Raw genomic sequence first — 49,346 nt, 5'->3', positions numbered from 1 at the left:
TTGACGTCGCCATTGCTCGGCTGGGCCAGCGTGACCGTGACCGATCCCGTCGGTCTCGCAGACAACCGCACATCGAAAGTGGCGGTACCGCCCTCGTCGAGCGCCACGGCAGCCGGGGGAAGGGTCAAAAGGCCGGCATCGTCGTCCGTCAAGGCAATGCTCACCGTGCCTCTGGCACTGTCGTAGCCACCTCCCGAGGCGGAGACGGAGATGGTCTCGCTTTCGTCGGTGGTGTCGCCGTCTTCGGCCGCGCTCAATGTGACCCTTTGGGCTGCGTTCCAGTTGGAAGTCGTGAAGGTCAGCGTTGTCTGCTCGCCGTCGGCGACGGTATCGGTGTCCAGACCGATGTCGGGGTTGGTCGGTTGGGTCAGCGTGACCGTCACATCCCCGCTCGGCCGCTCGGTCAGTTTCACATCGAAGGTGGCCGTAGAACCCTCGGTGAGCGCAACGGACTGGGTCGGGAGGACCAAGGCCGCTCCCCCGTCGTTGTCGGTCAAGGCGATGCCGACCGTGCCGGTGGCATCGCCGTAGCCGCCGCCCGAGGCGGAAACGGAGATGCTCGCGCTTTCGTTGGCGGTATCGGGGTCTTCGGCGGCGCTGACCGTCACTCGTTGGGCGCTATTCCAGTTGGAGGTCGTGAAGAGCAGGGTTGTCTGATTGCCCGAGGCGCCGCTATCAGTATCCAACTTGATGTCGGTGTTATCCGGTTGGCGCAAGGTGAGCGTTACGGTTGCGCTTGGCCGCGCGGTCAGTTTCACATCGAAGGTGGCGGTACCGCCCTCGACGATGACCACGGCAGCCGAGGGGAGGTTCAAAGAGCCCGCATCGTCGTCCGTCAAGGCGATGCTCACCGTGCCTCTCGCACTGTCGTAGCCGCCGCCCGAGGCGGAGACGGAGATGGTCTCGCTTTCGTCGGTGGTGTCGAAGTCTTCGGCTGCGCTCAACTCGACCCTTTGGACCATGTTCCAGTTGGAAGTCGTGAAGGTCAGGGTTGTCTGGTCGCCGCCGGCGACGGTATCGGTGTCCAGACTGATGTCGGGGCTGGTCGGTTGGGTCAGCGTGACCGTCACATCCCCGCTCGGCCGCTCGGTCAGTTTCACATCGAAGGTGGTCGTAGAACCCTCGGTGAGTGCAACGGGTTGGGTTGGGAGGACCAAGGCGGCTCCCCCGTCGTTGTCGGTCAAGGCGATGCCGACCGTACCGGTGGCGTCGTCATAGCCACCGCCCGAGGCGGAAACGGAGATGGTCGCGCTTTCGTTGGCGGTATCTGCGTCTTCGGCTGCGTTCACCGTGACCGTCTGGGCCGTATTCCAGTTCGATGTGGTGAAGGTCAGGGTTGTCTGATTACCGGAGGCGACGGAATCGGTATCCAGCGTGATGTCGGTGTTATCCGGTTGGGGCAGGGTGAGCGTTACGGTTGCGCTTGGCGGCGCGGTCAGTTTCACATCGAAGGTGGCGGTACCGCCCTCGACGATGACCACGGCAGCCGAGGGGAGAGTCAAATGGCCCGCATCGTCGTCCGTCAAGTCGATGCCGACCGTGCCTCTTGCATCGCCATAGCCGCCGCCCGATGCCGAAACCGAGATGCTCGTGGTCTCGTCGGCGGTGTCGAAGTCCTCGGCCGCGCTCAATGTGACGCTTCGGGCCACGTTCCAGTTGGAAGCGGTGAAGATCAGCGTTGTTTGGTTGCCGGTTTCGTTGGCGTCGGTGTCCAACTTGACATCGTTGTCGGTCGGTTGGGTCAGCGTGACCGTTACGTTCGCGCTCGGTTGCGCCGACAGGCGCACATCGAAGGTGGTGGTTTGGCCCTCGGTGAGCGCAACGTTATTCGACGGGAGGGTCAAAGAGCCCGCATCGTCGTCCGTTATCTCGATGCTCACCGTGCCGACCGCATCGTGATAGCCACCGCCGGTGGCCGACAGAGAAATGCTCGTGCTTTCGTTGGTGGTATCACCGTCCTCGGCAGCGCTCACCGTGACCGTCTGTGCCGTATTCCAGTTGGTGCTCGTGAAGATGAGCGAGATCTTGTTCAAAGACGCATCGGTATTGGTCGGTTGGGTCAGCGTGACCGTTACGTTCGCGGTCGGCTCCGCCGAGAGCCGCACATCGAACGTTGCGGTGCTTCCCTCGGTTACCGTGACGGCAGCGGAGGGGAGGGTCAGGACCCCCGCATCGTCGTCCGTCACGCGCACGTTCACCGTGCCGGTGGCACTGTCATAACCGCCGCCCGAAGCCGAAACGGGGATGCTCGCATTCTCGTTCGAAGTATCGAAGTCCCCGGCCGCGCTCACCGTGACCGTCTGTGCCGTATTCCAGTTGGAAGGCGTGAAGATCAGCGTTGTCTGGTTACCGTCTTCGTTGGCGTCGGTGTCCAACTCGACGTCGGTGTTGGTCGGTTGGGTCAGCGTGACCGTCACATTCGCGCTCGGCCGCGCCGTCAATGTCACGTCGAAGGTGGCGGTACCTTGCTCGGTGAGTGCCACGGCATTCGACGGAAGATTCAGACCGATCTCGTCGTCATCCGTGACATCGATGTCCACGTCCACCGAAATGTCGTTGTAGTCGGCGCCCGATGCGTTCAGCTTGAAGGTGGCGCTTTCGTTCGATGCATCATCGTCGTGGGCTGCCCTCACCGTTACCGTTTGCGCAGTGCCCCAGTCGGAGGTCGTGAATGTCAGCGATGCGTTGTCCACCGTCACATCGGCGTTGGCCGGATCGCTTTGCGCCAGCGCCACCGTCACCGTCCCGCTTGGTTGTGTGGCCAACGCCACCGTGAAGGTATTGGTGCTGCCTTCGTTGACGTCGATGTCGGTGGAAGAGAGCGTCAAGCCCGGGTTGTCGTTATCCGTTACCCTCACGGCCAGATCTTTCGAGACATTGCCGTAATCCGCTCCCGAAGCGCTCAGCTTGACGGTTGTGCTGTCGGCTTCCGTATCGTCATCCTCGGCCGCGCTCACCGTCACCGTCTGTTCCACATTCCAGTTCGATGAAGTGAAGGTAAGGGAGACCGCGCTTATGCTGATATCGTCGTTGGTCGTGTCTGCCGGTTGAGCCAAGTTCACCGTCACGTCATCGCTCGGCTTGGTATCGAGTTTCACCGTGAACGAGTTGGAACTGCCTTCGGTCACGCCGATGTCGTCAAGGGAGAGTGTCAGCCCCGGCATATCGTCGTCGTCAACCCTCACGGCAACGTTCCCCGACACATTCTCGTAGTCCGCTCCCGATGCGTTCAACTCGAAGTTCGTGCTTTCATCCGATGCATCGTCGTCTTGGGCCGCGCTCACCGTCACGGTCTGGGGTTGGTCCCAGTTCAAGGCCGTGAAGGACAACGAAGCGGGGCTTGCGCTGATGTCGTCATTGGCGGTGCCGGTTTGGGATACGCTCACCGTCACGGCACCGGTCGGCTTGCTCGTCAACTCCACCGTGAATGACTTGCTGCGACCTTCGGCCACGGACAGGCCCGTCGCGGGGTCGATTTCCAAACCGACGCTCTCGTCGTCGTCGATATCGATCGTCGCGGTGGCTTGTTTTCCCACGAACTCTTGGGCTCCGGATGCGAGCAGGTTCAGACTCACGCGCTCATCGGTGGCATCGAAGTCCTGAACGCCGTTGACGGTCACGGTTTGATCGGTGTTCCAGTTGGAATTCGTGAACGTCAGTTTTGCGGGGGAAAATGTCATCGCCCCGATATCGCTGCTGGAAAGGGCGGCATCGACGTTCCCCGAGGGTCTTCCTTTGAGTTTCACCATGAAGGTGTCGTTGCCGCCTTCGCCGATGGACAGCGTGCTCTTCGATAGGACGAATCTCGCATCGTCATCGAAAACGCTGATGGTTTCGGTGGCCTTCACATCGACGGGGCCGCCGGAGGCCTCGTCGAAACGCCCGTCCTTGGCCACGAACGTGACTTTGACCGCCTCGTTCAAGGCGTCTATGTCATCCACCCCCGTGAGCGTGAGCGTCTGATCTTGATTCCAGTTATCTCTGGTGAATTCCAAGGTGGCAGGGGAGATCGTCAACAGCGATGTATCGGCAGATTCGACGGATACGAAAGTCTTTCCCGGTATGCCGCCGAGCGTGGTCATCGCCGGCGGTGCGCTGAGTTTCACCTTGATGGTGGCGGTGCTTGTCTCAACGGGATTGCCCGGATGATCGGTGGGGGCGTTGCGAGCGATCCGCAAAGACGGAATCGTCCGGTCTTCGATATAGACATAGACGATCGGTTTTGCTGCGCGGTACTGGCTCTCGCCATCTTGTTGCTCTTCGACATCGAACCTCACCTGGGCGATGTTGTTATCGATATCCGCATCTTCCTTGGCCCGAAACTTGAAATTTTGAAAGAGGTGATGATTATCGTTCTGACGGTAATAAATACGCTTCTTGGTTCCCACGATATCCAGCCTGCTTTTATCCTCGTTCGGGATGGAGGCTTCGATCTCGATCCAATCCCCGAAAGGATTGTTTTTGCCCACCATCGACAAGGCCGCAGTGCCGACGCTGCCCGGGGAGAGATTGGCCGAGGTTGACAATAGCGTCACCCCACCGGCGGCTTGTCTCCAATCGATGATATCGATGTCGACGATACCGGTGCCTTGGTAGACGCCTTGATCGCTTCCTTGGGCGTCATCGTCTTTGATCCGGCGAACCAATGATATCTGACCCACGTGGTCGCCTTGCTGCTGTTGTTGGCCGGCAATAGAATGGTTCAGCGACCGCGCTATCGTAAATGTCTTGGTTTGATTCCATTGTTCCGGGGTCCACTCAAGGACCTTGGGGGTGACTTTAATCCATGCCGGGTTGTCGCTGATCGCTTCCACCGTCGTCTTGGTGCCGGCTTTCGGCTGCGACGCCAACTTCACCGTGAATTCGTATCTTCCTTGATGTGCAGAAGTCTTGCTACGATTGAAGACAATCTCACTAGATGCGGCCAGATTATCTGTGCGTATCGCTTCCCTGAACTGTTCTGCGATCTCCTGAGTGTGGAAAGCAGCGATGAAACTATTACCATCGTAAAGGACATATCCGAGCCACTGTTTCGATATCACCAATCCGCCGGCATCGGCATCCATGACCGAAACCATCACCTTGCCGGTGGCGGCGTCGAACCCTCCGCCGGATGCGCTCAAGTTGACTTGGGTGCTCTCATCATCGGAATTCGAATCCCTGATGGAGAAGAGCGTTACCGTTTGATCCTCGTTCCAGTTCGAGGTGGTGAAGGTCAGTGTGGATGTCTTGTTGGCGTTGGAGTTTTGCACCCCGTTCGTTATGATGCTGGTATTGACTTCCAACAGAGCACTTTGCGCAGGTTCGACCGTCACCGTCACATCGCCGGTCGGCTGGGAGCTGAGCCTCATCGAGAAGGAGAACATGCCTCCTTCCGTGAGATTCAGGTCGTCTTCGGAGATGACGAAGGACTTTTGCTGTGCCCATGCGGAATCGGCAAGCATGAGTCCTAGGGCGATCGCAAAGAGAATGGTCGGGATTTTTTTCATCGCCGATCGACACCGATGTTCGATCGTTGCCACAAGCCGCTCGGTCATTCGCAGAATTCCTTGCTGTCTATCCGATGGATGCTCGCCGACATAATCGGGTTCCCGTTGGAATTCGGATCGCTGGATGGTCAAGTGAAAAAAACGCATAAAAAACGAAAGACCGGACTTCCTTTGAAATCCGAATCGCTGGATGAATCCCGGGTAGGTCTTTGCCCGACGGATTCAGCTATTGCAGGATGCTCTTTACTATAGCATAGAATGAAGGTTATGTGAAGGATGGGACGAGGGGCAATATCGAGTTCGAAAGGCAAGGCGACGAGGGGCTTGAAACGTGCCCTGAAGGGCCGAAGGCTCGGATCTCGAGACCGAAGGGAAATCCGTTGGCGCAGCGGATGACCGAGCGTGTCGGCAAGGGTTTCTAGTTTCCGGCGATGCCGCTCGCGCTGTTATTGACGAGGGCTCTTCCACCACCGGTGCGGGTCAGGACTTGCACGCTGAGCGGGCGATCGGAGATCACTTCGCAGGAAAGACCCATCCCATCCCAATCATGCCCGATCATGGAAGACAGATCGTTCGTTTGTAGATGCCTCGTATACTTTCGCCCGATGAATCCCAGCGATCCGCTATGTAGGGTTCCATCATCTTCGTAGCAGTTGAAAATCACGTCCTCGCAATCTGCGTCGGCCTCGCAACGGATACGAATATTGCTCAGGTTCGAATCCCCCGGCGAGGGGATCGATTCGATATCGACCCGGTGATGGATTTTGCCTCGGATGCCTTCGATTTCGACGCTGCGAAGTATTTCGCTGTTGTTGACCAGCACGCCGTCGCCGGAGCGGGTCCAAATCTGAGCGTTGATGATCTGCGAAGATCTGAGCGGGCAGGAGAGACGGCCCTTGCCGCTCCAATCGCCTCCGACGATACCTGCGAGATCTTGCGGGCTCACCGTTTCGGTATTCATTGCCGCTATGGCAGGGGTCAGACGGCCGCGATGGATGGTGCCGTCTTGGGCCGTGCAATCGAATAAAACATCGCAGGCGTCGAATCGCTCCTTGCAGCGGATCCGAAGGGATGCCGTATCGTGGGCGCTCGGAGGGGGAATTGCGGGAATCACGCTCTTGACCGGCCACGACAGCGAAGGATCGAATTCGAGCGCGACGATATCGAGCCGGGCCCCGATATTCGCATACTCCTTGGCCCCCGAGCCGTAGAGCGAGGTGCTCGATCGGTCGTCGATATCGTTGCTGTCTCGGGCGGCGCTCACCGTTACGACCTGCACTTCGTTCCAGTTCGTGCGCGTGAAGGACAGTCGGTTCTGGTAACCGTCTTTTCTCGGCTCGGTATCGATCCTCAAGGTGGGATTCAACGGTTGCGTCAGTGTCAGCACCACTCCGGCGCTGGGCTGCGTCGCCAGCCTCACCGTGAAGATGCCGCTTTCGCCCTCGGTCACCGTCATATCCTTCGAGGGGAATAAAACCACGCCGGGAGGGGTATCGTTATCCATCACCGACACCGCCAAGTTCTTGGTGATTCCGCCATAGTCTCCGCCCGATGCCGTCAGGGGGATGGTCGCTCGCTCGTCGAGGGCGTCGCTGTCTTGGGCGGCAAAGACGGTGACCGCTTGGGCCGAACTCCAATTCAGCGAGGTAAACATCAGTGCCTGTTGGTTGCCGGTGGCGTTGTCGTCGGTGTCGATGACCACGTCGGGGTTCGAGGGTCGCGCAAAAGTCACGATCACATCCGCGCTCGGGCGGGTCGCCAAATTCACCATGAGCCTGTTGCCCGCGCCCTCGTCCACGGTCAGATCTCCAGGGGATAGAACCAAGCCGGGGAGGGTGGTGCTGTTGTCGATCACCGATACCTTCGCCTCGGCGGCAACGCCTTTGTATGTGCCCCCCGATGCGGTCAAGACAAAACTCGCTTTGTCGTCATCGGCATCGTCGTCCTTGGTTGCAAAGACGGTGATCACTTGGAAGATATGCCAAGTCTTTTCCGTGAAGAACAGCTCCTCTTGGTTGCCCGGCATACTCGTATCGGTATCGATCGTCACGTCGGGATTCGCCGACGGCGCCACGCTCACCTTCACATTCACCTGCGGTCTGGTCAATAACTTCAGTTTCAATTTGGCGGCGGACCCCTCGAGCATGGACAGGATCGTCGGAGAGAGCACCAACGCCGGGGGGGTGTCGCTATCGATGATGCGCACCGCCACTTGCCCGGTGATTCCGTTGTAGTCCCCGCCCGAGGCTGTCAGGGAAATGCGTACATCCTCGCTCTCGGCGTCGTGATCCTCGGCGGTCGAGACAGTGATCGTTTGGCCTTGATTCCAGCTGTCGGCGGTGAAGGACAATCTGGCGGGGGAGATGCTCACATCGGTATTCGAAGGCTGGGCCAGGTCCACCACCACATTCGCGGTCGGCAAGGTTGCCGGCCTCACGATGAAGGTCGCTTGATCGCCTTCGAAGATCGTCAGGTTCAGCGGGGAGATCACCAGGCTCGGGGTGTCGTTGTCGGTCACCGATATATCCACCGCGCCCCTGATATTGTCATAACCCCCGCCCGAGAATCGAAGGACGATATTCGCGGTTTCGTTCACGGCGTCGTGATCTTCGGCGGCGCTGACGATCACCGTGCGCTCGGTATCCCAATTCGTCGATGTGAAGACGATGACCGAGGGAGAGACGCTCACATCTTGATTCGATGGTTGGGGGATCGATGCCGTCACATTCGTATTGGGCTGCGCCTCCAACTTGACGGTGAAGGACACGCTTTCACCCTCGGTCAATCTCAGTGCCGTCCGGGAAAGCAAGACCCCGGCGACATCGTCGTCGACCACCGATACCTCCACTCGACTGGAGATGTCGTCATAACCACCCCCCGATGCGGTCAAGATGACGCTCGCTCGCTCGTCGACGAGATCCTCGTCATCGTCGGCGAGGACGGATACGGTTTTTATTTCATTCCAGTTATCGGCGGTGAAAATCAATTCATCTTGATTGCCCGATATGTCCGGGTCGGCGTCGATGGTCAAATCGGCGCTCGACGGTCTGGACGTTATCTGCACCGTCACATCCGAACCCGGCGGTTTTGTCAGGCGGACCGTGAAAGTGCCCTCGGAGCCGCCTTCGATCAAGTCGAGTTTGGTCAGGGATAGGGAGATACGGGCGACGTCGTTGTCGGTGATCGAGACCGAAACCGTGGCGGTGACGCCATCGTAGCCTCCGCCCGAGGCCGTCAGCGTGATATCCACGCTGTCATCGGCGACATCTTGATCCTCGCCGGCGGCCAAGGTCACCGTTTGGGCCTGATCCCAATCCGTATTCGTGAAGGTCAAGGTGGCGGGGGAGAAGGTCAAATCGCTACCCGCCGGTTGTGTCAAGCTCACCGTCACATTCGAGTTCGGCCGGGTCTTCAACTTCACATCGAAGGTATTGCCGCCCCCCTCGATGAGGGCCGGTTCGGTCGGGGTGATATCCAGTCCCTCGGTATCGTCATCCCTCACCGTTACCACGATATTGGCGCTGACGCTATCGTAGCCTCCACCCGAGGCACTCAACGAAATTCCGGTCTCATCGTCGATGGCGTCATCGTCTTCGGCGGCTACAACCGAAACCGTTTGCGGTTCGTCCCAGTTCGAGGCGGTGAATGACAGGTTGGAAGGGGAGATGGTAAGACCGGTGCCCGACGATTGCGCCAGAGCAACGGCCACCGCACCCCCGGGCTTGGTTGCCAATCTCACTTTGAACGTGCTGCTGCCTCCTTCGTCCACCGTCAATTTCTCTACGCTATCGGTGCTTGTCAGATCGGAAAAGATCAGGCCGACGGTATCGTTGTCGAGCGCGTTGATCGTGAAGGTGCCGGTAACGCCGGTGTAATCCCCGCCCGAAGCCTCGAAGGCGATATTCGCGCTATCGTCGTCGGCATCGTCGTCTTCGGCGACGGTGAAGGACACGCTTTGTTCGATGTTCCAGTTCGAAGTCGTGAAAAAGAGATCGGTCTGGATGCCCGAGGTGGCGGGATCGATATCGGCGATCACGTCGGGATTCGACGGCTGCGTCAATCTCACCCTCACGGTGGCGCTCGGCTCGGTATCCAACTGCACCGTGAAGGAGCCGGTCGAACCCTCGTTCTGGTTCATCGATGTCGCCAATCCGTCGGCGTTGGAAAAAACCAAGGCGGGGGTATCTTTATCGATAATATCGATCGATAAATTGCCGGTGACACTACTATAGAATCCACCCGATGCCGTAAACGGCACGGCGATGCTTTCATCGACGGCATTGTCGTCGGGGCCGACGTTGATACGAACCTGCTGCCGGTCATTCCAATTCGAGGTGGTGAAAACCAGGCTGGTGGGGTTGAATGTCAAAGCGCTGTCTTGTGGCTGGTCCCATGTCACCGTCACATTTTCGGCGGTGAACTTCGACAACTCCACCGTGAACACCCCCTCGAGGCCGGCCTCTCTGAGCGACAATCTCGCCGGAGAGATGACCAAAGCGTGGGCTTCGTCGTCGATCACCGTGACCGATACGCGGCCTGTCAAACCCCCACCACTGAGCGTGATGGTCGCGCTGTCGTTCACCTGATCATCGTCTTCGATCGCTCTGACATTCACCGCCTGCGGGGTATCCCAGTTCGCGCTCGTCAAGGTCAAGGTGGCCGGTGAGCGCGTCACATCCGAGTTCGTCGGTTGTCCGATGGTCACCGTCACCGGACCATCGCTCGGCTGCGATCTCAAACCCACATAAAGATCATTTCCCCGGCCTTCGGCGATCACCAAGTTCGTCGGTTGGATGAACAACCCTTCGGTATCGCTATCGTTGATGTCGATGGTCACGCTATCGGTGATCCCATCATAGTCCGCACCGGTGACGCTCAGCGCCATCGTTGCATTGTCGTTCGCACTGTCACCGTCCTTGGCGGCGGCGATGATCACCGTCTGCGGGACATTCCAATTCGAAACCGTGAAATACAAAGCGGCGGGGGAGCGTGTCACGTCGGAATTCGTCGGCTCGCCCATGGTCACCGTCACCTCCCCGGAGGGCTTGGTGCTCAATACCACCGAGAGGTTATAAGTGCCGCCCTCGTTCATCACCAGATTCCGGGCGATGTTCAGACCCCGGGGGTTGCTATCGTCCACCGTCAACGTCACGCGACCGGTAACATTGTCATAGTATCCATTGCCCCCCGATGCGCTCAGCAATATCGTATGCTTTTCATCGATGGCGTTTTCATCTTCCTGCGCATACACCAGTAAAGTTTGTTCTTTATCCCAATTCGATGGCGTGAAAGTCAGTGTCGATGCGCTGCTGAAGCTCAAGCCGCTGTCATCCGGTAGCGTTGCGACCACCGTCACATTCGTCGATGTCAATACCGTCAACTTGACTCTGATGGTGATGGTGGTGTCCTCGTCCACATCGAGTTGCGTCGAGGGTAGGATGACCAGTCCGGGGATATCGTTGCTTTCCACATCGATCGACAGACTGTCGCCAACGCTGCCGTAATCCGCTCCGGAAGCCTTTATCGGCAGGGTCAAACTGTAATCGTCGAGATCCTCCTCTTCTTCGGCGAAGATGCTGACCACCTGTGCCACATCCCAGTTTCGATCCGTAAACGTCAATTCATTCTGATTGCCGTCGGTATCGGGATCGCTGTCGATGGTCACCAAGGCATTCGAAGGCGGACCCAAAGATAACTTCACATCCGCATTCGGTTGGTGATCCAATCTCCACGGCTGGGATTCCAGCTTCACCGTGAAATTTCTGCTACGACCCTCGGGTACCAGAGTGTTCGAGGAAAGGATCAGACCGACTTCGTCGTTATCCCGAAAGAGGAGGGTTCTCGAATAATCGAGAACGTTGTGCGGCTTGCCCCCCAGACTTATATTGTTATCGTCTACATATTGGGGGTTGGTGATCATGACATCCGTCTTTATCCGCAGTCTCAAATGCGCCCTTTGATCCCATGCATCGTCGTCCTCGGCAATGGAAAAAGCGACCTCTTGCGGGACGAGCCAGTTGACGGAGGTGAAGGTCGTCGATGTTTGGATGCCGGGGGTGGCGGTATCGTGATCGACCGTCACCAAGTGCGACTCGGGCTCGAAAGATGCGGTCACGGGACCATTCGTTTCCGGCTGAAATCTCAGCCAAAAATTCCATTTGACGGTGGTGCCCTCATCCATGGGTTGGGGGTGCAAGAACCGGGTGTCGATGTGGTGACCGAAAAAATCGTCATCCACTACATTCAACCGCATCTTCTTCGTCTTTCCTGCATAATCGCCGCCCGAGGCGGTGAAGACGATATAGGCGTCGTCATCGTCGGCGATATCATCGTCCTCGCCGGAGGTCAAAGTCACCGTTTGCACCGCATTCCAATTCGATGGCGTGAAATTAAGACTGGTGGGGGAAATGATGACGTCTTGTTCGATCCCGTACCAATTTTGATCGGGAGGAATATCCTCTTCGGTCAGCGCTATCGTCACGTTATCGGTCGGTCGGGATTTGAGTTTGACCGTCAAGGTGCCCGTCGAATATTGGCCCCCCGGGCCTTCCGATATTCGAAGGGTCGAACGGGAAAGTACCAAATCCGCGGGATCGTCGACCTCCAGAACCACCACCGATATCGTTTCGGCAAGGCTATCGTAGTCGCCGCCCGAGGCCGTGAGGGTGATCTTCGATACATCGTTCGTCAGGTCATCGTCGACGACGGAGGAGACGGTAACATCTTGTTTGACATTCCAGTTCGAAAGCGTGAAGGTCAATTCTTGAGGGGAAAAGGAGATATCAGGATTGCTCGTTCCGCTTTCCGCCACGGTGATCTTGACTTCCTCGCTCGGCAGGGTTGCCAATTTCACCGAGAATGTATCGCTCATACCCTCGGTCATCACCAAACTATCCGATGCGATCAAACCCGATAGATCCAAGCCGATGATATCGTTCTCGATGACCGATATATCGACGCTATCCGTGCCTTTATAATCATTCTGCTCTTTCAGTCTTATATCGATGGTTGCCGTATCCGCAATGCCATCGTCGTCCTCGGAGGCATGAACGATCACCTCTTGCGGGGTGTTCCAGTTTAGAATGCCGAAGACGATGCTGGTTTGGAGGCCGAACGTTCCCCGGTGGGCATCGATGGTCACATCGTTGTTGCTAGGCTGCGTGAATTCCACGGTTACCGCCACCCCCGGCTGGGGTTTGGCGGTCAGTCTCACCATGAAGGATGCGTTCCCGCCCTCGTTCACCGACAATTCTCTATCGATATCCTCGTTTTCCGAGTTCCAAACATGGATGCCCAAGCTATCCGCTTCGTCGATCGATACTCCTACGCTAGCGGTGATGGTGTCGTAGCCTCCGCCCGAGGCGGTCATGGATATCGTCGTCTTCGGATCGCTCATGTAGTCATCGTCTTCGGCGGCGCTGACGGTCACCGTTTGCGGGGTATTCCAATTCGATGGCGTGAAATACAGGTCGGTTTCGTTCGAGGGTGTCAAGGGGTTGATATCGACGGTCACCTCGGTATTCGACGGTTGGGTCAATCTGACTCTGACATTCGCGCTCGGCAGGGTCGCCAAGCGCACGGTAAAGGTTCTTTTGCCGCCTTCGTCGATCGTCAAATCGTTGGCGCTCAGCGTCAAAGCGGGGGTATCGTCATCGTCCACGTCGACCGGTAGGCTGTCGGTGACCGATACATAGTTTCCTCCCGAGGCGGTGAAGGCGATGCTTGCACTGATATCATCGACGTCGTCATCGTCGGCGGCGGTGACCGTCACCACTCGATCGACATTCCAATTCGAGAGGTTGAAGTCAAGACTCGTCGATGAGAGGGTGAGATCCGATATCGATGAACTCAAATTCACTGTTACGACATCGGTGGGTTCGATCGCCAGCTTGATCCTGAAGGTGGAATCGCCGCCCTCGTCGACTTCCAGTCTCCTCGGAGTGATCGCCAAAGAGGGACTGTCGTTATCGTTCACCAAGGTCGTGATACCGACGGCGGCTCGGTTGTAATAGGAATCAATCGAGTTATAGCCGAAGAGGATCGTTCGGTGGCGCTCGTTGCGGTCGTCATCGTCTTCGCCCGAGGATACCGTGAGCGTTTGCGGAACGTTCCAATTGTCGGGGGTGAAGGTCAAGTAGGCATAAGGGAAATGGGACGGATGAGGGGAATAGTTCAAATCATTTTCATCGCTCCACCATGAGGGAATAAAGTTCAAGACGGTGACGTTCGAAGACGGCCGCCTCACCAGACTCACGGTGAAAGAAGCGCCGGCGCCTCCTTCGTCGATGGTCACTTCCTTGGGCGTTACCATGATGAGGTCGTTATCGTAGACGATAACATCCACCGTTTCGGTGGTACCGGCATATTCGGCGCCGGCTCCGGATATCGTGATGGTCGCCGTCTCTTCTTTATCGCTGTCGCTGCCGTTTCTATCATCGTCCTCGGCTGCGCTCATGACCACCGATTGGTTCTCGCTCCAGTTGGAGGTCGTGAAGGTCAGGGTATTTTGATTGCCGCCGGTATCGGGGTCGGTATCCAAGATCACATCGCTGTTCGCCGAGGATAGGGTCAAGGTCACCGATGCCGATGGCCTCGCCGATAGTCTTATGTATAAATCGCTGCTTTGCCCTTCGAACATCCCTCTCGACGATCCGTCCTCGGTGGATATCGTGGCGATGATTTTATAGTCTTCGATCTCGACGCTCACGCTATCGGTGATGTTGGCATAACCGCCGCCGGTGGCGGTCAAGGAAACGGTTGCGCTATCGTCATCGGAATCCGAATCCCTTGCGCTCGAAACGGTGACCGTTTGCTCGCTATCCCAGTTCGAAGTCGTGAATGACAGCGGGGTGGGTGAGATGCTCACATCCGAGTTGACAGTTCCGCTTTGGGCCAGACTCACCGACACATTCCCGCTTGGCCGAGCGCCCAATTTGACCTTGAATGTATCGCTGCCGCCTTCGATCATCGACACCGTCTTCGGGCTTGTTTCCAAGTGAGGGTCGTTATCCCTGACCCTCACCCACAAAGGAGAGAGGGTATTCCGGTAGTATGTATCTTGAGTGTATCGATCGATGATGAACGAGCGGTGATGCTCGTCATCGGTATTGTCGTCCTCCGCCGCTTGCACCGTGATCGTCTGCTCGGTATTCCAATTCGAGGTCGTGAAAGAAAAGGAGGCATAGCCGGAGGAATCGCTGGGGCTGTAGGTCACCGAGGCGGGTTTGCCCCCGGGCGCACTGTATTGAAAGGGGTTGACGGCATGGCTCGGCTGCTGCACCAACTTCACGGTGAAAGTGGCGCTGCTACCCTCGTCGACGGTCAGCGTCATCGGTGACACCAAGACGAGATCGTTATCGTAGACGCTGATGGTCTCGGTATGAACGATACCGTTGTAGTCGGCTCCCGAGGCCGACATCGTGACGGTGACGCTCTCTCGCTTGTCGCTGGTGGTGCCGGCTCTATCGTCGTCCTCGGCCGCCGTCAGATTGACGGACCGATAGGTACTCCAAGTCGAGGGGGTGAAAGTCAGGGTATTTTGATTGCCGGCGGTATCGAGATCGGTATCGAGGGTCACATCGGTATTCGATGAGCTCACCCTCACGGTCACCACACCGGTAGGCTTGGTCGATAGCCGTATGTAAAGCGGGTCGCTTTGCCCTTCGAATATCCCGTACGCCCCGTCACTGACCGATTTCAGGGTTTCGATGCCATGCCCGCTATCGATGCCCGCCGTCGCTTCGATGGTTTCCCCCTCGAAAGCCCATGTCGGGGCCGCAAACAGCGCCAAGGCGGCATAAAGGACGGTCAAGACTTTTCTCATCGATGCAAATCCCCTCGTTGCCTCGGTTTCATGATCAATCGGATGTGACGGACCGATGCAGGGGAGGGCCAAGTGAGCGACCGATAGCTTCTTGGGCGGATTTTAACACGAGAGCGATAGCCGACATCCATGACATCCGTGATCTTACCGAATCCCTCGATCGCTTTTTCCGGATATTCATGGCGAGCCGGGGCCGAGGAGGGAGCCTTCGGGATGCCATCTGACGAAATGCGAGTACGGGATGGGGTAAAAGGCATTTGAATTCTCATGGATTCTCACCGAAACAGGGCGGGGCTGTCGAAATCTCTTTTCTATGCGAAGCGATGTTGCCCTTTCGAGAATCGATCGGGAGTCGATCGAAAACTTATCGCATTGTTTTTATTGGGTTTTTCTCTCGATCCGGAAATTCAGAGCGTTTCCTCGGGATCGAACGAGGCAAAGAGGGCAACCGTTGTATCGTCGTTGTTCGCCGAAGTGCTTTCGATGGATCGAAGACTTGGCGAAATGCCCGTTTCAAGAGGAATCTTGCGGCCGAATATCGAGGCTTTGACCCGGATAGGCTCGCATCGATCGATGGGATAGGGGGTATCCATCTCATTTCATCGGTGAAGAGCCTCGATCGACCCTTCGATCGAGCGGATATTATTCTTCGAAAAAAGTGAACAAAAAACCCCGGCGGTGGTCAAAAGAGGCGATGTCCTTGAATCTAAGGACGATTTGCCGAGGAACGAAGCGATGAAATACCGGATCGGGGTGGTGGTGTGCGATTCCTATCGGTTGGCCCTCGAGGGCTTGGTGCTGTTGCTCAAAGAAGCATCCGATATCCATCTTCTCGGGGAGTGCGAAAAGGGAGAGGAGGCGGTTCGGCTGACACGAGAGCAGGGCGCGGATGTGCTCTTGACGGGTGTGGATATCCGTGATATCGGTGGGTTGGAAATCGCCCGGCGCTTGGGGTGGTGCAAAGGGCCGCCCGAGGTGGTGCTGATCGGCAATCCCGGGAGCGGTCCCATGGCTTCGCAGGCGTTGGACAGCGGCGCCTGCGGCTATCTCACTCGGCGTTGCAAGCCCGAGGAGGTAACGACCGCGATTCGAAGGGCGGCGGAGGGAATCCGCTATGTCGATGCGGATATCGCACAGGATATGATTGTCGAGAAATTGGCGCCCAAACGCTCGCCCATCGGGATGCTGACCGTGCGCGAACTGACGGTGATGGCCATGGTCACCAGCGGCTGCGACCGCAGTACCATCTCCGAGCGCCTTTGCATCAGCCCCAAGACGGTCAGCTCCTATCGGATGCGAGTCATGCGCAAAATCGGGGCCAACAACGATGTGGAGGTGGCGCTCTTTTGCATTCGCAACGGTCTTTTCGACCCCTGTCTGCCGGAACGGGATTCGGATTGAGTGGAGCAAGATACGCTACAACGATCCGTGCGAACGAATGGCTCGCTGCCATCGGCTCGGGTGATCGTGATGCCCACGAAGAAAAAGGGTAGGGGGGTTGGTTATGATGCGCTCGCCCCGGGTAAGGGATGCCAAAGTGCAAACAGGCCAAGAGAAAAGGCGAGAGGGCGGGTATCCCGTTTTAGGGGTATCGTCCATCGCTTGAAAAGCATGGCCGCCGATGCTCGATACCCTTGCCATTCGCAAGATGAATTCCCGAGGCGGAAAATAGCGCAAAATATTCGTTCAACGGTCTATCCGGCAAGCGCGAGAATCTTGGAAGGGGTGAATCCCGATTCACGATCCTTGATTCGCAACATCCGAATCGCAATGTTCGCGATCTCGGTCGGGCAAGTGACAACGAAAAAGCCATTCGCGGTCGATTCGCAAGCAAAAGGCGGAGCTCAATCTGTGGAATCGCAAGACAAGGCCTTCGATGCACGGGCTTTTTTGCAGAACTTGGGCAGCGATCCCGGGGTCTACCGAATGCTGGATCGGATGGCCCGTGTTCTTTATGTCGGAAAGGCGCGCAATCTCAAAAACAGGCTATCGAGCTATTTTCGAGATCGAGATCAGCTCGATGCCAAGACGCGAGCCTTGATGTCGCATACGGAGTCGATCGAGGTCACCCGCACCCATACCGAAACCGAGGCGCTGCTGCTCGAGAACAATCTGATCAAGGAACATCGCCCTCGATACAACATCGTCTTGAGGGACGACAAGAGTTTCCCCTATATCCACCTTTCCACGGAAGAGCGTTTTCCTCGCTTGGGTTTCCATCGCGGGGCGCAGCGTCGCAAAGGGCGCTATTTCGGCCCCTTCGCCAGCGCGGCCGCCACCCGCGACACCCTCAATCAGCTGCAAAAGCTCTTCCGGGTTCGCCAATGCGAGAATTCCTTCTTCAGCCATCGTTCCCGTCCTTGCCTGCAGTACCAGATCAAGCGTTGCACCGCTCCTTGCGTCGGACTGGTCGACGAAAAGGCCTATGCCCGCGATGTGCGCCATGCGCTGATGTTTCTCGAAGGAAAGAGCGAGGAGATGATCGACGAGCTGGTGCAGCGAATGGAGTCGGCTTCGCAGACGCTGGAATTCGAGATGGCGGCGCGCTATCGAGACCTGATCGCCTCTTTGCGGCGGGTTCAGGCCCGACAATATGTCTCGGGCTCCGGCGGGGATGTGGATGTCATCGCCGCTCGATCCGGCGACGGGGTAGGGGTGATCGAGCTCTTCGTGATCCGCAACGGCCAAAGCTTGGGTTCGCGTACGATACGGCCGGTACACGGGGCGGATGCGAGCGAGGCGGATCTGCTACGCGCCTTTCTCCCCCAACACTATCTCTCCCGTACCGGGCGCAAGCGGCCGGTGCCGGATGAAATTCTGCTGAGCGCCGATGTCGACGATGTCGATTTGCTCGAACGGGCGATCACCGAGCAAACCGGGCGCCGGGTTCCGGTACGCTCGAATGTGCGCGGCGAACGGGCGCGCTGGATCGCGATGGCCGTCGATAATGCCGAGCTCGCTCACCGGCAGGCGATCGCCGCTCGCACCGATTTGCGCGATCAGTTCGAGGCCCTGCGAGATCTGCTCGATCTCGATGACATCCCCGAACGCGTCGAATGCTTCGATATCAGCCATACGGGAGGGGAATCGCCGGTGGCTTCCTGCGTCGTTTTCGGGCATGAGGGCGCTCGAAAATCCGATTACCGCCGCTTCAATATCACCGGGATCAAGGCCGGAGACGATTATGCGGCGATGCGCAGCGCATTGGAAAGACGCTACGCTCGTCTGCAACGAGAAGAAGCGCCATTGCCGGATCTGCTGCTGATCGACGGCGGGCGAGGGCAGCTGCAACAAGCGATGGAGGCGCTCGAGGCATTGCAGATCGAGGGTATCGCATTGGCGGGGGTCGCCAAGGGGGTCTCGCGCAAGCCCGGCCTCGAGCGCATCGTTTTGCCCGATCGCAAGGAATCGCTCGACCCGGCATCGAATTCCCCGGCCTTGCATCTGATCCAGCGCATCCGGGACGAGGCGCATCGTTTTGCCATCACCGGGCACCGCGGCCAACGCGGTCGGGCCCGCAAGTCGTCGGTGTTGGAAGGGATCCCGGGGATCGGATCCCGCAAGCGGCAGCGACTGCTGAGCGAATTCGGCGGGTTGCAGGGGGTATCGCGCGCCGGGGTCGAAGATCTGATGCGCATCAAGGGCATCAGCCGCGAGCTTGCACTGCTCATCCACGGCGCCTTTCGCGAGGCATCATGAATCTGCCCAATCTCCTCACCGCCTTGCGCATCGCACTGATACCGGTGTTGGTGATCGTTTTCTACCTGCCTTTGACGTGGTCCCCCTCGGCGTGCGCCGCGATTTTCGCTCTGGCCGCCATAACGGATTGGGCGGATGGATTCCTCGCCCGACGCTTGGGGCAGGTCTCGAGCTTCGGGGCTTTCCTCGATCCGGTCGCGGATAAGTTGATGGTCGCGGTCACGCTGGTCTTGTTGGTGCAAAACGATCCCCGTTCCTTGATCGCGATCCCGGCGGCGATCATCATCGGCCGCGAGATCGTCGTTTCCGCTTTGCGGGAATTGATGGCCGAGCTCGGCGAGCGCACCACGGTGGCGGTGGCGAGCATCGGCAAGGTCAAAACCGCGGTGCAGATGATCGCTTTGCTGCTGATGCTCTATCGATACGATTACGGGTCCCTTCCTGTTTACGGTTTAGGCCTCGTTCTGCTTTATGTCGCGGTGGGATTGACGTTGTGGTCGATGTTCGTCTATCTGCAGGCGGCGTGGTCGGTGATCCGGGATAAGGAGGGAGCCGATTCGAAGGATCCCGATAACCCCTCCGGGCGCTGACGCCTTTTTCGATCGCCGAAGGAGCGAGGCGATCGATCGGGATTCGGCGGGGATCGACAAGCCGCATCTCCATGAGCCTTGGCCGTTTCGGGCTCAGGGCTGTGAGCCGATCATCAAGGCATTCGGGCCGCGAAAAAGCGCATCGCCGAGCGATGATCCCCGGCGTCCTCGTTTTCTTTTTCGAAAAAAAATCGCTTCGGGTTCTTGACAGAAATCTTTCGCTCCATACAATCTGCATTCTATCCAGCGGGAATAGCTCAGTTGGTAGAGCACAACCTTGCCAAGGTTGGGGTCGCGAGTTCGAATCTCGTTTCCCGCTCCAAATCCAATCATCGAAGCCGGTCGATGATCGAAAAGAGCGCGCCCGAGCGCTCTTTTTTTTCAATGGCTGAGTGGCAGAGTGGTTATGCAGCGGCCTGCAAAGCCGTGTACGCCGGTTCGATTCCGACCTCAGCCTCCATTTTTCTATCGGCAACCGATGCCGTTTGGTTTTCTTCATTGCCCGGGTGGCGAAATCAGGTAGACGCAGCGGACTCGTCAGGGTCCCCTGCGGGGAAACCCGCAGGTGAACAGGGGTCAAATTCGGGGAACCCTTAACAGGCTTGGCTGATGGCGATCCCGAGCTAAGCCCGCCGGTATTTCGCTCTTTCGGGTCGAGAAAGAGGAAAGCCGGGCGGGAAAGTGTAGAGACTAGACGGCCCCTGCCTAAGTGTCGATGCTTTCCAAGCACGAGCAGCCAAGGAAAGGGTGTGCGAATTTCGATTCGCGCTGTATCCCGATGGCGGCTCATGGTATGGATGCGAGTCGAAAAAAACGATCGATATCGGCATAGGGCAAAGGGATAGTCCAGACCACAAAACGCATTCGTCGGTCGATGAGACGGGATGGTTGCAAGGAATATCCTCCTTGGATGCGTGCGACATCCGGTCCGACCAGACCGACACGGCCTTAGGCGAACGATCGAAAGGCGCTCGATGCGTGCAGTGAAAACTGTGGTGGTAGGTAAAATCCGCCGGCTTTGGCCGTACCGGTTCGAGTCCGGTCCCGGGCACCATCTTCTTTCAGATATGAGCCTCGGAGTCGACCTGTCGACCGACCGGGAGGCGACTCGTTCGAGGAAGGTCGTCTCGATCGAACGATGCTGTTTCGAGGGAGATACCGTACCGATAGGCACGGGGTTCTTTTTCGCGGATGGCCGGCTTACTGCGTTGATATCATTCTCGGCCTCGTTCGATAATGCTACTTTACATAATATAGATTATGCGCAATTCGATGTGGCCGCTAGATGTAACCGCAATCCAAGGGCAGAATCCGGCCCTCGAAGCATCGGCGTGGCTGCATCCGGTCATATCGGGCCACTTCGAGATGCCGTTTCAACCCCCGATATAGGACATCTCGATACGGGGTCTTTCCTCGGTAGTTGCGCCTTCGGAGAGTGTCATCTCGCTCCTGAGTTCGGAATAACGATCGTCCCGCTGCCTCCACCTCGAGGCGATCGCGTTTGCCAGCGCCTCGTCATCGATGCCGCCTCTTAGCAGCGATCGCAGGTCGAATCCTCGGGTGGCGAAAAGACAGGTATAGAGCCGTCCCTCGGCCGACAGACGCGCCCGGGAGCAAGCCCCGCAAAAGGGTCGGGTGACGGAGGTGATGACCCCGATCTCCCCGTCGCCATCGACATAGCGCCAGCGCCGCGCAACCTCTCCCGCATAGTTCGGTTCCAAGGGTTCGAGCGGATGCTCGCGATCGATGATTCGGATGATTTCCTCGGCGGGGACCACATCGTCCAAACGCCAGCCGTTGGTGCTCCCGACATCCATATATTCGATGAAGCGAACGATATGGGGCGTGCCTTTGAAGCGTCGAGCCATCGGCAGGATATCGCTGTCGTTGACTTTGCGCTGCACCACCATGTTGATCTTGATGGAGGCGAAACCCGCCCGCTCGGCATGATCGATGGCTTCGAGCACCGGGCGCACGGAGACCCCCATATCGTTCATCGAGGAGAAGATCCCGTCGTCCAAGGCATCGAGGCTGACCGTCAGCCGCCGCAGCCCCGCGGCATGCAACTCCTCGGCGCGTTGTGCGCTCAGCAAGGAGGCATTGGTGGTCAGCGTCAGATCATCGACTCCGTCGATTTCCCCCAGCATCCGCACCAGCGCATCCAGATTCTGGCGCAAGAGCGGCTCTCCGCCGGTGAGTCGGATCTTGCGCACCCCATGGGATACGAAGATCGACACCAACCTGCGGATTTCCTCGAAGGTCAAAAGTTCTTTGCGCGGCATGAAGCGATGGCCGGCCCCGAACACCGACTTGGGCATGCAATAAGTGCAGCGGAAATTGCAACGATCGGTCACCGAAATTCGCAGATCGTGCAAAGAACGCCCGAGAAGATCGAAAGGCCGCTTCGACGAACGACTCGCCGAGGATGAGGAAGGATTATTTTCGGAAGATATCTTGTCCGGCGGTCGGCTCGTCCGGTCCCTTGCCGGGGGCGACAGATCATTCGCACCGCTTGAGGGGCGACTCATATCTGCTGCTCCGGCACGTGCAGGATGAGACCCTCCAGCTCGGGGGTGATGTGGATCTGGCATGTCAATCGGCTCGATTCTTTGGGCTCCCAAGCGAATTCGAGCAGACCGCTTTCATCATCGGCCGGGGCGGGCAAGGCGGCGACCCACTCATCGGCTACATAGCAGTGGCAGGTCGAACACGAGCACCCTCCCCCGCATTGAGCGAGGATGCCGGGGATGCCGTATTCCATCGCCCCTTCCATCACCGAGAGCCCTTCGGCGATTTCCACCGTCTCGGCGCTGCCATCGGGCTGAATGAACGTGACCTTCGGCATGCGTCAAATCATCTCCTGCATGGGGATCGACTCATCCTCCAACCGGCTCGGTTCGATCCGTGCCCGCTCCGGTAGCAATTTGCGACAGGCCATGAACTCGCGCGGGCGATTGACGGCATCCACCGCGATCAAGAGACCCTCTCGCAGGTAGAACAAGGCGAAGTCGTCGGCTTCCATCGATCCTCGCTGCACTACGGCATCGTAGCCCTCGGAGATCCCGGCCATTTGGAGTTTGAGATCGAACTGATCGCTCCAAAACCAAGGGATCTGCTCGTAGCGAAGCGGGTTTCCGACGATATTGGCCGCTGCGGTCTTTGCCTGCTCGATCGCATTTTGCACCGATTCCAAGCGCAGTCGGCGACCCAAGATCGGATTCGGATGGCGGGTGCAATCCCCGACGGCATAGATATGCGCATCGGATGTGCGGCAATGCTCATCGACCGAAATGCCGTCATCACAGGAAAGACCGGCTTTTTCCGCAAGATCGGTCGCCGGGCTCACGCCGATACCCACCACCGCCATATCCGCCGGGATCCGCTCGTCGAGACCGTCGCTCCCTTTGCATTCGACGACTTCGATCGCGTGGTTCCCGGAAAAGGCGCTGACCGCGGCATGGACTCGCACATCGACCCCGCGAGAGCGATGCGCCTCGAGGTAGTACTCGGACATTTCGGGAGCGGTCACCCGACCCAGCAAGCGCGGTGCGGCTTCGAGCACGCAAACATCGAGTCCTGCTTGCTTTGCGGTGGCGGCGACCTCGAGACCGATATAGCCCCCGCCCACGACCACCAGCTGCCTGCCCGCCTCCATCCGCCCTCGAATCGCATCGACATCCAAGAGGGTGCGAAGGTAGAAAATATCGGCGAGTTCGCTGCCGGGGATCGTCAATGATCGGGGACGGCTGCCAGTGGCGAGCACGAGATGGTCGTAAGACAGAACTTCGCCCCCTTCGAGCGTCACCTTTCGAGCGGCACGGTCCACCGCCAGAACCTCGCTGTCGGGGCGAAGATCGATCTCTTGGGTTTCGTAAAAAGACTGGGGGCGCAGAAAAAGCCTAGCCCTTTCAAGTTCGCCGCCCAAGTACTTCTTCGACAGCGGAGGGCGTTGATAGGGGGGTAGCCCTTCGGCGCCGCAAAGGATGATCTTGCCTTCATAACCCGCTTGACGCAGGCTGATGGCGGTCTGACCCCCGGCTTGTCCAGCTCCGGCAATGATGGTGGTTTCGGGCATCTCGATGTCTTTGTCGTCAGGTCTGTCGGTATCGGTGTCGGATCGATATTCGCAGCGTAGCGCCCTTTTTCGGTCTCTTCATCCATGAATCAAGCGCACCGACAAGACTCGTGTCGCTTACGAGAAATCGAAAAAATCGGCGCAAGGTGCGGACAAAATAGCGAGCGATCGAAAGCGTCTTTGTCCCTCGTGGCGATCGATCCGGCCAATCCGGCGATCAATTCCTCGCTCCTCGTATCGAGTCCCCGATATCGAGGCGAGAACGTGCGAAGATTCGAAGCGATATCGCATGAGAAGCAAAATCGCCGGATTTCGCCGAGGGATGGTTCACCAAGATGCGGATTTTATCACCGCTCTTACGCCGATGGCACCGAGCGATGGATTTTCAAGGCTGCAAGGCGCTATTGTATCCACTCGCCTCGATGTGAACGGCTCGAGCGCTCGGTGTTTTCGTGCAAGGCAAGGAAGACCATGAACCCCCCTACTCTGTTCACGATCGGCCATTCGAATCACCCGCTTCCTCGGATGATCGACCTGTTGCAAAAATACGATATCTCCTTGGTCGTCGATGTCCGCTCCAGCCCTTGGAGCCGATATAACCCTCAATTCAATCGCCCGAGCCTATCCAGGTATCTCGAATCGCAAGGCATCGCCTATCTTTTTCTAGGCCGAGAGCTCGGGGGGAGACCGGACGATCCCGATTGCTACGATGAGGGCGGACATATTCGCTATGACATCATCGCCGAAAAGCCATGGTTTCGGCGAGGGCTTGCAAGGATCGTCGACGAGGCGAAGGCATTCGAGATCGCCTTGATGTGCGCAGAGAAAGAACCGCTTCATTGCCATAGAACGCTGCTGGTTTCTCACGCCTTGGTCAAAGAAGGATCGAGGGTTGTGCACATCCTCGCCGACGGAAGCGCCGAGCCTCACCGGCAGACCATGGATCGATTGATACGAGGGGTCGAAGGCATATCGTCCGAAGGAGGGTCGGGGCGAGGAAAGACCCTCGATCTCTTTGCCTTTGAGGAGGATTCGACGAGGCCGACGACGGATATGACGGCGGTGCCCGCGGCCGCGGCGGATGAGACATCCCTTTCGATCGATGATGCGATTTCGATGCAAACCCGCCGATGGGGATTCAAACGAGATCGACGAAAACGATAGATCGCCGATCCGAGGCGCGCGATCAAGCAAGCAATACGAATCGATGTACCGATAGTCGATAATGAGGATTCGATACGCTGAAACTCGATCGGGGCTCGAATCATAGCGCCAGATGGAGGAACGCGAAAATCTTCAATAGCGACATGATCGCCAAGAAGATCAAACCGATGAATGCCCAGCGCAAAACGAATGCCGCAAACCGATCGATCTCCGCTTCGTTTTCATTGCACCACCCCACCAGCCACGAAAAAATCGATAAAGCTCGCTTTTTATTTCGGTTTCAGATCGAACACTCATGATATTTTCCTCCGATGCGATCGACAATCTCCTTGCCGGGCCTCCCTTCTTCTTTTTCGACATTGCAGTCCTTCAAAGCTGAATGATTTTGCTGCCTCTTTTTTCGGCCTGACGCGCCCCCTCATCGCCGCTACGATCCGGGCGCGGCGGGGTTCTCATCCCCACCTCCACCGCCGGACGGGCCTTGATCGCCTCGATCCAACGCTGCAGATGATCCAGACCCTCGACCGATACCCCCGACCAATCATGGATTTTGACCCAAGGATAGGTTGCCATATCGGCGATGCTGTAATCCCCGGCGAGGAATTCGACTTGGGAGAGGCGATGGTCGAGCACTTGGTAGAGCCTTCGAGTCTCATTTTGATAGCGCTGCACCGCCGGTTCATAACGCTCCGGAAAGTAGCGGTGAAAGACATTGGCCTGCCCCTGCATCGGCCCGACTCCCCCCATCTGAAACATCAACCATTGCAGCACGATGGAGCGCTTCCGATCGTCGCCTTCCCCGAAAAAACGTCCGCTCTTTTGCGCCAAGTAAACCAAAATGGCACCGGATTCGAAGACCGCAAAATCATCGGCATCCCGATCGACGATGGCGGGAATGCGTCCATTCGGATTGATCGCCAAAAACTCGGGTCGCTTTTGATCGCCGTCGGATAAAGACAGTACCTTGAGATCGTAAGCGATACCCATTTCTTCCAAGGCGATCGATACTTTATAGCCATTGGGCGTCGCTGCGGTATAGAAATCGATCATCGTCACTCCTCATTCACGATTCGGCTCGATGAGATGAACCAGCGTCAGTTATCGACGGTGGCATCATGAATCCAAAAATCCTTGAAACGACTCTCAAGACGACTCTTCTTGAATCTCTTTGAGCGTTTTTCCGTCTTTGTCTTTCCAAACGATCCGTCCGTTTTGTGACGCTCCGGAGATCACTACGGCTGCCGTTGATGGCGTCTTGAATTTTACATCTTGCATGAAATAGATCTGATCTCCTTGGTATTTGATTTCGCCACGTGCGATCAAGCTTTCCCGTTTCGCACGGCCCCATGGAATTAAACGGGGGCTCACCTCCCTAGCACCCAATGAACCCGCTAGGACGAGGAACGCATCGGATGAGTAAATGCCCGATGCTCTGATTTTTTTCAGAGGAGCATTGAAATACAGCCTGATACAGGATAAGGAATCCGTCGGTTTCGCTTTCGGTTGCGGTCGATTGGGTGATACCGAATTCAGGCGAACATCAGAAGTCGATTCGATCAGTCGATCACGCAGATACTCAATGGTTTGCCCGCTTGGGCCATGAATGAAATATTGATAGACATTAACCGCGGTCCATCCCGATACGATTTTTCCGTAATCCACCAAGCTCATCTCTTCCCCATGATATTTGCATCTTTCATCTGAAATCAAAATGGCTTTTTGATCAGGTGTTTTTTTGAACCAGACAACATCCCCGATTTTCATTACTCCGGCTGCTACCATATCCTTGATATTCGGTAGGTTGATTCGTGATGGTAGTTGATCGGTCGATATCGAACTTGAGCGGGCGCGGGAAGGTGAAACGGACAACTGGTTGCGCAAACCTCCTATGGTTACTCCACTCGAGCCATGGATCAAATAATCATAGATTGACACCACCCCACTCCACCCCGATGCGATTTTAGCATACTCCGCCAGACTCATTTCTTTTCCCTCATACTCGCATCTTCCATCCATAGTCAAAACCGCCCTTCGATCGGGAGTTCTTTTGAACCAAATAATATCACCGGCTTTCATTACGCCAGCAACCATCATCTCCTTGACTCTCGGATATTCGGTGCGTATTCGCTTTGGGGAATTTTTGGTAGTGCTATGATATCCATATTTTGATGATGTACTTACTGTCGTCAAATTACCATCGGCATCTATAAGCGCGTTTTCCCATGCTTCGTTCGTTTTTTCAGGTAAACGCCGTTCTTCTCTTCGTTCGAGATAAGAAAACCCGAGAGTATCGAGAAGAGTGATGACATGCTCCAAATACCTATCCGCCATCGATTGATCGGATCGGGAGATCGGTGGCAGTTTTGGGATGCTCCGGTTCTCAAGATTCAACTTATCGGCATTTTTCGCTAGGTCCATCATACGTGCTTCAAGGTATTTGAAGTGTGTTTTATTGATGTTTTCGTCTTTGTTGATGAGGATAAAAGCAATCTCCCAAAAATCCGTTTCCGCCAGATGCAAGCGCAACTGAATTTTGACATTCTCAGTTTCCGCTATATAAATAGCCGGTTTTCGCCCGGTATCATTCCCTCCGAAAAGAATATAAATCCCCTGACGTTCGATTTCATCTCCCCACTCGCTTTCCAAATTCTCGATCTCTTCTCGCTGACAAACAAACACTTGTCCGGTCCAATTGACGATATCGGCGACTTTGATTCCTCGCTTGGATAGGCCACCCGGAATGTAGATGGTGATTTTTTCACCGCGATCGCTCATACATCATCCCTCCGTATCCTCTTCGGCGTATCCGTGGACTCGTGGTGCCCTACTCCGATAAACCGGTCGAGTCCGTGAGGTCAATGGTACTACACCCAAGCATCAGTGAACAATGAAAATTCGGATCATCGCCCTACTCCACTTTATCCTACTCCATATTATCGAGGCAAGGGCGAAAGGATCGTCAAGAAACCTCTTCCGCCTCGTTTCGCTCGATATCTTGATCGTTCAACTTCGCCAAGGATTCGCTCTTTTCCAGCCAAGCGCTCTCGGCTTTTTCGATATCGATATCGAGCCGGCGGTGGCGGGCGAGCAACTCCTGCAACTGCTCGTGCTCCATATTTTGATAGGTGGTGCTGTCGGCGAGAATGGTCCCGATCTCGGCCCGCTCTTTTCCCAATCGATCGAGGTCGGATTCCAAGTCATCGATCGCTCGTTTGAGAGGGGCGATGCGCTGACGGCGCTCGGCCTCCTCGCGCTTTCTTTGCTGTCGATCGCGCTTTCGTAAAGCCGGCGCCCGAGAGGAAGGGGCAAGTTCGGTATCTTTCGATCGGGCACCTGAATCATCGGCCGAGATCGCATCGGAAGGCAAAGAGGACTGCGGACCGGAGAGCCCCGAGAGCAGCCATGCACGGTAGTCGTCGAGATCGCCTTTGAAAGGCTGCACCTGCCCTTTTGCGACCAGCCAAAGGGAATCGCTGACAAGGCGCAGCAGATGGCGATCATGTGAAACCAGCACCAACGCCCCGGGGAAGGACTGCAAAGCGAGGGCCAGAGCCCGGCGCATATCGATATCGAGGTGGTTCGTGGGCTCGTCGAGCAACAGCAGATTGGGGCGCTCCAAGAGCAATAGCGCCAAGGCGAGGCGGGTTTTCTCGCCGCCGGAAAGAGGTTCCACCGGGTTGATGACCGCCTCCGAGCCGAAGCCGAAACCGCCGAGAAAATCCCGCGCTCGTTGTTCTCGCATCGCCGGATCGATGGAGCGCACCAAGTCGAGCGGACTGCTTCGTAGATCGATCTGCTCGATCCGGTGCTGGGTGAAATAGCCGATCTTCGTATGCGGCGAACGCCCCACCTGCCCCGACTGCGGAGCGAGGGCCGCGGCCATTCCCCGCATCAAGGTGGATTTTCCCATCCCGTTCGCCCCCAAAAGCGCGATGCGATCGCCGGGAACGAGGGTCATACCGATATCGTGCAAAACGGTACGGCTTCCGTAGCCGAACGATGCATTGTCGAGGGTCAGCAGCGGCCGCGGAAGGTGCTCGGGTCCGGGAAATTCGAAGCGATAGTCGCTCGACGAAGCGATCGGCAGCGGGGTGATCTCCTCCATCCTCGCCAAGGCTTTGAGCCGGCTTTGCGCCTGCCGGGCCTTGCTCGCCTTGGCCCGAAAGCGCTCGACGAAAGCCTCCATTCGCGCCCGTTCCCGGCTTTGTCGCTCGGCCTGCTGGTGCGATCGCCGAAGATCCTCGCCGCGGCGACGCTCGAACTCGCTGTAGTTGCCGGTATAGAAAAAGATGCGGCCGGCGCTGATCAAGGCGATGTGATCGACGACCGGATCGAGAAATTCCTGATCGTGGGAGATGACCAAGAGGGTGCCTCGATGGCGACGCAGCCAAGCCTCGAGCCAAAGAACGGCGTCCACATCGAGATGGTTGGTGGGCTCGTCCAGCAGCAGGAGGTCGCACGGGGCGGTCAGGGTGCGAGCGAGCGCCGCCCGCATCCGCATCCCCCCGGAGAGATCGTCCAAGGATCGCCGCTCGTCCTCCGGCTCGAAACCCAGCCCCCGCAGGATGCGGGCGGCGGCGGCTTGTGCGCCATGACCATGGATGGCTTCGAGATCGGAGTGGGCCGCGGCCTCGGCCAGCGCATCGCCCTTGGACAGCGCCCTTGCCATGCGGGCGCGGATATCGGCGATGCGGGCATCCCCCTCGACGACATAATCGATCAATGCCTGAGGACCGCTAGGGGCTTGCTGGGCAATGGTGGCGATATCGAGACCGGCGGGGAGATCGAGCCGCCCTCGATCCGGAGCGAGCCGCCCCAGGATCATCTGAACGAGACTGGATTTACCCGCACCGTTGGCGCCGACCACCCCGACCTTCTGCCCCCGTTGCACCACCAAATCGGCTTTTTCCAACACCGCCTTGGGGCCGCGAAAGAGCGCGACATCATCGATCCGAATCATGATTGATGGATTTGGCGAGGGTTACAAGGCCGAGCGCGCACGCACCGAGCCGAGAACGACGGCATCGACAAGATCGTCAACCCCCGATCGCATCGAGCGACCGGTACTTTGGGAGGGATCGAGCGGTCGATGCGATGCATTCGAATTTCCATGCCGGATCGTCAAGCAAGCAGCGCCTAGCCCTTTTCGGCGACAAGGCGATAGGGATAGGCGATCAACAGGCGTTCGGCCGTCGACCGTCCATGAACGATGCCGGCGGATCGCTCCCGATCCTTCGATCTTGCGATGAGGGTCCGAATCTCAAGCGGGGGCGGAAGGAATCTCCAACTTGCCACCGGCGAAGTTGCGTTCCAACAACCAACGGACCAAAGTGAACTCCGAGCTATATGCCGCAATATCATGCAATCGGTATTCGCTCCCCTTGGTGATGGCATCGGCGGCGCGAAAGCCGCTGCGCACCGCAGGCCCGATACCCTCGCAGAGATCGCGCGTTGCCAATCCGGCGGAATCCCCGGTGATGAAAGCGTTCCCGATCCGCACCACATCCACATTCCCCCGCAGGTAATAGCTATAACCCTTGGGCGAAAACTCGGCTTCGGGGGTAAGGCGGCGACGCTCCAATTTGCGGGCGAAGTGCTGCCAGTGTGATTTGATATCCGCCCCCTTCGCCTTCATTTTCTCGGCGATCGCGCCGATGCCGCAGTTGAGGTAGCCGTTCTGTTTGGGCACATACCAAGCGTAGCCCGGCAAGCCCTTGTCGAAAAACCATAGATGACAGCGCTCGTCCTTCCACTCGTAGGGAAGTTCGTGCTCGTAGGTGGCCGCTTGCAACTCGCGGGCGCGAGGGTTGGCATCGCGGAAAAAGGTGCGATAGACCGGGCAGCGAGTTCCCCCGGCTCCGATCAGGTAGCGCGCCCGAAAACGACCGTCGACGGTGAAGGAGCCATCGCTCGGATCATGCTCGATGGTACGGGCGTTATGCACGAAAACCCGAGCGCCGCTGCGTTTTAGAAGGTAGTCGTCGAATTCATAACGCCGGATCGAATGCTGTACGCTCGGCAAGGTGAACTTCAAGCCTTTGATATGCACCACGATGCCATCGAAGGTATTGAAGCGATGGGGATAGTTCTTCGGATCGATCTCGAGATCGGAAACCACCTCCGGCGTGATCCAGCCCGCGCATAGTTTCGTGCGCGGAAACTCCTCTCGATCGAGCACCATCACCGAGGAGCCCTCTTGCACCAAGCGCCTGGCGCAGGACGAGCCCGCCGGGCCGCCCCCGATGATGAGAACATCGGCGTTTTCCATCGATCAATCTCCCAAAGGCGGGCTCGATGAGCCACCGCCATTCGATGCTTTCGAGGCGGGATAAATATGGGCTCGGGTCCAAGGCACCTTGTTATTGCCCGACGGAGCGCAGACCACCTGAAACAGTTGGAGCGAATTGGAGGCGAAGGCTGCCGAACAACCCGCAAGATAAAGACGCCAAGCGCGCACGAAACTTTCATCGTATTTGGCGCGGACGGTTTCCACCACCCGATCGAAGCGCGTCAGCCATTCCCTGAGGGTACGGGCATAGTGCAAGCGCAGATTCTCGATATCGATGATCGAGAAATTATGAGGCTCGAAGATATCCATCATCTCGCGCAGACTCGGAGGGTAACTACCGGGAAAGATGCGTTGTTCCAGCCAAGCGTTGACCGGAGTGGGACGATTTCGGCCGACGCTGTGGATTAGCGCAAGACCCTCCGGTTTCAAAGAGCGGGAGATGACATCACCCAAGGTTTGATAGTTGTCGACCCCCACGTGCTCGAGCATTCCCACCGACACGAAGGCATCGAAATCGCCGTTGATATTGCGATAGTCGTCCTGCACGAATTCCACCTTGTCCGCAAGCCCCTGTCTCGTCGCCTCCTCTCGGGCATGGGCGATCTGCTCCGTCGAGATATTGAAGGCCCGCACCTTGACGCCGTACTCGCGCGCCATATACAACGCCAACGTGCCCCAGCCGCAGCCCGCTTCGACCACCGTTTGATCCGGCTTTAGCATCAACTTGCGACAGACATGATCCATCTTCGCTTCTTGCGCCTGCTCCAAAGTCGCATCCTCTCGATCATAGTAGGCGCAGGTATAGACCATGTTCTCGTCGAGCCACAGCCGATAGAAATCGTTGCCGAGATCGTAGTGATGGTGAATATGCTTGCGCGAGTTCGTGCGCGTATTGGAGCCGGGTTTGGGGAGCCCTCCGAGCAAACCGCGCTTGCTGACCTTGGAGCCCGCTCGTTCCGCGCTGCGATAGCAATGCATCAGCACATCGATCAGATCGCCGATCACATCGATACGATCGGCGCTGTAAGCGTCCCCGAAGCCGAGCTCGGGGGCGAAAGCCACCCCCTGCAGAGCCTGCCGATCCCGGAAAAGAATGCGCCCATGACATTCACCGACGGGATGATAGATATCCTCGCCGTTCCACAGCGCGATCGCCACCGGCGGCCGGCCCAGCTGAGCGGCGATGCGTCGAACGATCCACCGATCCAGCGCGGACGGGCGCTTCGTATGACGCTCGGAGGCGTCTTTTTCACCTCGTGTACCGGAAAGACCCAGTGGATGCGAGCCTTGCCCTTCCTTCATCGTCGGCCTCCTCCCCTTTGCATCGAGCCGTTTCGGATGATGTGATATGGCGTGATATCGTATCCGACGACAACCCCCGAATGGCTTCGAATCGACATGTTTTTCGCCCATTGAGAGTGGATCGTTTGAAGAACATCGGATATCTTGCCCGATTTCGCGCCCGATTCAAGCCGGTCGGTGGATATTATCCCCTCATCCGTGGCGCAAATACATCGTTTTTGGCAGGCATCCGGATTCCGAGGGCGAGACGTGCAGGTGCAACGGGCGATCCAACCATCATCTTGGTCGTCGATCCTTTTCGTATCGCCAACGCCCGAGGCGCTGTCGATGCATCCTTCGAAGGGGGCGGGCGGCAACCTGCCCGACTCATCGCTCCAGCCCGATCATCTCCGGTCAGGGGCGTCGAGTACACCTGAGAGAATGTATTTGCCATCTGCACCCATAGCCATCCCACCGAAGGGACTCGGGTTTCGCTTCTCGGTGAACCCCGGCATCGGCCGATTCAATCGCAACCGAGATGTCGGCTGAATTTCGATTCCGCTATCTTGGTCGGACGACTCTCACACCCCCTATCCGCCTTTATCCCTTCCCGAAAGATCCGGCAGTGCCCCTATCTCATCGAGAAAGTATGTCGTCGAGAGAGTCAACGGCAAATCCTTACTTTTCCATTCCCTTGTTTTCCATCTCATCGAGAATACGCCTCGCCAACCTCTCGAAGTCTCTCCTTGCATCCTGCACGGCACCGGCATGGGAACCGATAGCCCCGTCCGCCGGAGTCAGTTTGAAAATCGGCTTGCGGTACTCCTGACCCATAGGCACCAAACTACGATAGTGTTTGATGGTTGCCAAGCAATAAGGATCATCTTGCTGTTTGATCGCTTTATCATCGGCAGGCTCTTCGTTCAAGATCATCTCCCGATAGGTCCGAGGAATACGCTGCACCCATCGATCGTAGGCGATGACCGGGCGGGTCAATCGCACGCCATGCTGCCGGCAAAGATAGCCGATCGGCTGCATGCTGCCCTTTGGAAGATAAAAGTTCGGATACTTGGTTTTATCCTCGCTACCGTTCCAGTTATCCAATCGCTTTTTCCAATTTTTTCTCCAGCCATCCAAAGAAGGACCCAAGTTTTTGAGTCCCTGCAAAGAGAATAGATCGGCGCCCAAAGGAATGGCGACATAGTCCGTGGCCAAAAGCACGGAGCGGTTGATGGCCCCGAGATTGGGTCCGATATCGGTCAAGATCAACTCCGCTTGCGACTCCTCGGCCGCCATTTGAAGAATCTGCCAAAAAGAACTGATGATTCGCATCGGACGGTATAGATTATTATCATCCATGCACCTTGGCCATTGATCCGACAGCCCATCTTCGAGCCTCGATAAACGCATATCCCCCGGAATCAGATAAAGGCAATCATCGATCGAATATAAATTGGGCTTTCGCAGATCGCCCACCCCGTTGATCAAAGCATCAAGAAACTGATAGACCGTAGAGTTTTCATCCGGACTCTCCCATATTTCATCAACCCTTTCCTCTTCCAAAAAAGCGGCGGTCAAGTTGGCTTGCGGATCGAGATCTGCAATGACAACCCTCTTATCCAAGTCGGAAAGAATCCATGCCAAGTGATAGATCAAGGAAGTCTTTCCGACTCCCCCTTTATTATTGAAAAAGGTCAGAACGGGAACGCTCATGATCTGGCTCTTAGTGTACAAAAGACGAAACGTGCATCCACCTTGAATTCCGGCGGCGGATTACCGCTCCTTTCCATGGCGGCTTTTGTCGTGGCGATGCCCCGCCCGAATTTTTGCACGAATCCGAAGGTTTTGAGTACATCGGCGATGGCGGGATTGCGGTAGCTGACAATACCGGGTTCTCCGAAATTCTGCGGTGTCACATCCCCGAAACATCCACCGGGGCTGATAATTTCTACCCGATCATCGAACCAACTCAGCTTGATGGGAGCATTGTTGCCCTCATAGCTTCTATGCAGCACGGCATTATAGAGAATTTGCTGAAACGCCGAATGAGGGTAGGAAGAAGTCATTCGATGTGTCGGCTGAGAGAGGATGTCGACGGCGGTGGAATTATGAGCCCTAAGCACGAGTTCGATCACCCTGAGCATTTCAACGACACCACCTTTGATTTCATGCTCATCAATGACATCATCGGCCAACTTTGTTCCATCTATTTTGAGGAATTGAATATAGGCTCCGGGCAAAAAATCCTGCGGTCTTTTACCGATGGCCAAGAGACCGACAACGGTGGGAGTGGTATCCTCCTTCGAGACCACCATGCGGCAACTGGCCAAGCGCTCTTCATAACTGCGATCATTGGCCTCCAATATCTCGGGGGCAAAGGCCTGCGGCAGATATTCGTTTTCAAATATCGAGCGAGAAAGGTCATCGATGGTTGCACTATGCACAGGATGCTGATCGAAGTGGATATCTTTATGACGGCGTTTCTCGTTCAAGATGCGCTCGTCGTTCGCACCGGCGATGCCCTGTCGAGGGCCGGTTCGAATCCAGATGCGTCCTTTATACCTCACCGGAGTCGCATCCGAGGGCATGACCATGACCACCACCATATCCGCCCCTTCGAGATGACGCTTTTCCACCGTCATCGTCGGCAAGGGAATGATATAGCCGTCGCTTCTAATCGCAGCGATATTACGCAGCAGTTCATCCGAAACATCCAACCCAACCGGCTCACCGTTATCCTTGACCCCGATGAAGAGCACCCCCGCCCGATCGTGATTGGGCAGATCATTGGCAAAAGCGCAGATTGCCTGACAGACCTTGTCGGCATCGCTTTTTTGAAACGATTCCTTGAATTCAATGCGATCCGTCTCCGATTCGCTCAACATCCTCAGCAGCTCATCGTCCGTGAATTTCTGCATCTGCATTTCCATCCCATTGTCTCTTTCAAACCGTATGGCACCCCCTTCCGGAGTTGCCACCCCATTCACCTGCACCGAAAAAAGAGACTATCAGTCATCGCCGTCAGTAGGCGATCGATAGCCCTTGCCCCTTCATGATACCGAAGGGAGGTATAGTAGGATACCGAATTTATCCAAAAAACCTTCGACAATCCCCCGCCCTAGGGTTATTTGAGACAATGATAATACTTTCGCTGCCCCGAGAGTGGCAATGAAAGCACATAAATACCATATAGCGATCCAAGGCAGCCTGGGATGGTTCTTGCTAAAAAAAAAAAATTAAATGCAGATCATAATCACCATACCATAGTCTCCGCCTATGCTCTCCGTCATTCTCGGCTTCCGGGAAGCGAATTGCCCTTGATCTTTGAACCTTTCTCTCGCTTTGCCATGAAACACCACCGCCATCCCCTGCCCTGTGATCAGGTCTGGGATGAAGGACTCCCCTCGAAAAAGGCGCCCTGAGGCAGTCGGCGCCCCGCAATTCCCGGGATTGGTCGGGCAGCGACATTCGTCGGATGAACGTTCATCGAGGGCGCTCATCGATGACGGCCGGGGACGCTAGTACCCGTTTATGGACGTATACGGGTTCCAGACCGCTCAATTCCCCTTGTCTGCTCTTTTTTCGCAAAAGACGAGGATCATGAGGATCGGAGCCCTCTTGACCTGCGTTTTCCTTTCGATGACAGGGATTTGCCTGATCTTCGGTCGAGCGAGGATCGGGTTCGGATCGCGAGGATCGAGACAGCGAATTGACCGACTTGTCGTGATGTGCATCGTCTATTCGCAAGACGAGCTGGAAAAAGAATAGGAATTGAGGGGTGATGAGCAGTGTTGTTTCCCGATAGGAGAGGGGGAATTGATAAAAGTGCGTGAAATTCAAACTCCGGCAGCGACTTATCTTAGGGTGCGAGCCGATCAAACCGGTGATTTAAAGGATATTGGATATGACATAGGCCCCGTATTGTCGAAAAACGGCTGATATAAGCCTTGACGTCACTAAAATGGCAAGGGTGATCCGTCGGAGTCGCTCCAAAGGCACCGGCGGCGGGCTTTGTAATATACGATAAAGAGATTTTCAACCCGATTTCTGCATTCGGGGATGAATTCACTTAAATATCAATACCTTGCGATCGATGGGTGTCGCCCATCGATCGCTTTGTGGCAGGCATCGATCTGCCAGGGCGCCTCCTATCGATAGACAATCATATAAATCCCTTGGATGCATGATCCGTGAAATCATCATCGTCCCTGATATATCTGTGTAATGTGACCGGGCTCCTATGGCCCGTGATCGCCATGATCTTGTCGTCCCGGGCACCGGCGATCACTGCGCAGGTCACATGGCCTGCGCGCAAAGAGTGTGAGGAAATCGTGCTCGGATCCAAGCCGATCGCCTCGGCATAGTATTTTACCAAGCGCGAAATATCCTTGCCGTCCAGCGGGTTGCCGCGCAAATTCCCATGCCGATCCATCGTCTGGAATAGATATCCCGATGTAATGCCCGATGCTTTCAGCCAATCGTTCAAACGCTTGATCGGTTGAATCCTCGTGCCTTGGATGATGGGAATTTTCCGCCCTTTACCCATTTGATCCGTCTTCGATCGACGAACGTGGAGGTACATCCTGTCGGGATCCGTCGGATCGATCTTTTCCACGATCTCGGCATCTTCGATGAGAAAGTCGCGAACGTTCGATCGACGCGCAGCGCTTGCGAAGGCGATTGCGAGAATGGCGGCATCGCGCTTTCCGATCAGCGTATCCGGACAAAGATCGATCATTTTCTCGACTTCATCCGCTTTCAGCGCCCTAGCCTGCTTGGGGTCGGTGCTGAACTCACGATTCAAGCCTTTCAGCATCAACTTGACCAAGGGGATATCACAAGGCGAATCGAAGCCTAGATAGTGGTTTTTGTAATGGATTGCCTTGATATAGGTGTTGATGGTGCTCATGGCCAATGGGCGGCCGTGGCGCCCGATGGGTTGAGTGGCATGAGAAACCGCAAAGTCTATCAAAGCCACGGGACTCGTCGGGAAAGCCTGATAGCCTTTACTATCACAAAATCGTTCGAATGAATCCCAAGCCTTTTGATATAAAGACAGTGTATTTTTTGATAACGCCGCTTTGATGAGATATCCGAATTTTTCGATGAGCTCTTTGAGCTGTTCGCTTAAGGCATGTGATTCATTACCGATGGGATAAATCGCTTCACTCGTATGATGAGGTTTCCTCTCCACGGGATGGGGCTCCTTTTCCATGATGATCAAGAAGGAATGGCAAAATCTACGAGAATATATCACCGTTTGCAACCTGCCAAATCGATTTTGGGAAGAAAAAAATCATTACAGTGATGATTATCTCGAATCAAAAAAGTGTTATAACGAAATACGTAATTCTAATATATAACAAGTATTGGTTTTAGTAAAGGGGGTCATCGCTTGTTCGTGGGATATTTTCCTTGAATGAGACGAGATCGAAATCTTTCGAGGATTTCTTGATGATCATCCCGGAAATTCGAATGATTTCAAAGAGTTGATCGATTCGTCATTGATTGTCAATCGCTCGGATAGCCGGGGACGATGATGGCGAAAACAGCGATAAGATGGAAAAAAAGATAACATCTCGAACATCGAAGAGCAAATCTTGAATATAGGGTTTTTCGAACGTTTCTTGGATGAAGGCTCCGCTCGATCTTTCATCGAGATGCGTATCCGGGAAGACGCAAAAGCCCGCCCGAGATGCGAAAATCAACGCCACGGGCTTGGGATCCGCGAGGGGTTTTCAGATCAGCCCTCGATCGGTGTCTCGAAAAACTCCGAGATGCGAGACGGGGGAGCGCCTACGGGAATACCCGGTCGATCCGATTCTCTCGCCATGCCGATGCATGAGGATGTACGGGATACACTTGTCGGGTGGCACCGTCAGGTGCTCGGCATCGTCGGGAGAGACTCATGCTCGAAAGATTCGAACGTTATCCGCTGACCTTCGGACCCACGCCGATCGAGGCGTTGCCGCGTCTGAGCGAGGCGCTCGGTGGGCAGGTCGAGATCTGGGCGAAACGTGATGACTGCAACTCGGGTCTGGCGCTCGGGGGCAATAAACTCCGCAAGCTCGAATATATCGTTCCCGATGCCATCGCATCCGGCGCGGACACCCTCGTTTCGATCGGGGGTGTGCAATCCAACCATACCCGTCTCGTTGCCGCGGTGGCGGCGAAGATCGGCATGAAATGTCGATTGGTGCAGGAAAGCTGGGTGCCGCACGAGGATGCGGTCTACGATCGCGTGGGGAATATCCTGATGACGCGGCTGATGGGCGCCGATAGCCGTATCGTCGCCGATGGTTTCGATATCGGTATTCGTAGGAGTTGGGAGCAGGCGATCGAGGAGGTACGTAAGGCGGGCGGTGTTCCCTACGGAATCCCGGCAGGCGCATCGGAGCATCGGTTCGGCGGATTGGGCTATGTGGGATTCGCCGAAGAGGTCCGCGCGCAGGAAGCCGAGTTGGGCCTTCGCTTCGACTACATCATTGTCTGTGTCGTTACGGGATCGACCCAAGCGGGCATGATTGTCGGTTTCAAGGCCGATGGTCGCGCGCATCGCGTCATCGGTATCGATGCCTCGGGAACGCTTGATCGAACGCGTGAACAAGTCGCGCGGATCGCCCGAAACACGGCGGAACTGATCGATCTGGGCAAGGAGATCGACGATGACGATATCGTCATCAACCCGGATTATGCCTATCCCGCTTATGGCATACCGAGCGAAGAAACGAATCACGCCATCCGCCTTGCAGCGCGTACCGAGGCGATGATCACCGATCCCGTCTACGAGGGAAAGTCGATGCAAGGACTCATCGATCTCACCCGCAAGGGATTTTTCGCGCAAGGCTCGAAGGTGCTCTATGCGCATCTCGGCGGAGTGCCGGCGCTGAACGGCTATTCGTATACCTATCGCAACGGCTGACTCATATCATCGATGCACTTACGCGGTGATGGATGGCAAGCGATTGCGCGGTTGAATCGTTCTAGAAAGCTCATATCCCTTGTCTTGCCTTTTTTCGCCCTACCCTCGGCGAAAAGCGTGGTAGCGCTCGATCCAGCGCAATAAACGCTCGGGCTTGCGGGCGCGCTTCCATTCCCCGGCGGCGTATTTATTGGCTTCGGCCAAGGTCGGATAGATATGGATCGTCGAAAGGATGCGATTGAGACCGAAGCCGTTGCGCATCGCGGCCACGAATTCCGCGATCAGATCGCCGGCGTGTTCGCCGACGATGGTCACGCCGAGCACCCGATCCTTGCCGGGCGCCGTCAATACCTTGATCGACCCGTAAGCCTCGCCATCGGCGATGGCCCGGTCGAGATCGTCGATCCCGTAGGTCGTCACCTCGTACTCGATGCCCCGCTCTTTCGCCTCGGTTTCGTTGAGTCCCACGCGGGCCACCTCGGGATCGGTGAAGGTTGCCCAAGGGATCACCGAATAATCCGCGCGGAATTTGCGGAAGGTGCCGAACAGGGCATTGACGGTGGCGAACCATGCTTGATGAGCGCTGACATGGGTGAACTGATAAGGGCCGGCCACGTCTCCGCAGGCGAAGATATTGGGAAAGCGGGTTTGCAGGTAGTCGTTGACCGCCACGGTGCGGCGCTCGGAAATGTCGATACCGAGCTCTTCGAGGCCGAAGCCGTTGACGTTGGCCGCCCTTCCCACGGCCACGATGACTTGATCGAAGGGAATGTCGATCTCCTCGCCTTCGTGCTCGCAAAGCAGATGTTTTTCGCCGTCTCGCAGCGAGAAGGACTTCGCCCGGTGGCCGGTGCGCACGTCGATCCCCTCCTCGACGAAACGACGCATCACCATCTTAGAGACTTCCGGATCCTCGCGGATCAAGATGCGCGGCAGCATCTCCACTTGCGTCACCTTCGAGCCCAAACGAGCGAAGCACTGGGCGAGTTCGCTCCCGATCGGTCCGCCACCGAGCACGATCAATCGAGGGGGCAACTCGCGCAAATCCCACAAACTATCCGATGTGAGATAGCCGACCTCCTCGATGCCGGGGATCGGGGGCACGAAGGGCCGGGCGCCGGTGGCGATGACGATATTGCGGGTGGTGATGGTGCGCGCTTGCGCTTGGGGATCGTCGGGCGAGGGCTTGATCTCCACCGTCCACGGCGATGTGATCTTCGCCTCTCCCGTCAAGCAATCCACCCCGAGGCCGGTATAGCGCTCCACCGAGTCATGCGGCTCGATCTCCTCGATCACTCGTTGCACCCGTTCCATCACCTGCGCGAAATCGACCTTTATCTGCGAGGGTTCGAGTCCATAACGGTCCGCATGCTTGGCTTGGTGTACCAACTTGGCGCTTCGAATCAAGGCCTTGGAGGGAACGCATCCGGTATTGAGACAATCCCCTCCCATGCGGTGGCGCTCGATCAAGGAGACCTTCGCCTTGACCATCGCCGCGATATAGGAGCAAACGAGGCCGGCGGAGCCCGCTCCGATGACCACCAAGTCGCGTTCGAAGCGTTTCGGCTTCGTCCATCCGGAGAAGGCCCGGCGTGATTTGACGACATCGACGATCTTTTTCGCGATCAAGGGGAAGATGCCGAGCAGAACGAAAGAGCCGATCAAGACGGGAGAGAGGATCCCTTGAAGGGAATCGAGCTGGGCAAGACGAGTGCCGGCATTGACATAGACGATGGTCCCGGCAAGCATCCCCGCTTGGCTGACCAGCGCGAAGGCCAAGGTGCGCATCGGGGTGATGCCCATCACCAGATTGACCATGAAAAAGGGGAAGACCGGAACCAAACGCAAGGTGAACAGGTAAAAGGCACCGTCGCGCTCGATCCCCTCGTTGATCGTCTTCAAACGGTCGCCGTAGCGTTTTTGGATGGCATCGCGCAGCAGGTAGCGAGAGACGAGGAAGGCGATGGTCGCTCCGGCGGTGGAGGCGAAAGACACCACGACCGTGCCCCATAGAAGGCCGAATATCGCTCCCCCGGCGAGGGTGAGGATGGCAGCTCCGGGTAGCGAGAGGCCGGTGACGACGACGTAGACGATAAAGTAGCCGAGCAGCATGAATAAGGGACGTTCTTGATAGAGGGCATCGATCTCCGCTTGGCGCGTTTTGAGGGCCTCGAATTCGAGGAATCGGGCGAGATCGAACCATATAAAAGCGCCGACGATGGCCGCGATGATCAGAACAAGGACAATCTTTCCTTTGCTCACGGGGCGATTCCTCGATGGTGGGGGGCGGACGCTTTATTCGATGAGGGCTCGAAGGCGAAGCGGCGCATTATGTGCCCTATCCTTCTTTATGCCGGCCGGGACCTTGGTATTCGGGAAAAATCCGATCCGAAGGCTTCCAAGCGATCCCTTGATGTTGACCTTCAATCGACGGGATCGATTTTGGCGGGCTTCGAAAGGCGGCTTCGAAGTCGACGATCGATGAAGAAGGCGCATCTTTGACCGTTCGTTCGATCGCGCGTCCGAAGCCGAGCCCTGAAACCGAGCATGGGGCAGTTTACCCGACAAAGGGATCCGGCCGACTTTCGGATGTACGGGACTGAGGCACGAACCGAGGTGAGCGACTTGACCGAATGGAGGCCTTCGGTCGGTCATAATACGCCTGCAAGCCGAGCGAGGATGAGCGCTCTTTGCCGGAAACGATAAGCCGGCGCCATCGTGAGCCTTCGTTGCAACGAGGGCGGCGGGTCGATATCGATTACGATGGTTTTCGATATCCTTTTCCACAGCCCCTTCGACAGACTCGACATGCCCCGCTCCGCGGACGAAGATCCTCGAACCGAGGGGAGACTCGTCCTTGACGATCACTCCCACCGACGCTCTCGATCCTCCCTTCCATGATCACGTTTTGGCTTCTTGCGGCGCTGATGATCGCGGCCGTGCTGCTTTGGATCCTCCCGCCCTTGCTGCGCAGGCCACCATCGGACGAAAAACCCGATGCGGAGGCGGCGCAAGAGACCGGTGAGAGCGAGCGAATCAACCTTGCGCTCTACCGGGAGCGGATGGAAGAGTTGAATCGGGAATACCGGGATCGAAGGATCGACAAAGAGCGCTACGAGAACCTGCGCGATGATCTCGAGCGCGGATTGATCGCCGATATTGGAATTGCGGACGATCCGGAAGACTCGGAAGACCCGAAGACGGAGGGCGAAAGCGCGAAGGACTCAAGGGGCGAGTCGCTAAGAGACGAGATCCCCTCACCGCCATCCACCCCCGCCGCTTCGCCCCGCCCTTCCGCCTCGATCTCGCATTACTCGATGCCCATCGCGCTTGCGCTTGCGATCCCGATCTTCGGCATCGTCATTTATCTGCAGGTCGGAACGCCTCGGGCCATCGATCCCGAACGCGACGCCATCGCCGGGGCTGCGGGCACCGAAATGGGTGCGCTCTCGGTGGAGGAGAGATCCGATCTCGAGAGGATGGCGAAGGAGATCGAAGCCCGACTCGAGGACAATCCGGACGACGCCGAATCCTGGATCCTTCTCGCCCAAGCGCGGATGGATCTCGACGATCCCGGCGCGGCCGTCGGCGCTTACGAGCGAGCCTATGCCATCCAAGGCGACGATCCATCGCTCCTCACCGACTGGGCGCAAGCGGAAATGGAGTTATCAATCTCCCCCGACTTCCCTCAAAGCGCCATCGCTCGCATCGAACGCGCTTTGGAGATCGATCCCGACCACCCCGGTGCCCTTTGGATCGGGGGGTTCGCCTCCTTCGGCCAAGGACAACGAGAACGGGCGTTGGCACGCTGGGAGCGGCTGCAAGCCCTTCTTCCCCAACAATCGGATGAGGCGAAAATGCTCACCGAGTGGCTCGTTCGCGTGCGTTCGGGCGCCCTTGCCGATCAAGGCCAAGGAGAATCCGTGCAAGGGTCCGCTTCCATCGGTGATTCCACGCTTGGCCGGGATCCCGAAACGAGCGATCGGAAAATCGGTACCGGAGACGAAGACGGATCCGAAGGCGATCTTGGATCTGCTGTCATCGAGTCCCAAGCCCCCGATCCCTTGACTGCGCGTATTGAAGTCGAACTCGATATCGAACCCGATCTTGCGAAAACCCTGGGCGGCGATGAGACGATCTTCGTCTTCGCAAGGCCCGCACCGGATGCATCGGGATCGGGAGTCGATTCCGGCGCTTTCGGTCCCCCCTTGGCCGTCGTTCGCACCACCCTTTCAGCCCTGCCGACGACCGTGGCTCTCGACGATTCAAGTGCGATGATGGCCGGCCGCAGCCTGTCATCTGCGCAAACGGTGATCGTCAGCGCCCGACTTTCGCTCACCGGTACGGTCGAGCGAACGAGCGGCGATATCGAAGGAATATCCGAACCGATGCCGAGCGTCGGCAGCCAAGAGCCGATTCGCATCCTCCTTTCGCAGGTGGTGCCTTAGAGCCCGGTCGGATGCGAACGAAACATCGGGGGATCGCCATCACCGGGGAGAGCGTCGATCCTCGAAGGGCGAAAGCCGATAGAAACCCGCAAGAGGACGGCGAAAACGATCGCCCGATTCGCAAGGACGTATCCGAAAAAAGGGGATGGACTATTGAACTTCCTCGCCCACGCCCTACTCTCCCCCGACGATGACGAAATCCTCACCGGCAACACCTGCGCCGATCTCATTCGGGGGCCGCTTCTCGAAGGTACCTCACCGAAAATCAAAGCCGGGATCCGGCTCCATCGACTGATCGACCATCATGCGGATCGTCATCCCGCCTTCGTCTGCGCCAAAGCGCTGATCGCCGCCCCGCGTCGACGCTACGCCGGGGCGATCCTCGATGTCTTCTTCGACCACTGCCTTTTCCGCAACTGGGCGAGCCACTCGGTGATCGAATTCGATGTCTTCGTCGAAAAGACCTGTCATCGCATCGGACTTACATCCTCCCTGCTCCCGATCCGCGACCCGAAGCAGCGAGAACGCCTGCAGCGCATGGTCGAAAGCCGATGGTTGGGGATCTATCGCCACCGAGCGGGGCTCGATCAAGCCTTCGAAGGCCTCGCCCGCCGCTCGCACTTCGGAAAAGCCCTGCTCGCCGACGCCGCTCGAGACCTTGACGAACACTACCCGGCCATCGAGCGATCCTTCCTCCATCTGATGCCCGATCTGCAGGCGATCGCCGAGGCTTTCGTTCTCGACGGCTGATATCGAGTGTCTTCACGCGGATAATTCGCGGGAATTTCCCTCTGCATCCTTGCTCCGAGGTACCATCGAAAGCCTCATTCTTAGGCAACATGAGAGATCCGCCCTCTCCGACAAAGCCCGATAGGCCTCGAACTGCGAAAATCGTCCGCAAATCGCTCCCGTAGTGCCCCCGATATTCCTCCGAAACATCGTCATCCAACCGCCGGATCGAGCCTTGAATTGCATCTCGAAAGATTGGGACGATGAATCGAAATATTAGAAGAGATATCTATAAAGTACTGATATAAAAGAAGAAAACTACACATACGATCCTTCTCGGCTTTAGGTTCTCGAGTTCTTGGGCATTGGATATTCAAAGAAAAATTCGTTATAATGCCAATCCACTTCTGGGGTAGCGATGTCGGCGATGCCCTGCTTCGGATGGCAGGTAGATCTTTTTTTTCGTGAACCCGAATTCGACTTGGGTGCGGCTCTGAATTGATTCTTGGGATTGGCCTTTCCACCGCCAATCCCTCTTGAACCAACGTGAACCTTCGGAGTTCTCCAACGATGCTCCATTTTGCTATTTCTGCCCAGTAGATTCCTCGCCCGACCAATGATTCTCATGTGCACTCCAAGCAGGAAATGGCTCGTTTCGCCAAGTTTGAAAAGCTGTTGACATGTCCTAATAAGAAGAATCAATCACAGGTCAACCTTTTACTGTCTTGCTGCAAAGCGATTTCAAATTCGAGGGATCTGGCAAAAATCGTGAAAAAATAACGATATGCACTATTTTTGCCCGGTTCTTTTGATTTTCTAATCACTTGGATCTTCCCTATCTACAGGGAAGATTTCAAAAAGACGAGAGATTGGAAATGAACCATTCGATGACTGCCGGCGCGGCTTCCGTGGCGGAATTCTTCGTGGATTCTCCTGCGGCCTCTCCGCGCAAAGCCGACTTCGAAGCGGGGGATGACTCGCCCGTACTTCCCTCGGGGGTCGCCGATATCCCCCTCCAACCTGCCTCGTTCGATATCTGGGAGAACAAATATCGATTGATCGCGCGCGATGGAACGCCATTGGATCGCGATATCGATGCCACCTTCCAGCGGGTGGCCCGGGCCTTGGCCAAGGTTGAGGTTGAGAGCGAGCGGGAATTTTGGTATGAACGCTTCCTGTGGGCGCTTCGCCAAGGGGTGACGCCCGCCGGAAGGGTTCTTTCCAACGCTGGCGCCACCGAGCACAAACCGGCGACATCGACCATCAATTGCACCGTCTCGGGCACCATCGAGGACTCGATGAACGATATCCTCGGCAAGGTCCACGAGGCCGGACTTACGCTGAAAGCGGGCTGCGGGATCGGCTATGAATTCTCGACCCTGCGCCCTAGCGGGGCTTATGTCACCGGTGCGGGAGCCTATACCTCCGGACCGCTCTCGTTCATGGATATCTACGATCGAATGTGTTTCACCGTCTCCTCCGCCGGGGGGCGACGGGGAGCGCAGATGGCGACCTTCGATGTCGGCCATCCCGACGTCCTCGATTTCATCCGCGCCAAGCGCGAGGACGGTCGCCTGCGGCAGTTCAACCTCTCGTTGCTGATCACCCATGACTTCATGGAAGCGGTGCGCGACGACGCCGAGTGGAATCTGGCATTTCCCCTCACCCGCTCCGAGGTCGAAGCCGATGGCATCGACTTGAAAGATACGCAAGAAGTGATCTGGCGGCATTGGCCGATCGATGACGACTATGTGAAAAACGAAAGGGGCGATGTGGCCTGTCGTGTCTATCGTCGGATGAAGGCAAGGCGGATTTGGGATGTGGTGATGTCCTCGACTTATGACTTCGCAGAGCCCGGTTTCGTCCTGATCGATGCCATCAACGAGATGAACAACAACTGGTTCTGCGAGAATATTCGCGCCACCAACCCTTGCGGCGAGCAGCCCTTGCCGCCTTATGGCTCCTGTTTGCTGGGTTCGATCAATCTCACCCGTTTCGTGCGCGATCCCTTCACCGAGCGGGCGCGTTTCGACTGGAAGGTCTTCGAAGAGGCGGTCACCGTCTTCACTCGGATGCTCGATAATGTGGTCGAGATCAACGGACTCCCCTTGCCCGAACAAGCGGTGGAGATCAAGCGCAAGCGGCGGCATGGCATGGGCTTTCTCGGTTTGGGCTCCACCTTGACGATGCTGCGCATGGCCTACGGCTCGAAAGAATCCGTTGCCTTCACCGAGAAGGTCAGCAAAGAGATGGCACTGGCCGGTTGGCGCGCCGCGCTGGATCTGAGCCGGGAAAAAGGCCCCGCCCCGATCATGGAGGAATCCTTCGAGGTCACCCGAGAGATGCTCGCTCGGCGCCCGGAAATGGCGCGCGATGGCCACAAGGTCGGCGACACCATCAAGGGCAAGGTTTTGCATGCCCGCTACAGCCGCTATATGCAGCGCATCGCGGAAGTCGACAGCCATTTGATCGACGATCTCGCCGAGCATGGGGCGCGCTTCACCCATCACAGCTCGATCGCCCCCACCGGAACCATCTCCCTTTCTCTGGCCAATAACGCAAGCAACGGCATCGAGCCGAGTTTCGCCCACCACTATTCCCGCAATGTGATCCGCTCCGGGCGCAAAAGCAAGGAGAAGGTCGATGTTTTTTCCTTCGAACTGCTTGCGTGGCGGGCGCTGGTGGATCCGGATGCGATGCCCCGACGAGGCCATCAAGGAAGCGATCGAGAGGGCGATTCCTCGCTCCCCGATTATTTCGTCGCCGCCGACGATATCACGCCTCGACAACATATCGACATCCAAGCCGCTGCGCAACGCTGGGTGGACTCTTCGATATCCAAAACCGTCAATATCCCCTCCGACTATCCCTTCGATGATTTCAAAAATACCTATCACTATGCTTATGAAAAAGGACTCAAAGGTTGCACCACCTTTCGCTTCAACCCCGCTGCCTTCCAAGGGGTTTTGGTCAAAGAGGAAGATCTGGAAAATACCGTCTATCAATTCGAGTTGGAGGATGGTTCGATCGTGGAGGTCAAGGGAAATGAAGAGATCGAATATGATGGCGAATCGCATACCGCCGCCAATCTCTATGATGCCATCAAAGAGGGTTATTACGGTCGATTTTGAGGATCGATATCTTGATGCTCGCAGGTTGATGTATCGGAGTCTTTGATCTTTCAACGCTTGGTTTCATTCAACGAGCGTTCACTCAACTGCAGGGATTCACTCGGATTCGAGCCAAGATCATGGGTACAAAAATCGACAAGAAGATCATCGGCTACGGCATCAAGCCCGGGAAAGAAAATCAATCTGCCCCCACAGAGCCGAAGCCCGAACCGAAAGCGGAAATCATCCGCATGCACGAGAAGCTCGAGCGCCCCGATGTGCTTCTCGGCTCGACCTATAAGATCAAGCCCCCTTTTTCCGAACACGCTCTATATATCACCATCAACGATATGGTGCTCAATCGAGGGACGGAGCACGAACACCGACAACCCTTCGAGATATTCATCAACTCCAAGAATATGGAACATTTCCAATGGATCGTCGCCCTCACCCGCATCATGTCCGCCGTCTTTCGCAAAGGCGGTGATGTCACCTTCTTGGTCGAGGAGATGCACTCGGTTTTCGATCCCAAAGGCGGTTATCTGAAAAAAGGCGGCCGTTATGTCCCCTCATTGGTCGCCGAGATCGGAGATGTCGTCGAAACCCACCTGCGCAAAATCGGCATGCTCTCGGATCCGGAAATCGACGAACACCGACAAGAATACCTCGACGATCTCAGAATGCGCTACGAAGCCGCCAAAGGCATCGTCAGCCCTGCCGATGATGGCGAAGAAGCGAGATTCCCCGAAGGCTCCAGTCTTTGCGAAAAATGCCACACCATCGCCGTCATCCGCATGGACGGCTGCATGACCTGCTTGGCTTGCGGCGACTCGAAATGTGGTTGATACGATAGATAGATCCCAAAATGTATGATTGATACCGCAAAAATTTCGTGATCGATAAGCGGGCGAGCCGGTAGCATTTTTTCGGATCGCAGCCATGATGCTTGTCGATGATTTATTGGAGGAGAATCTGGTATTGGTGTTTTGCGGTACGGCTTTGAGCGATGAGTCTTATCGTCGGCGGGCTTATTATGCGCATCCGGGGAATCGTTTTTATGCGGTGCTCGATAGTGTCGGGTTTACCGAGCGTCGGCTTTCTCCGGGTGAGTATCCCGAACTGCTGGGTTATGGAATCGGGTTGACCGATCTCAACAAGACCGAGCATGGGGCGGATCATTCGCTTAATTCTGCGGCTTTCGATCCCGGTGCGCTCGAAGGAAAAATTCGACGCTTTTCTCCCGATTATTTGGCGTTTACCAGCAAACGGGCGGCGCAAGAATATTTGAGGGTTTCTCGCTGTGATTACGGGCTGCAAGATACTTGCATCGGTCGAACGAGAATTTTCGTTCTGCCCTCTCCTAGCGGGCGGGCGGTGCGTTATTGGAGCGAGGAGCCTTGGCGGGAGTTGGCGGGGCTCTATCGTGTTGCTTTCGAGCGGCGACGAGGGGATGCCAAGGGGGTGGATTCTATCGGTTGACTTTCTTTTCCAAAGAAAGCCTTTGGTCAAGTGGTTGGTAATGGGCGATGGGATTTTTATATAAAGGATTTTTCATATCGCTTTTCTTGAATGATCGGGCGATATATCATTGGAAAGAAATGCCTTGGTGGGGAATTTTGAATCTATATCGTGCCGCTTATCAAAATGTCACGATAAGAGGCATTGATTGACTTTTCGTTGGTCGGTCGATATAAAAGATGATGGTGGCGAATTCGATTATCGCAGTG

Annotated in this window: 25 protein-coding genes and 2 tRNA genes (1 of these 27 only partly in view); 12 read left to right on the top strand and 15 right to left on the bottom strand. The window is 56.6% G+C overall.

Annotation, left to right across the window (positions count from 1 at the left end):
* Together BF99_RS0108190 and BF99_RS0108185 are read right to left on the bottom strand one after the other, a co-directional pair.
* On the bottom strand, window positions 1–5,489 hold a 5,489-nt coding region (locus tag BF99_RS0108190), incomplete at its 3' end, for a beta strand repeat-containing protein (RefSeq protein WP_156013221.1).
* A 418-nt stretch (window positions 5,490–5,907) separates the two neighbouring features.
* Window positions 5,908–15,312, bottom strand: coding sequence for a hypothetical protein (locus BF99_RS0108185; protein ID WP_156013220.1), 9,405 nt, complete (start codon window positions 15,310–15,312; stop codon window positions 5,908–5,910).
* A gap of 735 nt (window positions 15,313–16,047) precedes the next feature.
* Between BF99_RS0108185 and BF99_RS0108170 the strand changes: the two genes are divergently transcribed.
* The 5 genes from BF99_RS0108170 to BF99_RS0108145 all read left to right on the top strand — a co-directional run bounded on the left by BF99_RS0108170 (window position 16,048) and on the right by BF99_RS0108145 (window position 20,061).
* Window positions 16,048–16,713 (top strand): LuxR C-terminal-related transcriptional regulator, encoded by a 666-nt coding sequence (locus BF99_RS0108170; RefSeq protein WP_038097779.1) that lies wholly within the window; start codon window positions 16,048–16,050, stop codon window positions 16,711–16,713.
* Window positions 16,714–17,163: 450 nt separating this feature from the next.
* The gene (gene uvrC / locus BF99_RS0108165; RefSeq protein ID WP_038097777.1) at window positions 17,164–19,011 is read left to right on the top strand and encodes an excinuclease ABC subunit UvrC; all 1,848 of its coding nucleotides are present in this window, start codon (window positions 17,164–17,166) and stop codon (window positions 19,009–19,011) included.
* The gene (gene pgsA, locus BF99_RS0108160; RefSeq protein ID WP_038097721.1) at window positions 19,008–19,601 is read left to right on the top strand and encodes a CDP-diacylglycerol--glycerol-3-phosphate 3-phosphatidyltransferase; all 594 of its coding nucleotides are present in this window, start codon (window positions 19,008–19,010) and stop codon (window positions 19,599–19,601) included. The genes uvrC and pgsA overlap by 4 nt, the downstream gene beginning before the upstream one ends.
* Window positions 19,602–19,847: 246 nt before the next feature.
* Window positions 19,848–19,923, top strand: a tRNA-Gly gene (locus tag BF99_RS0108150).
* A gap of 64 nt (window positions 19,924–19,987) precedes the next feature.
* Window positions 19,988–20,061 (top strand) — tRNA-Cys (locus tag BF99_RS0108145).
* A 913-nt stretch (window positions 20,062–20,974) separates the two neighbouring features.
* Here BF99_RS0108145 and moaA read toward each other — a convergent pair.
* The 3 genes from moaA to BF99_RS0108120 form a co-directional block, all read right to left on the bottom strand.
* Window positions 20,975–22,054, bottom strand: coding sequence for a GTP 3',8-cyclase MoaA (moaA, locus tag BF99_RS0108130; protein WP_306699673.1), 1,080 nt, complete (start codon window positions 22,052–22,054; stop codon window positions 20,975–20,977).
* A gap of 71 nt (window positions 22,055–22,125) precedes the next feature.
* A complete protein-coding gene (locus BF99_RS0108125) occupies window positions 22,126–22,446 on the bottom strand; it encodes a 2Fe-2S iron-sulfur cluster-binding protein (RefSeq protein ID WP_025770473.1) in 321 nt (106 codons plus the stop codon).
* Between the two features lie 3 nt (window positions 22,447–22,449).
* Window positions 22,450–23,676, bottom strand: a complete 1,227-nt coding sequence (locus BF99_RS0108120; protein WP_025770472.1) for an NAD(P)/FAD-dependent oxidoreductase — start codon at window positions 23,674–23,676, stop codon at window positions 22,450–22,452.
* A 471-nt stretch (window positions 23,677–24,147) separates the two neighbouring features.
* On the opposite strand from BF99_RS0108120, the gene BF99_RS23360 reads away from it, so the two are divergent.
* Complete coding sequence (locus BF99_RS23360) at window positions 24,148–24,840, top strand: DUF488 domain-containing protein (RefSeq protein ID WP_025770471.1); 693 nt, start codon at window positions 24,148–24,150, stop codon at window positions 24,838–24,840.
* 369 nt (window positions 24,841–25,209) lie between these two features.
* Here the strand turns inward: BF99_RS23360 and BF99_RS0108100 are convergent, their stop codons facing one another.
* The 8 genes from BF99_RS0108100 to BF99_RS20490 form a co-directional block, all read right to left on the bottom strand.
* Window positions 25,210–25,890, bottom strand: a complete 681-nt coding sequence (locus BF99_RS0108100; protein WP_025770470.1) for a glutathione S-transferase family protein — start codon at window positions 25,888–25,890, stop codon at window positions 25,210–25,212.
* Between the two features lie 93 nt (window positions 25,891–25,983).
* Window positions 25,984–27,615, bottom strand: coding sequence for a GIY-YIG nuclease family protein (locus tag BF99_RS0108095; RefSeq protein WP_025770469.1), 1,632 nt, complete (start codon window positions 27,613–27,615; stop codon window positions 25,984–25,986).
* A gap of 184 nt (window positions 27,616–27,799) precedes the next feature.
* On the bottom strand, window positions 27,800–29,800 hold the full coding sequence (locus BF99_RS0108090; protein ID WP_025770468.1) for an ABC-F family ATP-binding cassette domain-containing protein: 2,001 nt from the start codon (window positions 29,798–29,800) through the stop codon (window positions 27,800–27,802).
* 300 nt (window positions 29,801–30,100) lie between these two features.
* Window positions 30,101–31,108 (bottom strand): FAD-dependent oxidoreductase, encoded by a 1,008-nt coding sequence (locus BF99_RS0108080; RefSeq protein WP_025770467.1) that lies wholly within the window; start codon window positions 31,106–31,108, stop codon window positions 30,101–30,103.
* 3 nt (window positions 31,109–31,111) lie between these two features.
* Window positions 31,112–32,431 carry an SAM-dependent methyltransferase gene (locus BF99_RS0108075; RefSeq protein ID WP_025770466.1) on the bottom strand — a complete coding sequence of 440 codons (1,320 nt, stop codon included), beginning with the start codon at window positions 32,429–32,431 and terminating at the stop codon, window positions 31,112–31,114.
* 657 nt (window positions 32,432–33,088) lie between these two features.
* Complete coding sequence (locus BF99_RS0108065; protein ID WP_025770464.1) at window positions 33,089–34,123, bottom strand: ParA family protein; 1,035 nt, start codon at window positions 34,121–34,123, stop codon at window positions 33,089–33,091.
* Window positions 34,120–35,328, bottom strand: a complete 1,209-nt coding sequence (locus tag BF99_RS0108060) for an RNA-binding domain-containing protein (protein ID WP_025770463.1) — start codon at window positions 35,326–35,328, stop codon at window positions 34,120–34,122. Before BF99_RS0108060 ends, BF99_RS0108065 begins: the two co-directional genes overlap by 4 nt.
* Window positions 35,329–36,572: 1,244 nt before the next feature.
* A complete protein-coding gene (locus tag BF99_RS20490; RefSeq protein WP_197019078.1) occupies window positions 36,573–37,319 on the bottom strand; it encodes a site-specific integrase in 747 nt (248 codons plus the stop codon).
* A 999-nt stretch (window positions 37,320–38,318) separates the two neighbouring features.
* Between BF99_RS20490 and BF99_RS0108030 the strand changes: the two genes are divergently transcribed.
* Window positions 38,319–39,332, top strand: coding sequence for a 1-aminocyclopropane-1-carboxylate deaminase (locus tag BF99_RS0108030; RefSeq protein ID WP_025770459.1), 1,014 nt, complete (start codon window positions 38,319–38,321; stop codon window positions 39,330–39,332).
* Window positions 39,333–39,431: 99 nt separating this feature from the next.
* On the opposite strand, the gene BF99_RS0108025 is transcribed toward BF99_RS0108030, so the two are convergent.
* Window positions 39,432–41,594 (bottom strand): FAD-dependent oxidoreductase, encoded by a 2,163-nt coding sequence (locus tag BF99_RS0108025; RefSeq protein WP_025770458.1) that lies wholly within the window; start codon window positions 41,592–41,594, stop codon window positions 39,432–39,434.
* A 635-nt stretch (window positions 41,595–42,229) separates the two neighbouring features.
* Between BF99_RS0108025 and ccmI the strand changes: the two genes are divergently transcribed.
* The 5 genes from ccmI to BF99_RS0107980 all read left to right on the top strand — a co-directional run bounded on the left by ccmI (window position 42,230) and on the right by BF99_RS0107980 (window position 49,098).
* Window positions 42,230–43,780, top strand: coding sequence for a c-type cytochrome biogenesis protein CcmI (ccmI, locus tag BF99_RS21905; RefSeq protein WP_051482827.1), 1,551 nt, complete (start codon window positions 42,230–42,232; stop codon window positions 43,778–43,780).
* A 153-nt stretch (window positions 43,781–43,933) separates the two neighbouring features.
* Window positions 43,934–44,530 (top strand): acyl carrier protein phosphodiesterase, encoded by a 597-nt coding sequence (locus tag BF99_RS20475; protein WP_025770455.1) that lies wholly within the window; start codon window positions 43,934–43,936, stop codon window positions 44,528–44,530.
* A gap of 854 nt (window positions 44,531–45,384) precedes the next feature.
* A complete protein-coding gene (locus tag BF99_RS0107990) occupies window positions 45,385–47,640 on the top strand; it encodes an adenosylcobalamin-dependent ribonucleoside-diphosphate reductase (RefSeq protein WP_231471341.1) in 2,256 nt (751 codons plus the stop codon).
* Between the two features lie 119 nt (window positions 47,641–47,759).
* Window positions 47,760–48,464, top strand: a complete 705-nt coding sequence (locus BF99_RS0107985; RefSeq protein WP_025770453.1) for a TSCPD domain-containing protein — start codon at window positions 47,760–47,762, stop codon at window positions 48,462–48,464.
* Window positions 48,465–48,558: 94 nt separating this feature from the next.
* Window positions 48,559–49,098, top strand: coding sequence for a mismatch-specific DNA-glycosylase (locus tag BF99_RS0107980; RefSeq protein ID WP_025770452.1), 540 nt, complete (start codon window positions 48,559–48,561; stop codon window positions 49,096–49,098).
* A gap of 237 nt (window positions 49,099–49,335) precedes the next feature.
* On the opposite strand, the gene mtaB is transcribed toward BF99_RS0107980, so the two are convergent.
* On the bottom strand, window positions 49,336–49,346 hold the 3' end of the coding sequence (mtaB, locus tag BF99_RS20470; protein ID WP_197019077.1) for a tRNA (N(6)-L-threonylcarbamoyladenosine(37)-C(2))-methylthiotransferase MtaB. The gene runs 1,408 nt beyond the window's last position; 11 of the gene's 1,419 nt are visible here — the last part of the coding sequence; its start codon lies beyond the right edge, outside the window; the stop codon is at window positions 49,336–49,338.

The sequence above is a fragment of the Thioalkalivibrio sp. HK1 genome (assembly GCA_000583135.1).
Lineage (GTDB): Bacteria > Pseudomonadota > Gammaproteobacteria > HK1 > HK1 > HK1.
The sequence above is the reverse complement of the archived record's forward strand: the minus strand, read 5'-3'. Positions and strand labels throughout refer to the sequence as shown.

What these genes read in the sequence shown, in the direction of transcription:
- BF99_RS0108185 (WP_156013220.1), bottom strand. Translation starts at nt 15,312, where the DNA reads ATGAGAAAAGTCTTGACCGTCCTTTATGCCGCCTTGGCGCTGTTTGCG.
- BF99_RS0108170 (WP_038097779.1), top strand. Translation starts at nt 16,048, where the DNA reads ATGAAATACCGGATCGGGGTGGTGGTGTGCGATTCCTATCGGTTGGCC.
- pgsA (WP_038097721.1), top strand. Translation starts at nt 19,008, where the DNA reads ATGAATCTGCCCAATCTCCTCACCGCCTTGCGCATCGCACTGATACCG.
- BF99_RS0108125 (WP_025770473.1), bottom strand. Translation starts at nt 22,446, where the DNA reads ATGCCGAAGGTCACGTTCATTCAGCCCGATGGCAGCGCCGAGACGGTG.
- BF99_RS0108120 (WP_025770472.1), bottom strand. Translation starts at nt 23,676, where the DNA reads ATGCCCGAAACCACCATCATTGCCGGAGCTGGACAAGCCGGGGGTCAG.
- BF99_RS23360 (WP_025770471.1), top strand. Translation starts at nt 24,148, where the DNA reads ATGAACCCCCCTACTCTGTTCACGATCGGCCATTCGAATCACCCGCTT.
- BF99_RS0108100 (WP_025770470.1), bottom strand. Translation starts at nt 25,890, where the DNA reads ATGATCGATTTCTATACCGCAGCGACGCCCAATGGCTATAAAGTATCG.
- BF99_RS0108095 (WP_025770469.1), bottom strand. Translation starts at nt 27,615, where the DNA reads ATGAGCGATCGCGGTGAAAAAATCACCATCTACATTCCGGGTGGCCTA.
- BF99_RS0108090 (WP_025770468.1), bottom strand. Translation starts at nt 29,800, where the DNA reads ATGATTCGGATCGATGATGTCGCGCTCTTTCGCGGCCCCAAGGCGGTG.
- BF99_RS0108080 (WP_025770467.1), bottom strand. Translation starts at nt 31,108, where the DNA reads ATGGAAAACGCCGATGTTCTCATCATCGGGGGCGGCCCGGCGGGCTCG.
- BF99_RS0108075 (WP_025770466.1), bottom strand. Translation starts at nt 32,431, where the DNA reads ATGAAGGAAGGGCAAGGCTCGCATCCACTGGGTCTTTCCGGTACACGA.
- BF99_RS0108065 (WP_025770464.1), bottom strand. Translation starts at nt 34,123, where the DNA reads ATGAGCGTTCCCGTTCTGACCTTTTTCAATAATAAAGGGGGAGTCGGA.
- BF99_RS0108060 (WP_025770463.1), bottom strand. Translation starts at nt 35,328, where the DNA reads ATGCAGAAATTCACGGACGATGAGCTGCTGAGGATGTTGAGCGAATCG.
- BF99_RS20490 (WP_197019078.1), bottom strand. Translation starts at nt 37,319, where the DNA reads ATGAGCACCATCAACACCTATATCAAGGCAATCCATTACAAAAACCAC.
- BF99_RS0108030 (WP_025770459.1), top strand. Translation starts at nt 38,319, where the DNA reads ATGCTCGAAAGATTCGAACGTTATCCGCTGACCTTCGGACCCACGCCG.
- ccmI (WP_051482827.1), top strand. Translation starts at nt 42,230, where the DNA reads ATGATCACGTTTTGGCTTCTTGCGGCGCTGATGATCGCGGCCGTGCTG.
- BF99_RS0107990 (WP_231471341.1), top strand. Translation starts at nt 45,385, where the DNA reads ATGAACCATTCGATGACTGCCGGCGCGGCTTCCGTGGCGGAATTCTTC.
- BF99_RS0107985 (WP_025770453.1), top strand. Translation starts at nt 47,760, where the DNA reads ATGGGTACAAAAATCGACAAGAAGATCATCGGCTACGGCATCAAGCCC.
- BF99_RS0107980 (WP_025770452.1), top strand. Translation starts at nt 48,559, where the DNA reads ATGATGCTTGTCGATGATTTATTGGAGGAGAATCTGGTATTGGTGTTT.